A 57,671-nucleotide genomic window follows, 5' to 3' on the forward strand; every position below is an offset into this window, starting at 1 on the left:
ATCACTGACTGGTCGAACTGGCGGCCTTTGAACATTCAATCCTCCGAAAGATCAGAGGCTCTCCTTGCCACAAGCCCGGTAATCAAAACGTTGCAACACAACCACAAGGAGTGCTGCCGACGCGCTCGCCGTTGTGCTCAATGAGCGCGGCCGCGTCGATCTCGAGCACATCGCCGAACTGCAGATGGCTGGCCAGATGCCCATGAACTATATCGCCGATCCCGATGACATGGCTCGCTCCGCACTCTTCCTGCTGTCAGACGAGGCGCGGTGGACGACAGGGATCGTGCTCCCGTGTGACGGCGGCCGAAGTGCCGCCTAGGAGCCGACTTGTTGCTGCAGTACCGCGGCACACTCCGGAGACCGAAGGCCTTATACCGATCGGTAAAGATTGCGGCATCTGTCAGTTGCGCCTAGTCTTTACCGATCGGTAAATCGGCGGAAGCGGTCCACATGGCCAAGCTGCTCTCGACGAGTCCCTCAAGCTCGCTTCGGCTTGCCCCTCCTGCCGCCTGCATGAGGATGCCGTTCATCATGGATTGGACGAAGCGCACAAGGCCGTCGATATTGACGGTGGGCAGTAGGTCGCCCTCGATCTTGGCCCTTTCAAACCGGGCGGCGAACAGATCGCGCCCGACGGCCTGGCGCCTGAGGATCTCGTTGCGGATCACCTGCGCCTCATCGCCGCCCGGCATTGAGTTAAGGACCATGAGGCAGCCGCGCGGGTGTCCCTCCACCAGTTGGGTGCGTAGCGTCCCCCTCAGGATTGCTTCGAAAACGCCTCGCGCTGTCGGAGACTGGAGCGCTCTAGCTATGTAGTCCCCTCGAAGGGATTGATAGAGCTCGAGGGCCTTGAAGAAGAGTGCTTCTTTGTTGCCGAATGCGGCATAGAGGCTTGGGCGGGTAATTCCCATAGCCTCGGTCAGATCATTCAGCGACGCGCCCGTGAAACCCTTGGTCCAAAAGACCTTCATGGCGGCATCGAGCGCGGTGTCAGCACTGAATTTTCGTGGTTCGCGAAGTTGATCAGCCGGCGTCGATCCCCTCGTTGAAGCGCTTGCGGCGGCAGCAACGTCGCTGATGGCCCGCCAGGCCGCCGCCGCCTGCTCGGCAGCCTCTCGCAGGTCGCTGTGCTTTGCTCCACCGGCGGCCTTCATGGCGAGACCGCCGAGAACCGACGTCACATAGCTCGCCAGCCCTGAGGCGTCAGCGTCTACAGGGAGTTCGCCACTCCGTTTCGCCTCTTCGAACCGGTCTCGCAGCTTCAGTTCTGCCGATTGGCGGCGATGAAGCAGTGCAGCGGGAATGTCGGCATTCTCACTGCCCATCGCCAAGCCCGCATGAACGAGGATGCGGCTGGACTCCTGCGCTGGCGAGGTCGTCAGCAAGCGTTTGACGACTTCTTCGGCTGTCGGGGCTGCGAGTGCCCATTCCCACTGCTCGTCCTCGCGAGCGCTACAGCGCCTGAGAACGGCGTCGAAAAGCCCGCGCTTGCTTCCAAAGGCGGCGTAGATGCTGGGAGAGTTCAAGCCCATCGCGGCCGTCAGCTCCGCCATGGTTGATCCGTCGTAGCCGCGGCGGCCGAACACGTCCGCTGCGCGATCTAGCACTTCGCTTTCTTCGAACGTGCGAGGGCGAGCCATTGACAGCACTCCATTCTGTAACGTACATAACATAATCGGCTTTGGTCATCCGCCAATCGCGACGTGAGACACGGGCCATTTTGTAGCAGGCGTTAGGCCTGCCTGGCTAGATAGTCAGCAAACTAGGAGGTAAACCATGAGTTCGTTCCGCTTCGAGCAACACGGTGCGGTGGGCAAGCTGATCTTGCTCGGTGATGCAGACAGCGAGCCAGGGTCCGACTTTCCCTCGTCGCTGAGGGCTGCCGTTCGCCAAGCATATGCAAGCGACATCCGCGTCCTTCACTTGGTGTCCGCGTCCGGCAACTTTGCCGTGGCAGACGATCTGGGTACCATCGGGGACAAGGGTTCGAAATTCCTCGAAGCGTTTGCGGCGGACATCCTGGCTTCGGTCCGCCTGATCGAGGAACTGCCCATCCCGACGGTTGCTTCTCTGAAAGGGATGGCCCTGGGCGGTGGCTTCGAACTCCTCTTGGCGTTCGATTTCCTCGTCGTCGCGGAGTCGGCCATGCTCGTTTTCCCCGAAGTATCGGTCGGCGGCCTTCCCATGGCAGGCGGCGTGCAGCGGCTCGCCGATCGCGTCGGCAAAGCACTCGCCACGCGCTTCGTTCTGCTTTCTGAACCGATTTTCGGAAAGGTCGCGGCCGATCTGGGTATCGCAACCCATTCAGTGCCCGACGGCGAGTTGGAGCAAGTCTCCGACGAACTCGTGCAGCATCTCGCGACAGGGCCGAGCCTCTCTTACGGCAAGGCGCGTACGCTCATCCGCACTTGGGCTAGCGGTGGCGTCTCGGCTGCCGACATCATCTCCACCCATCTCGGCGCTGGCATCCTCGATACCAAAGACGGCGCAGAGGGAATGGCCATTGCAGTCGCGGCTGTACGGAAACATGAGCCGATCCCGAAGATCCAGTTCTCGGGGAAGTGACCCGATCCGGTGCTGACATCAATTCTCGGAGTCAGGCAGCGGTTAGTCTGCGACCTGACTCGGAGACGGATGACAGAGAGTTCCAAGTAAAGCCGAACACAATCTCGATCGCACGCGACCTATTATCGAACTGTGTACTTCACAAATCGATCTCAGCAGTCGCCGCATCGTGTGCGTCAATTTCACAATTCAAATGGAGCATGAAAGATGACTTTCGTGGATCGGAATAGATCGCTGAAGCAGACCTTTGTAGAAACCAATGGCGTCAAGCTGAACGTTGTCGAGGAAGGCGAGGGCCCGGCTGTGCTGTTCGTCCACGGCTTTCCTGACGGATGGCGGGGCTGGCGCCGGCAGATGGCGGCAGTCGCGGCCGCGGGTTACCGCGCGATATCGTTCGATACGCGTGGCTATGGCGATAGCTCCAAGCCTGAAGACGCCGCGCTTTACACGGTTCTCTACCATGTCGGAGACCTTGTCGGCATCCTCGCGAAACTCGGGATCGAGCGCGCTACCCTGGTCGGCCACGACTTCGGTGCGACGGTGAGCTGGAACGCGGCGGTGATGCGTCCGGATCTGTTTGACGCGGTCTTCGGCCTCAGTGTCCCTCCGGTGCTACCGGGTGCGGGGCCCAGCATGCTCGAAATGCTGAAGGCCGCCGGCAAGGAGGGAGCCTTTTATATGTTCCGCCACATGAAGCCGGAGGCCGACCAGGAGTGGGCGGATGCGGCCACGACTTTCCCGGGCGCTCTCTATTGGATGTCGGGGTTGCCCGATGCTTCCGAAGCATGGGGTCCGATGGACCCAAGCAAAGACATGCACCGGCTATCCCCGATCGGCATCCCGCCCTTCGCTGACCGCGAGGACGCCGAGACGATGATCGCAGGCTTCCAGCGTGATGGCTTCCACGGCCCACTGAATATCTATCGCGGCATGCAGCCCTATTTCGACCAAGCAAAAGCATTTGCCGGGGCGAAGATCCAACAGCCAGCCTTCTTCGCGTTCGGTACAGCGGACGGCATGATAAAGATGCGAGCGCTGAAGGCGGAGGATCTCACCCCGACCGTGCCGAATCTCAAGGGGTTCCTGCCTCTCGAGGGCGTGGGCCACTGGCCGCAGCTCGAGGCGTCGGAGGTCGTGAACGAGGCGCTGGTCGCCTTTCTCAAGAAGAGGAAGGCTTGAGCCGTGACGATCTTGCCCAGCTCGCAATCCTCATACTCGGCAAGGAGGTGAAGGTCAGCTCTTTCCTCTGCGCGCCGTCGCACTCTTACTTGCTTCCGATGTTTCGAGTTTCGTGAAAGGCACCGAAATTTTTGCGGACGGCGGGCAGGGGCGGGTCCGACGAATGATCCAAACGTGACCTCCCGACAAGCATCCGTCGGTAGGCCATGCTTGACCATCCCCAGCGACGGCTCGGGTTTCGGGCTCTCCGCACGCGGCCCCCTTTGCCGTGGGTCACTCCTGCCTTCTGGCTAACTCTCGTATCGCCATTGACAAGGCCGGCGGATGTTGGGGGTTTAGACCCATTTCCGCAATCAGCCTTACAAGCCACTCGACGAAGACCCTTACTTTGTTACTCAAGTGGCGGTTCGGCGGATAAACGACGTAGAGCGGGATCGCCTCAATGCTCCAGTCCGGCAGAACCGCAACGAGCCGCCCGCTGGCAAGGTCGTCAGCGACCATGAAGCGAGGAAGCTGGCCCACGCCGAGACCGGAAAGAACCGCCGTCATATAACTGCGCGCGTCATTGACGGATACGACATAGCGGGGATTTATTTCCACTTGCTCCTCCCCCCTGACGAAGGTGAAAGGCATGATCCGATTGCTGGGCGGCATGAAGTAGCTGACGCATTGATGGTCCTGCTCAAACTGCGAGGGATGCATCGGCATGCCTAGCTTCTCCACGTACGCCGGAGCGGCGCAGAATGTCATGTCGACGTGGCCCACGCGTCGCGCAATGAGGGACTGGTCTGCGGGCTGTCCAGCCCGCAGTGCGATATCGACATTTTCGGCAAGATAGTCGACCGTCCGGTCGCCGACGCCCAAATCGATATGGATGTCCGGAAAATTTCGGTTGAAATCATCGAGAGCGGGAATGACGATCCAGTCAGCGAAGACGCCCGCCATCTCCACCCGCAAGCGTCCGCTTGGGGCAGATTGGGACTGGGTGAGGCTGCTGTCGAGTTCGTCAACTTCAGCAATAATTCGCAACGCCCGCTCATAGTAGAGGGCGCCGTCGGTTGTGACCATCACCCGCCGCGTCGTCCGATTGAGCAGCTTCGTCTGCAGGTGCGCCTCGAGATTCTGGACGAGGTTGGTCATCGACGCTTTCGACAAACCGAGCACTTCCGAAGCCTTGGTGAAATTGCCCGTCTCAACGACACGGATGAAGGCACGCATGGCCGACAACTGATCCATCTGGAGTTTGCGCCTTCGATCGGGGGGCACTGTTCGAAAATTTCGAACAGTGTAGCTGGGCTAGGCCATCTTATTCAAGAGCGCGAATAATACTAGCTTGGCGACATGACCCATGCAGCGAATCCCGCAATGCCAACCGCCACGGCGACAAATGTGACAATCGTCAATGTGAGACACGTGGTGTTGGAACAAGTGGCTGGAGGCCGTGTTTCGGCGCATATCTATGAGAGCGCAGAAACCGCCAGGTACGCGCCCGTTCTTCTGTATTTTCATGGCGGCGCTTTCATGCGCACGGGTCTCGAAGAGTGCCCCGTTGCCCGGTGCCTTGCTGCCACCGGCGCAATTGTTGTCGTGCCGGACTACAACGCGCCGCTCGGCGGCATCTTCCCCAAGCCACTGGAAGTCGGCTTTTCGATTTTCTCCGCTCTTGCAAGCAAGTGCGTGGGATTTGGCGACCGAAAGTCACTCCTGATTGTTGGCGGTGAGGAGTCGGGCGCCAATATCGCGGCGGCCGTCGCCCTGAAGGCACGTGACCATTTCGCCAGCGAGCTAGATGGTCAAGTGCTCGCTTCGCCCTTGCTCGATCCCTTCATGGGCTCGCCCTCGTTTCGCAACTCTGACGATGTTGGAATGCGCCAACGTTGGGAGAATGGATGGGTCCATTATCTGAGCGGCGGGATTTGTCATCCATACGCTGCCCCCTCCGTCTGTTCGCGCCTTCGTGACGTTGCACCGGCACTCGTTCTGACATCGGACGACGATCCCCTGCTCGATGAAGCCAGAGGCTATGCCAAACATCTGACAGATACAGGGGTCCGAGTTCATCAACACACGCTTCCTGCCGGGACCGGTTGGCCATCCATTTACGGTGGCAACGCCGGCGATGCATCGTCCTGGCAAGATGCAGTCGGTCGCCATTTTTTGAGTTTCACCCGCGAACTCAGCACCAGGTGATTTGGCCTGAAGACCCATTGAGCATGTCCGGCTTCCAAAGGCCGTAAGGAGAAAACAATGATATCGACTATCAAACTCTGGGCCCTTGCGGGCACCGGCCTGGGACTGGCTGCGTCCGTTTTTACCGCCGCCGTCTTTCTCGATCTGCCCCTAAGCACAAATGCATCGGCATCGGATGGGGCAGTGGAAGTCCCGGCAGTGCCTGTTACCGTCACCATCATAAAGACTCGTGACGTGAACAAATGGCAGGAGTTTTCGGGGCGCCTCGAGGCGGTCAACCGTATCCAGATACGCTCCCGCGTCGCGGGCGCGATCCAATCCGTGGATTTCCGGGAAGGCTCACTGGTGAATGCAGGCGACCTGCTCTTCACGGTCGATCCCGCTCCTTATCAGGCTGCCGTCGCCCAAGCCGAAGGTCAGATGGCATCGGCCCGCGCCAAATCGAACCTTGCCGAAATCGAACTGGACCGCGGTCGGCGACTGTCGCAGAACCAGGTGATATCGCAAAGCACCCTCGACCAGCGGCAGAATGCCGTTACAGAAGCGCAGGCAGCCCAGAAAACGGCGCAGGCTGTATTGCAGTCCGCGCAGTTGGAACTGGGCTATACCAAGCTGTATGCGCCGGTGACCGGCCGCATCGGCAGGGTTGAGATCACCGTCGGCAATCTGGTCGCCGCCGGATCCGCCTCGCCCACCCTCACGACGCTCGTTTCGATCGATCCAATTTATGCGAGCTTCGACGTAGCCGAGGAGGTTGCGGCACAGATCCTCGCCAAGCTTCCAGCATCCGACGCCGCCAATTCGCCAATCGAAGAGATACCCGTCGAGATTGGATCGCCAACGGAAAATGGTACGTCGATCAACGGCAAACTGCAGTTTATCGGCAATCAGGTCGATGCCGCGAGCGGCACGATCGGGGTCCGCGCTGTCTTCGACAACCCAGGCGGCAAGCTGATCCCTGGCCAGTTTGTTCGGATCCGCATCGGCGAACCGAAGGCCGAAAAGAGGATCCTCGTCAGCGAACGGGCAATCGGCACCGACCAGGACAAGAAGTTCGTCTTTGTCATTGGTGCGGACAACAAGGTGATCTACCGCCCCGTCCAACTTGGCGGCAATGCGGATGGTGAACGGATTGTCGAAAGTGGGCTTGCAGCAGGTGACCGGGTGGTCGTCAACGGCCTGCAAAGAGTTCGTCCCGGCGCACTCGTAGCTCCGCAGGTAGATGAAGCTGTCGCTGTACTGAAATAGAGGTCGTTGCGGAGGGCCTCTAAGCTACGCAAAATTCTGAAATGTCTCTAATCAGCCTGCGGAGCGATCCGGGGACTAGGACGATTCATGCAAATTTCGTCCCAGAGTAGGACTTGGAAATGAATATATCGCGATTTTTCATCGATCGTCCCGTGTTTGCCGGCGTGCTGTCTGTTCTCATCGTCGTCGCAGGCCTTATCGGCATGCAGTTCCTGCCGATCTCAGAATACCCGGAGGTCGTTCCACCTTCGATCGTTGTGCGTGCGACCTATCCAGGCGCAAATCCGGTTGTGATCGCCGAAACCGTAGCAACGCCTCTCGAGGAGCAAATAAACGGCGTTGAGGACATGCTGTACATGAACAGCCAGGCCACGTCCGATGGCGTGCTGACGCTCACAGTAACCTTCAAGCTCGGCACGGATCCTGACAAGGCGCAGCAACTGGTGCAGAATCGCGTCTCGCAGGCAGAACCCCGTTTGCCTGCCGAGGTGCGCGCCCTTGGCGTCACGACCATCAAGAGTTCGCCCGATTTCATTATGTTGGTGAACCTGGTTTCCGACACGGATCGGTACGACATCACCTATCTGCGAAACTATGCGACCTTGAATATAAAGGACCGACTGGCTCGCATTGAGGGGGTCGGCCAGGTGCAGATTTTCGGCGCTGGTGATTACGCCATGCGCGTCTGGGTCGATCCAGAGAAGGCGGCACAACACAGTCTTGCCGCGAGCGACATCACGAATGCCATCCGCCAGCAGAACGTTCAGGCTGCGGCTGGCATTATCGGCGCTTCGCCTGCGCCTTCCAACGCAGATTTGCAGTTGAACGTGAATGCGCGTGGCCGACTTGGCTCTCCCGAGGAATTTGGCGAAATCATTGTCAAGACTGGCACGAACGGTGAGATCACGCGGCTAAGGGATGTTGCGCGCATTGAAATGGGCGCGGCCGACTATACGCTGCGCTCGTTGCTCGATGGCCAGCCGGCGGTGGCCGTTGCCGTGCTACAGGCGCCCGGTTCGAATGCGATCGAGATTGCCGACCAAATCTATTCCACGATGGACGAACTGCAACTCGCCATGCCCGAGGGGGTCAAGTACGAGATTGTATATGACACGACCAAATTTGTGCGCGCATCCATCGAGAAGGTCGTTGATACACTGCTCGAGGCAGTAGCGCTCGTCGTTCTCGTCGTCATCATCTTTCTGCAGTCATGGCGGGCGTCTATCATTCCGTTGATTGCGGTTCCCGTATCGATCATCGGCACCTTTGCCGTGATGTATGCCTTCGGATTTTCTATCAACGCGCTAACACTATTCGGCTTGGTGTTGGCCATCGGCATCGTCGTTGATGATGCCATTGTCGTGGTCGAGAACGTCGAGCGAAACATCGATATGGGGTTCATTCCCCGAGAGGCGACCTATCGCGCCATGCGCGAGGTGTCCGGGCCGATCATCGCAATTGCGCTGGTGCTGGTGGCAGTCTTCGTTCCACTGGCGTTCATCAGCGGGCTCTCGGGTCAGTTTTACCGCCAGTTCGCCCTGACGATTGCGATCTCGACCGTCATTTCGGCCATCAACTCTCTCACGCTGTCGCCCGCATTGGCTGCCCTCCTGCTTAGGGACCGTCACGCTCCCAAAGACCGCCTTACCCGCGCAATGGATTTCGCTTTTGGCTGGTTCTTCCGCGGCTTCAACCGGATGTTCAGTTCCGCGTCCAATACATATGGCAAAGGGGTCAGCGGCCTCGTGTCGCGCAAGAGCATCGTCATGGCTCTCTACCTGGTCCTCGGCGGCGCTACGTATCTGGTATTCAACAGCGTTCCCGGTGGGTTCGTGCCGGCGCAAGACAAGCAATATCTGATCGGTTTCGCGCAGTTGCCAGACGGGGCATCGCTCGATCGCACCGAGGGTGTCATCAAGCGGATGAGTGCCATCGCGCTGGAACAGCCGGGCGTGGCACATGCGATCGCTTTCCCAGGCTTGTCGATCAACGGCTTCACGATCGGCTCGAACTCCGGCATAGTCTTCGCCGTCCTTGATGATTTCGAAAAGCGCAAGTCACCGGAGCTGTCGAGCGGCGCCATCGCGATGCAGCTGAACGGGAAGTTTGCGGGCATCCAGGACGCCTTTATCGCGATGTTCCCACCGCCGCCGGTCAACGGACTTGGCTCGACAGGCGGCTTCAAGCTGCAGATTGAAGATCGGGCTGGTCTTGGCTATCAAGCGCTCGACAACGCCACCAAGGACTTCCTTGCCAAAGCCCGCCAGACAGCGGAACTGGCTGGCTTGTTCTCCAGCTTCCAGATCAACGTTCCACAGCTCTTCGCCGACATCAATCGTCCGAAAGCCCAGCAGCTCGGCGTCGCCGTCACGGACGTTTTTGACGCCTTGCAGATTTATCTGGGGTCTCTTTACGTCAATGATTTTAACGCCTTTGGCAGGACCTATAGCGTCCGGGTCCAGGCCGATGCAGCATTTCGGGCAATACCCGAAGATATCGGCCGGCTCCAGGTGCGCTCGCAATCGGGTGAGATGATCCCGCTGGCCGCCTTGCTCAAGGTGGAAAGTGCAAATGGCCCGGAAAGGACCACGCGTTACAATGGCTTTCTGGCCGCTGATATCAATGGAGGACCGGCACCCGGGTTTTCGTCCGGTCAAGCAGAAGCCGCGATTGAAAAGATCGCCGCCGAGACCTTGCCGCCGGGCATCGATTTCGAGTGGACGGACCTGACGTACCAGCAAATCCTCGCCGGCAATTCGAGCTTTATCGTCTTCGCTCTCGCCCTGCTGCTGGTTTATCTGGTGCTGGCAGCCCAATATGAGAGCCTGACCTTGCCGGTTGCCATCATTCTGATCGTGCCGATGGGCGTGCTGGCGGCGCTTACGGGCGTCTGGCTCACGGGCGGAGACAACAACATCTTTACCCAGATAGGCCTGATGGTCCTGGTGGGTCTATCCGCAAAGAATGCAATTCTGATCGTCGAATTCGCTCGCGAACTGGAATTCGAAGGCCGAAGCCCGGTTCAAGCGGCAATCGAGGCGAGCCGCCAGCGCCTGCGGCCCATCTTGATGACCTCGATGGCCTTTATCATGGGCGTTGTCCCCTTGGTTGTGTCCGTCGGCGCGGGTGCGGAAATGCGCTCAGCCATGGGTGTCGCCGTGTTCTCCGGCATGATCGGAGTCACTTTCTTCGGTATCTTCATGACGCCGGTGTTCTATGTCTTGATGCGCCGCGTGGCGGGCAATCGCCCTCTCGTCCAGCACAACGTAGTAGTCTCCGAAGACGGGGAGGCGAAGGTATTTCCTTCCAGAAGTGCCAAGGCATGACGTCCTGGAGTTGCGGTGGCGAGTGGAGTTCAGCACCGCGACGGCGCCGTCCCGGATGTCGGCGCCGTGGACAACGAGCCCGACCAGACCCAGTGTGTCGGTCAGGATGTGCCGCTGGCAGCCCTTGGCTGAATGGATCGTCGAAAGGATCAGGTAATCCTCGTCGAGATGCGGAACGCCGGACTGATCGTAAGACCGTATGTCCTTCTTCGCACCTGAGGTGGCTCGCCCTACACTGGTCTTCCGAGGGTTGCTCGGGTGGGCCGAGCCGATCCTCATCACAGGAGGACGAGCCGTGGCAGATTACAGAGAGGCTTTTGTCGGAATCGATGTTGCCAAGCTGAAGAATGCGATTGCTGTTGCTGAATCTGGCCGTGACGGGGAAATTCGCTATTTCGGCGAGGTTGAAGCATCGGACGTCAGCATGCGCCGCATAATCGAGCGGATTGCCGCGAAGTATGACCGCGTGCATTTCTGCTACGAGGCGGGCCCGACCGGTTACGGCCTCCATCGCCTCATCCGCTCACTCGGCCATGAATGTATGGTTGTCGCACCATCATTGATCCCGAGGAAGCCAGGCGACAGGGTAAAGACGAACCGTCGAGATGCGCTCGCGCTCGCCCGGCTATTGAGGGCCGGCGAACTCACGGCGGTGTGGGTTCCTGATGAAGGTCACGAGGCAATGCGGGATCTTGTTCGCGCCCGTGCCGCTGCTGTCGAGACATTACGGGTTCACCGGCAGCAATTAAGTGCCTTCATGCTCAAACATGGTCGTATTTACCCACGTAAGAGAGGATGGACGATGCGATACCTGCGCTGGCTGCAGGAGCAGCAGTTTGATCATCCGGCGCATCAGATCGCATTGCAGGAAATGGTCGAGGCGGTGCGCGTCTCGAAAGAGCGCGTCGAACGGTTGGAGAAGGTGATTGAGGAGTTCATTCCGACCTGGTCGCTGGCCCCAGTCGTTCGATCATTGCAAACGCTACGTGGGGTCGATCTGATTGTCGCTGTCACTTTCGCCACGGAGGTCGGCGACGTGACTCGATTTGACAGCCCGCGCCAACTGATGGGCTATCTCGGCCTCGTACCTGGTGAGCGATCAACGGGTGAGACGGTCAGGCGGGGTTCAATCACCAAGGCAGGTAACGGTCGGGTTCGGCACATGCTGGTCGAGAGCGCCTGGACTTATCGCCACCCGCCGAAGGTTGGCGCGAAGAAGCTGTACCGCCTGGAGAAAGCGCCGCCGAAAGTGCGAGAGATCGCGTGGAAGGCTCAGAGTCGGTTGACGGCTCGTTATCGCATGTTGGCCGGGCGGGGGAAGCGGACAACGGTGGTTTGCACGGCGATTGCCCGCGAACTGACCGGCTTCATGTGGGCCGTTGCAAGGGAGGCGCAGGCAATCAGACCGTAGATCGCCGCATCGAACTTGCACCTCGCGCATGGGCGGGGGCGGAACAACGGCAGGGGAATACCCGTCATCCGCTTTGTGGCCGGCAGTGACCGACGCCCGCAGTAAGATAGGCTTAGCCCCGGACGCATAATCGGAAATGCGGTAACCAACCCGCGCATCAGAGCTTGATCACCGACGTCCTTCAGTTCCGCCTCCACCCATGCGCGATCATCAACATGAACGGCCGTTTCTCTGGAACGGGAGTTTCCTCGCGCCCAGTGCATTGACAACGGACATCAGAGCGCCTGGACTTATCGCCACCCGCCGAAGGTTGGCGCGAAGAAGCTGTACCGCCTGGAGAAAGCGCCGCCGAAAGTGCGAGAGATCGCGTGGAAGGCTCAGAGTCGGTTGACGGCTCGTTATCGCATGTTGGCCGGGCGGGGGAAGCGGACAACGGTGGTTTGCACGGCGATTGCCCGCGAACTGACCGGCTTCATGTGGGCCGTTGCAAGGGAGGCGCAGGCAATCAGACCGTAGATCGCCGCATCGAACTTGCACCTCGCGCATGGGCGGGGGCGGAACAACGGCAGGGGAATACCCGTCATCCGCTTTGTGGCCGGCAGTGACCGACGCCCGCAGTAAGATAGGCTTAGCCCCGGACGCATAATCGGAAATGCGGTAACCAACCCGCGCATCAGAGCTTGATCACCGACGTCCTTCAGTTCCGCCTCCACCCATGCGCGATCATCAACATGAACGGCCGTTTCTCTGGAACGGGAGTTTCCTCGCGCCCAGTGCATTGACAACGGACATCAGAGCGGTGTTCTGACGCCACCTTTCGGATCTCGCTGTGAGGGACGATGTTCGAAGCCTGTGAGGGCTTGAATGCTTTCGCTGCTAGACGATCCTGGGTTCGTTTTTGCCTCACCCGTTATGTTCAGTGCTTGGGGCCAACGACCGCAGGTTGCCACCCAAATATTCCCGAGAACGACAGTTTAGGGCAATGTCGGCTTCGGGTCGAATGCAGAAGCCTGCGGTCTCTCATGAGGCGGCTAAGCCTTTTGAGCCGATATCAGACATCGCACATTTGCTATATGGTAAGGAATGCTTCATTTCGCGATCGGGGGCACGGTCGTCTGGGCAGTTTTCTCAATGCTGCAGTCAAAACCAAGCAGCGGGATCGTCGTCACTCTCCATCCTAGTGAGCATAACCGGATCGCGAGAAGGCAGACGTACCTGATCTCCTATGGAAACGAAGGGGTATTTCAAGACCGCTGTCCCATGCCTCCAATCGACCAAAAAGGACACGAACCGCTTGTTCGCCCTCTTGCTGGCCATCTGACTGGGGGCGAAACATGATGAAGTCAGCCATGATGGTCGGTCTTGTGGCGCTGTCGGGTCCGCATTTACAAGCTGCCGACGTCGATGTCGCAATTGTGTTCGCGGTCGATGCCTCGGGTTCCATCGATGCTGCCGCTGCCGACTTGCAACGCGAAGGTCATGCCGAAGCGATCCGAGCGCCGGAAGTCATTGCGGCCATCGATCGTGGAGGTTTCGGCTGTATCGCGATAGCCTATGTCGAATGGGCAAGTTCAGGTCAGAAGCGCACCGTGATGCCATGGACCAGCATTTGCGGCCGTGGGGATGCACAGAGTGCAGCGGCGTTCATCAGGAGAGAAGGCAACAAGGGCAATGCCTGCCGCCGCCGCCACTGCGGGACGTCCATTTCCTTTGCCATCGATTTAGGCGCTCTGCTCCTGGACGGCTATGTAGGGCATGCGTCCAGCAAGATTATCGACATTTCCGCAAACGGCACCAACAACGACGGCCTGCCAGTTCAGCCGAGCCGACTTCAGGCAATCAACAAGGGTATCACAATCAATGCGATTGCAGTACCTACGACCATGCAGGGCGTCAGGCACCACCTTGTCGACTACTTCGCTGAAAATGTGATTGGCGGCACAGGCGCTTTCGCCATAGAGCCCGTCTCGACAAACGATTACGTCGTGGCTCTCCGGCGGAAGATGGTGATCGAGATAAGCATGCTTGGTAATCTGCCCAACCAAAGCTCGATGCCACTGCCAGCATTGCTCAGTCGAACCGCTCTGGGCCCGCAGTTTAATAGTGGGTTTGATGATTTCCGGCAACGGCAACACTAATGCGACGCTCGCCTTACTGATCGGCCGGGCCGAACGCAGGGAACAGTTCCCCATCCTCGCCGCGGTCGAACGCGACGACGACGATCAGCTTCGGGTGCTTGGCTTGAGGTAGGACATGATTGGACATGGCCTAAGCTAAACGCCGTCACAAGTTGCAATATGCCAACTAGGCTGAGTTGAGCCCGGCTATCGGGGCATCTGACCATGATCGTAAGAGAAATGACCGCGCAGGAGAACACCTCCGTCGTCTCGGCTGGTCGAATGGTACGCTTGGCCTGCGCCATGGACGGCCAACCGTATGTGGTGCCAATCTACTATGCCCTTGCCTATCGCCACCTCTACAGCTTCTCTATGCCCGGTCAAAAGGTCGAGTGGATGCGCGCAAACCCGAAGGTCTGCGTCCAGGTCGATGATCTCTCGTCTGCTCGCAATTGGAAAAGCATCGTCATCTACGGCGTGTTTGACAAACTGGCCGACCGGATCGGCACCAAGGTCGAGCGTGAACGTGCGTGGTCGTTGCTCGAAAAGCATGCCAACTGGTGGGAACCGGGCGGTTTAAACCTTCTGGACGAGGGCGACAGCATCGATCTCGGCGACCGGCAATTTCGGGTCCTGCACCTGCCTAGTCATTCGCTGGACTCGATCGCCTTGTTCGACGAAAAGGACGGTACGTTCATCAGCGGCGACGCCATCTATGACGATACGCTGTTGGACGACCTGCCGGATTCCGACCGAACCGCCTATCGCCGCACGATGCAGCGCCTGCTCGACCTGCCGATCCGCATCGGCCACGGTGGCCACGGCCCCAGTTTTTCGCGCCAGCGCATGATCGAGATCGCGACCGACTACCTGCGACACGCCGACCAAAACGGATAAATTGCCGGCATCGCCGGTTGGTTTTGCGGATGATTCTGACGCGGCCCGCGGCATTCAAGCTGCGGGTTTTGCTCGCGATCCGCCTTTCAATAGTTTTGCCGGCTAGTATTTAGCCGACTTACGTCCGATCTGTTGACGATGTGTGCAGGACGGGGTGAACACCGGAGCGGAAACCATTTTCCTCTATTGATACAGCAATCCTTCAATCGATTGAAAAGGCGTGAGAACATTGTGACGGAGGGAGCCGGTCGCACAATTTCAACCACCGGACTCTTGGTCCAGACGGAAAATTTTCGTGACTGGAAACCACGCCCCCGCTTTCCCACATCGGGGTTGTCCGAACAACGCGCTTTCCTCCCAAGACACGCCGTTTGACGGACAGGAATGAAAATCTGGAGTTTTTAAAATGAAGACCATTGCTCTCACCACCGCCGCTCTCCTCGTTGCCGCTGGCAGCGCTTTCGCAGCGAGCGACCATTTTCAGGCGCCGTCGGCCCAGTCCTCGACCAATGTCGACAGCACCTACACGTCCTCGGTGAAGTCCTCGGTTAACCCGAGCGTCTACGTCGGTCAGCCGGTCGCCGATACGGCCGATAGCCGCACGCACTGGGGCAACAACTAATACCGGACTGGAAACGGCATTTCGTTTCCTTTCCCTTTCGATGCCCTGAAAATTGACCGGGTGTCGAAAGACTTCCTCAACAGAGCGGCGGGGCTGTCCCGCTGCTCTCTATTTTTATCGACCGTCCATCGCGCTGTGCAGAAGCGGTCTGCCCTATAAAAAGGGCCCGTCTATAGAAAAGGCTTGGCCTATAGAAAAGGCTTGGGGGTGCTGTCGCACTACATGGTAATGCGCTGCCATACGGCAGCGCACATCGGAGCTTGAGGCATGGAATATCCAATCTCCAACGGCATGCATCATGTCACGCTGATCACGCGCGACGTGCAGGCGAATGTCGATTTCTATGTCGGCTTCCTCGGGCTTTCACTGGTCAAGCGCACCGGCGGCTATGAAGATGGCCAGCAATTGCATCTGTTTTACGGCGATGACCAAGGCTCGCCCGGCTCGCTGGTCACCTTCCTTGTCTGGCAGGACGGCGCGCCGGGTCGTGTCGGAACCGGCCAGGTTTCAGAAATCGCTTTCGCGGTGCCTGCCGCCAACATCGGCGACTGGTTGGTGCGGGCGCTGAACCAGAAAGTAACGGTCGAGGGGCCGGTGCGCGAGTTTGGCGAACCGGTATTGCGGCTGAAGGACCCGGACGGCTTCATCGTCAAGCTGGTGGGCGTGAGCACCATGGAACAGACGGCTTCGGCCCGGCCCGAAACGCCGGCAGGCCGGCTGCGCGCCGTGACGATCCTCACCGACGAGCCGGAGCAGACGACCACATTTCTGCGCCGCTTCGGATACGAAGCAGGCCCCGTGTCCGGAAACGTCCAGCGCATGGTGTCGAATGCCGATGCCGTGGACGTACGCGATGCAAGCGGCTATGTGCCAGGCATCCCCGGAACCGGCACCGCCGACCACGTCGCTTTCCGCGCCGCCGATATTGCGGCCGTGCGGGCGACCGAAGCCGATCTGGCGGCCCTGAATTCGTCGCCGACGACGATACATGACCGCAAGTATTTCACCTCGCTCTATGTCCGTGAACCGGGTGGAACACTGTTTGAACTGGCGACCGACGGGCCGGGCTTTGCCGTGGACGAACCGCCGGGCCATCTGGGTGAAATCTTGTTCGTGCCGCCGCGCGACGCAGCCCAATCCGAGGACTTAAAGATCATGCTGCCGCAATTCTCCATGCCGGGCGAGCCGCGCCTGCCGAAACGCGACCTGCCCTTCGTGCATCGTTTCCATACGCCGGACGATCCGGACGGAAGCACGCTCGTCCTCCTGCACGGGACCGGTGGCAGTGAAGCCGACCTGATGCCGCTCGGCCATCGCATTGCGCCCCGTGCAACGTTGCTCGGCATACGCGGCCGCAGTCATGAGGAAGGCATCGCGCGCTGGTTCCGGCGATTGTCGATGATGGTTTTCGATCAGGCCGACATAAGGGCTGAAGCGGAAGCCTTTGCCGCTTTCATGGAAGGTGCAGTTTCCGGCTATGGTCTTGACCCGGCCCGCATCGCCTTTCTCGGCTATTCGAACGGTGCGAACTTCGCCGCTGCTGTGACGGGCCTGCATCCCGGCGTGATACAACGCGCCATCCTTTTGCGGTCGACGCCGGTGCTCGACCCGCTACCGCCGTCCGACCTCAAGGGAACCGACGTCCTGGTCATCAGCGGCAACGGTGATCCTTGCGGGGCGAATGCGCCGGCGCTCATTGCCTGGCTTGAAGCGCAGGGCGCCAGCATTGAGCATCGGTCGCTTCCCGGTGGTCACGGGTTGACTGATGATGACGAGAGAATTGCCCGCGATTGGCTTGGCAACGAAGGAGGGGGACGCAATGCCTGATATCGAGATCACGAGGGAACAGCGCGACGGCCGGCATGGGCGCTACGTGGCCCGCATTGCCGGCGTGGAAGGCGAAGGCGAGATTACCTTCACCAACCGTGGCCCGAACCTTATCAGCGCGGACCACACCGGCGCGCCGGAAACGATGCGCGGCACCGGCGTCGCGCCCGCGCTGGTCATTTACATGATCGAGGATGCGCGCAAGAACGGTTTTCGGATCGTTCCGATCTGTCCCTATGTCCGGGCGCAGCATCGCAAGCACCCGGACTGGGCTGATGTCATGACCGTCGCACCGGGAGAAGAACCGAAGTTCTAGCGGCGTGCGGGCCGCGAGCTTTCGATGAACTCGGCAAAACCGGCCACGAATTCGCGAAGGCGTACGCGCGTCGCTTCGTCCGTCAAATTGCCGTCTGCGTCGAACAACGAGCCTGCGCGCGCGACAAGCATGCGCCCCGCCGACCAATTCGTCGTACCAAGTGTTCGAAGCACCGGCAGTCAGCTATTCTGGGAGAGCACGGTGCCGAATCCGCCTGCCGATGCCCCAAGAATAGCTACCGGCTTGCCCCTGAAATGTTGGGCTATGTCGCTGGCCGGTCGGCTCATCCAGTCGATCGCGTTCTTGAACACACCGGGGATGCCGTTGTTGTATTCCTGCGTGACCAGAAGCAGGCCATCGGCCGAGAGGAGTTTGGCCTTCAGCGCCTGTACGGCTGCCGGGATACCGTTGGCGGATTCGTCGTCCGCATTGTAGAGCGGCACGTCGCGGATCGATCCGATGTCGATGGTGATGCCTGCGGGCGCCAATTCGACGGCTGCCCTGAGCAGACCGGCGTTGAAGGAGCCGCGCCGCAGGCTGTCGGAGAGTCCAAGTATTGTGTTCATGGAAGGATACTCCAAAAATCCGACCCGTGACGGGTGTCACGGGCCTGTGCTGTTATTATCGATCTAACCCAGTGGCTTCAGCTTCGCCTAGATCGAGGCACGCTGCCCTTCGAGGAACGGCGGCAGGGCGAAGCGTTCGCCAAGGCTTTCCAACGGCTCGTCGGCGGTGAAGCCCGGACCGTCTGTGGCGATCTCGAACAGATTTCCGCCGGGCTCGCGGAAATAGAGCGAGCGGAAATAATAGCGCTCGACCTCGCCGGAATTGGGAACCCGGAATTCCGAAAGCCTTGCCGCCCAGTCGCGGCTCGCCTTTATGTCGGGGGTGCGGGACGCGACGTGGTGAACGGCGCCCGCGCCCTGACGCGCAACCGGCAGCCCCGGCTGGACGGCGACGTGAAGCTCGGCAGCCGGTCCGCCATCGCCCATGCGATAGACATCAACGTCGCCCTGGCCATCCGGCGAGGCGTAATTGCGCTCCTGCCTCATCATCACTGCCAACGCGATAGTCGTACATTAACACGGACAACGCTGGCCCTTTTCGTGGCCTAGCGCTTGTCCACGGAGTAACGCAGAAACACAGCCGTGTCCTCGGAACTGAAATAGCAGCGTCACTCTGATTGGGGAATTGCAAGCTTCGCCGGATGCTTACGCAAGATCGGTGCCTGATCAGGAGTTTCTGTGCCGCTACATTCCCTACCGCTCGCTAGGGTGATCACCCAAGAAGCAGGTGGCGCGGTGGAGCAGGCAACTATCGCCCCAGGTGCCAGATCTAACCCCAGCCATTAAAAGGCAATTACAATGAACCTCTCTCGTCGCTCACTACTCTTGGCCCTCGGCGCCATGGCGCTGACGACGGCCCTGCCAATCTACCGTCAGGGCGTCGCATTTGCCCTGGCTCCGGCCATGCCGCCCGTGCATTATGTCGAGACAAACGGCATCCGCATGGCGGTTTACGAGGCTGGCACCGGACCGGCGATCGTGCTGCTCCATGGTTTTCCGGAACTCGCCCACTCCTGGCGGAACCAGATCTCAACCCTGGCCGACGCCGGTTATCGCGTTATTGTGCCCGATCTTCGCGGGTATGGCCTGACCGAGCGTCCCGCCGCCGTGGAAGACTATGACCTCGCCCATCTTACGGACGACCTCGTTGGGCTTCTTGACGCACTGGATGTGGAAAAGGCGGTGTGGTTGGGCCATGACCGGGGTGGCATCCCTGCCTGGCAGATTGCCCTGTTCTACGAGGAGCGTACGGCGGGCGTGATTAGTATCACCACGCCGTTCATTCCGCACTGGCAGTTCTGGCTGCAACCGGAGCAGATAAATGGCTTGGCACCGGCAGGTTTCAAACCCGACCCACGGGTTGATCCGGTGGAACAGATGCGGCAGATCTACAGCCCCGACATGTATGTACTCATGATTCAGGATGGAGAAGAAGCTGATCGGCTGTTGTCCCTGGATCCGGCGCGTAGCTTCCGTACCATGGTGCGGAAAAACGTGATCGCACCGGCCGATTACTTTAGCTTGCCGGCTGAATATCGTCAGATGGCCTTCTTCACGCCGCTGAGCCTGCCAGAGACGGAGATGTTTGGCGAACAAATCCTCAATGCCGAAGAACTTGCTTTCTTCGCATCGAGCTTCGAAGAGACCGGCTTCACCCCGGTCACCAATTGGTATCGCAACCTGTCACGCAATTGGGAGGCCGGCCTGAATGTCGACCAGACGGCGCGTGTCCCATCGCTCATGATCACTGCGGAAGACGACGTCGCGTTTACTTCCGGCATGGCTGAAGGCATGGCCGAGTATGTGCCCGATCTTGAGACTGTGCTCATCGTAGGATCGGGACATTGGACACTGTGTGAAAAGCCGAAAGAACTAAACGCGGCAGCCATTGCTTGGCTTGAGAGGCGCTTTCCGCAGTAATCCAAAACCGGATTAAAAGCCTTATCTGATGTCAAAGATCACCAAGCGCTGGGTGCAGCAACTCAGACAAGCGGAAGGCGGGCGCGGTGGAGTACGCAACCGACAATCCAGCGACTACAAGAGATCGAGAAACTCCGCCAGTTCGCGCGCCGCGGCCGCGCCGGCCCGGTGGGCGCCAATCGTTGAAGCGGAAGGCCCGTAGCCGACGAGATGGATGCGGGCATCTTTAGCCGCCTGCGTCGTCAACCGGCCGGTCATCACAATGCCCCCGTTCTCTCCTTGCAATTGAAGCGGCGCAAGATGGTCGAGCGAACTGCGAAAGCCCGTGCACCACAAGATGACGTCCGCGCGTTGCTCGGAGCCATCGGGCCAGCGCACGCCGTTTTCGGTGATCTGCGAAAACATCGGCAAACGCTTCAAGGCACCGCGCTCGCGCATGGCCTTGATCTTCGGCGTGAGGGGCAAGCCGGTCACCGAGACGACTGATGTGGGAGGAAGTCCCTTGCGAACGCGGTCCTCGACCAGAGCAACGGCTGCGCGCCCGGCTTCCGGCGTGAATTCGGCATCGCGAAACTCCGGTTCCCGACGGGTTGTCCAAGTGGTGGAGGTCACCTGCGATATCTCGTCAAGGAGTTGGATTGCAGAAATACCGCCGCCGACAATGATGACGTGTTGTCCGGCAAACTCATCAGCCGTCCGGTAGTCGCGCGTGTGAAGCTGCTTGCCCTTGAAGACATCCTTTCCGGGATAGTCGGGGATATAGGGCGAGGTCCACGTGCCTGTCGCGTTGATGATCCCGCGAGCGGAGTACATGCCGGCACGGTCGGTCTCAACGCGCAGCCGCTCACCCCGGTCGCAGACGACCTTCACGGCAACCGGACGCACTACCTTGAGGCCGAAGGCTTGTTCATAGGCGGTGTAATACTGGGGAACGGCCTCTGACGCTTTCAATTGGTCGGCCGAAGTGTCGACGGCCTCCTCGAACCGCATGCCGGGCAGATCGTGGATACGGTTGACGGTTGTAAGGGTTAGGGACGGCCAGCGGAACTGCCAGGCGCCACCCGGGCGCGGTGACTGGTCGAAGATGAGGAAGTCGGCGCCGGGAACGAGACCGAGCCTTTGCAGGTGATAGGCCGAGGAGAGGCCCGCCTGTCCCGCGCCGATGACGGCGATATCTACCTTGATAGCTACGTTCACGAGGCCGGATTTATTCTCGATAGGCGTGGATAGCTGTTCATTCACCGGCTTTTTCCTTCGGCGTCAGCGCCACCATCGTCGGCGCGGTTGTCGAAAGGTCGAATTCGCTACGCTGCTCTCTCGTTACCGGCTGACTTATCCGCATCCGCCAGATAACGAAAACCGCCAGCGTCAGATGCGCAGCTGCCGTCGCAATGAACAGCCCGCCGGGCCCGACCGGCCCTATGAAGAAAGCTGCCGCGATCGGACCCGCAATCGCGCCAAGCCCATTGGCGAGGAGCAGGCCCGATGACGTTTCGACGGTGTCTTGAGCTTCGATGTGATCGAAGGCGTGGGCCGCGCAGATCGCATATAGCGGCATAGCGGACGCGCCGAAAGCCGCAACCAGAACCGCGGTGACAGCTCGTTCCTCAATATTGACCAGCGCCAATGTCAGGGCAGTCAACACGCCCACTCCGCTGAGCACGATGACAACAATCCGCCGATCAAAGTTGTCAGAAAGCCGGCCAACTGGCCATTGTACCAGAGCGCCGCCGAAAACCGCGATCGACATGAAAATTGCGACTTCCGAAGTGTCCGCGCCGAAAGCAATTGCATAGGAAGGGCCGAGCGACCAGAACGCACCCGTAGCGACACCTGCAAGCAAGACGCCGACAACCCCGACCGGCGATTTCGAATACAATTTGATAGGCCGCAGCCTGGATTGCATCAGGCGGGCAGGGGGGCGAGCCGCCGTCAGCGCGACCGGAACCGCGGCGAGCGAAATCAGGATCGAAGCTAATGCGAAGAGCGGAAAATCCGCTGGATCGCCAAGGGTCAGCATCATTTGTCCGATGATCGTCACCGACAGGTTGATCATGGTGTAGGTTCCCATGACCAGACCGCGGTTCTCGTTGGACGCACGCTCGTTCAGCCAACTCTCGATAACGAGATAGAGGCCGGCGAAACAGAAACCGGTCACAGCCCGCAAGCCCCACCACGCTACAGGATTGTTGGTGAGCGTGTGGATCATCACGACCGTCGATGCGATCGCCGTGAGCGCGGTAAATGCACGGATGTGGCCGACACGCTGGATGACGCGACCGCCCAGGATGCAACCGAGTGCGAAGCCGAAATAATAGGAGGAACCAAGCAGTCCGATCTCAATCGGATCGAAAGTCAGAAGGCTTGCCCTGACCGGTATCAATGTCCATTGAAGACCGTTCCCTGTGACGAGAATGGCAACGGAAAACAACAAGACGGACACGGTAGGAAGTATTGCTTTCACGTCATGCTCGCGTCCAAGGCCATAGGCCGCATCCTTGCCGCCAGACAATCGCCATTTCTTTCGATCTCGTCGCAGCTTGTCAGCGAGCGATCATTGTGGCAATGACCACTTGCACTCATCCTGGACCCGGTGAAATTCCGGGTGGCTCTTCCGGCCGCCGATCCGCCGGACACTCAAGAAAAAGCTCATCCTGCAAGAGTCTGGCTCGCTCCGCGAACCGACCGAGAGCTGCATTGTGCCTTGATGTTCTCAATTGAAAAAATCCGCCGTGGCTGGCTTTCCAACATCCGTGCCGATGTGCTCGCGGGCATCGTCGTCGCCCTTGCCCTGATCCCGGAGGCCATCGGCTTTTCCATCATCGCCGGTGTCGATCCGCGCGTCGGGCTCTACGCCTCGGTGGTCATCGCCATCGTCATTTCCTTCGCCGGTGGCCGCCACCGCGGCCACCGCGGTGCTGTTCTGCGCGCTGGTACGCGAGCATGGGCTTCAATATCTGCTCGCCGCCACCATTCTCGCCGGCATCATCCAGATCGTCGCCGGCTGGCTGCGCATCGGCTATATCATGCTCGGTATCGAGCGTGACTTTTGGAAAGCGGCTGCTGAACGCCTCGGCAAGGGCCCAGTGGGTGGTTGCTGTTCCTCGCAGAAAATATGGGCGGGAGAAGCTGCGCACAGGGCCAAGGCCAAACGTCCCAGTCTACCGAGATGGATCGGCCTCCAACCGGAAGTCATAACGGCCGCGATCGTCATCGCGGCCGTGTTCCATGTCATATTCCTGCTTACGCCGACAGATTCTTGACCAGTGGCAGCTTGCGGATGGTCTTGCCCGTAGCGGCACGCAGGGCATTGCCAACCGCCGGACCGATCGGCGGCACGCCCGGCTCGCCGACGCCTGTCGGCGGCTCGTCGGACGCCACGATATGCACCTCGATGCTCGGCATCTGGTCTATCCTCAGCGGCGTGTAGGTGTCATAGTTCTCTTGGTCCACCACGCCTCCCGTGAGTGTGAGCTCTTCTTGCAGGATCGCTCCCAACCCGAAGCCGATACCGCCTTCCATCTGGGCGCGGATCTGGTCGGGATTTATCGCGGTGCCGCAGTCGACCGCGCAGACCACGCGATCAACCGTGAAGTCGCTGCCACTCTTGTAAGTGATCTCGACCACCTCGGCGACGAAGCTTGAGAAGCTTTCATGCAGCGCGACGCCGCGGAAGCGGCCTTCCGGCAAAGGCGTGTTCCAATCGGCTTTTTCGGCCGCCAGCTTCAAAACGGCGGCATGGCGCGGATGCTCGTCCAGCATCGACAGGCGGAACTCGACCGGATCGCGATTTGCAGCGGCGGCAAGCTCGTCGATGAAGGTTTCCATGACATAGGCGGTGTGGGTCGAGCCGACCGAACGCCACCACAGCACGGGAATCTTCACGTCGGTCGTCGTCAGGTCGATCTTCAGGTTTGGGATCGCGTAGGGCAGGTTGGCTGCGCCCTCCACGGAAGTCGGGTCGATGCCGTCCTTGATCATTGCCGCCATCGGCGAGCCGCCCATTATGGACTGGCCGACGATGTGGTCGTGAAGAGCGATGATCTTGCCGTCCTTGTCGAGACCCGCCTTGATGGCATGGACATAGGCTGGGCGGTAGCGCCCACCGCGCATGTCGTTTTCGCGGGTCCACTGCACCTTCACCGGTTTGCCGGGGCCGAGTGCGCGCGCCGTAGCGACCGCCTCGACGATCAGATCGGCATCCGAGACCGCGCGGCGGCCAAAGCTGCCGCCAGTCTTCATCACATGCAGCCTCACCTTGTCCGGCGTCGTGCCGCCGACCTGCGCGGCGGCGGCCTGATAGATATCCGGCATCTGGTGTCCGCCCCAGACATCGATGGTGCCGTCCTCATTGACGCGGGCGACCGCGTTGAGCGGTTCGATCGAGGCATGGGCGAGATAGGGAAACTCGTAGCGCCCCTCCACGACCTTAGCGGCATTTGCCAGAGCACCTGCCGCGTCGCCGTCATTGCGCGCGGTGGCTGCAGCCGGGCCAGCGGCGGTCTTGTTGTATTCCACCATGATCTCGGCGGTGCCGCGCTTTTCGGCCTTGGCCTCGTTCCACTTCACCTCCACAAGATCGCGACCCTTGAGCGCGGTCCACATATTGGTGCCGACCACGGCGATGCCGCGTGGCGTCTGGATCACATCGACGATGCCGTCCAGCGCCTTGGCCTTGGCGGCGTCGAAGCTCGCAACCTCGGCGCCGAATTTCGGCGGATGGATCATGACGGCCGTCACCAGCCCGTCCATTTTCAGATCAATCGTGTAGGTCTGGGTGCCGTTGGTCTTGCCGTGCGAATCGTAGCGCTTGAGCGTGTCCGAGCCGATCTGGGTCCACTTGTCGCGCGGCTTCAACTCCACGTCGTTGGGAATCGGCATGTTGGATGCCGCCTGCGCCAGTTCGCCGAAGGTGGCACGCTTGTCGGTGCCATGCGAGACGACACCGCCGGCAACGGCGATCTCGCCGGTCGGTACGTTCCAGTTCTTGGCGGCAGCCGCCACCAGCATGGTCCGCGCTGCTGCGCCCGCCTTGCGGTAGCGCTCCCACGACGAGGTCATGGAGGTGGAGCCGCCGGTGCCCTGCATGGCCCCGCCCCAGGCGAGATTGCCATAGAGCGCGGTGTTGCCCGCGCCGCCAATTACGTCGACCTGCGCCCAGTCGCCGTCGAGTTCCTCCATCACAAGCGTGGCGATGCCAAAGTACGAACCTTGCCCCATTTCGAACTGCGAGGAGTGGATGACGATTTTGTTCTCAGGCGTGATCTCGACATAGGCCTGGAACGGGTTGGCCGCAGCTGCGGCAGGAGCCGATTGCGCCAGCGCCGGTTCGGCAGCGATCAGCCGGTAGCCGACGGCGAGACCGGCAGCGGCAGCCGTGCCGATTAGAAACTGGCGGCGCGTCGTCTGAACGGCTTCTTTCTTCATACGGAACTGCAACATGGTCATGCCTCCAGCCGGTGCGCGGCTTCGTGGATAGCGGCGCGGATGCGGTGATAGGTGGCGCAGCGGCAGAGATTGCCGCTCATGGCCGAATCGATGTCATCGTCGGTAGGTTTGGGCGTCTCGGTCAGAAGAGCAGTCGCCGACATGATCTGACCGGACTGGCAATAGCCGCATTGCGGCACGTCCATTTCAGTCCAGACGGCCTGCACCGTTTCGCCAACCTTGCCGGAAACGCCTTCGATCGTAGTGATGGAGGCACCCTCGATATCGCTGACCATGGTCTGGCAGGAGCGTGTCGGCGTGCCGTCGATGTGAACCGTGCAGGCGCCGCATTGCGCGAGGCCGCAGCCGAATTTTGTTCCCGTCAGTCCGATGACATCGCGGAGCGCCCAGAGCAGCGGCATTTCCGGATCGACGTCGAGCGTTTGGGCTTCGCCATTGAGGGTGAAGGCGACCATGGCTTGCTCTCCTTATCTTGATCTTGAGCTGGCTATCGCGTTGCGCCTCCGCCGACTGGGATGCCGGCATTTTGTTGAGGCGGAGCTACCATAGACTAGGCGCGCGCAGCCAAGCCAACAAGCAGTTAGGTGGCCAGTCAAGAGATCGTGAAGTGGGGCGTGATTGGCGATGAAATACGTGATCGGCTGAGACCGGCCCCAAACGGCCATTGAGCTTACCGGGCCGAATAGTAGGTCTGCGCCATTGCTGTACCGTCCGACGGAGATTCGCGCAAAGAATACCTTGCCAACCGGCCCGTTCCACATATGAGGAAGACCCGATTTCGCTGCCAGCGAGATAACCACAGACGATTTCATGGTTTCATCGCCTCGGCGATCAGTTCGACCGAGTGCAATCGTGCCTGATGGTCATAGACGTCGGAGACGATCATGACCTCGTCGACGCCCGTTTCCGCGATGAAGGCTTGCAGCTCCGAGCGCACGGTATGAACGGAACCCACAACCGAGCGCTCCAGCATGCGCAGGGCCTGCACCCGCTCATTCGGTGACCAGTAGGTTTCGATATCGTCGATGGGCGGCCTGCTCAGCCCGCGCCGGCCGCTGAAGATGTCGGCGAAGGACATTTGCTGGGTGGTCGCCAGCCGCTTGGCTTCGGCGTCGGTATCGGCGGCGATGACGTTGATGCCCGCCATCGCATAGGGCCGATCGAGCTGCTCGGACGGCTTGAAGCGGCTGCGGTAAAGTTCCAGAGCGGGCAGCAACAGGTCGGGCGCAAAATGCGAAGCGAAGGCGTAAGGCAGGCCGAGTTGGGCCGCCAGCATCGCCCCGAAATTGCTTGAACCCAGTATCCATAGCGGCACGTTGGTTCCGGCCGCCGGCACGGCAATGATGCGCTGGTCCGGGCCGGCAGGCGCAAGAAACGCCTGGAGCTCCAGCACGTCCTGGGGAAAGTGCTCCGAAGCGGCAGGAGAACGCCGCATCGCCCGCACGGCGATCTGATCGGTGCCCGGCGCGCGGCCAAGCCCGAGATCGATGCGTCCGGGATAGAGCCGCTCCAGCGTGCCGAACTGCTCGGCGATGATGTAGGGCGCGTGGTTCGGCAGCATGATGCCGCCGGCTCCGACCCGGATCGTCCTGGTGCCGCCGGCGATATGGGCGATGACGATCGACGTGGCCGCGCTGGCGATCCCCGCCATGTTGTGGTGCTCGGCCACCCAGACCCGCTTGTAGCCCCATTCTTCCGCATGGGATGCAAGGTCTCGCGCATTGTTTAGCGCCGTCCCGGCGTCGGTGTCCTGCGTGACGCGGACGAGTTCAAGAATTGAGAGCGTCGTCATTTCGGTTCCTTTCCGTCAGCGGAACGTTCGATCGCATCAAGCGTCTCATGCAATGCGACGGCATCGCGGAAGCTGGGTGCCGAGCGCGTGCCCGAACGAATATCCAGCGCGATCAAAGCATAGAGGCGGGCGACATTGCGGGCGACCGAACTGTCCGGCCAGCCGTCATAGGCCGAGGCGGGCGGCGTCAATGGGACAAGTTCGCTCGTGTCACCAGTGGCACCCCGGATCGACAACTGCACAATCTGGGCATGGCCGGTCGCGCCCGTCACCTGGATGTCGCCTTGCGTGCCGTTGATCTCCCACAGCAGATTGGTCCCGCGAGACATGCCCCCACGATAATGGATCGAGAACGCCGCTCCGCTTTCAAGCGCGCCATGCACAAGGACCTGGTCGTGAGAGGTCGTTGGGATCGTCTCTCCCGTGTCGGTGACATGCGTGGTCTTGCGATGCGTGATCATGCGCGCGGAGATATCACCGAAACCACCCAGCACTTCGCGCATCCCGGCAAGCGTGTGCCCCAGCGGAATGCTGAGCAGGGTCGCGCCATTGCTCTTGTCGTAGAGATAGGCGTGTGCAGCGTCGGTCTCTGCTGTCCATTGACCGCCGCTGCCGACGAGCGTCGTCGAGAGCACCTCGCCAACATAGCCGTCAGCGATGAGCTGGCCCAGATATTCCACCTCCGGGGCGACGCGCATCTGCGTGCCAACGGCGGCCACCACGCCTTTCGCCTCGGCGAGATCGGCGAGTTCGCGTGCCTCGGCTAGTCCGTTGCCCAGCGGCCATTCGCAATAGACGTGCTTACCCGCGTTCAGCGCCGCCGTCACCAGTTCGTGGTGATACGGCACCTTAACGGTGACGACGACGAGGTCGACCTCGGGCGAATCGACCAGCGCCTGCGCGTTCTCGAAGGCATGCGGCATACCGAATACATCGGCGGCCTTCTTCGCGCTGGCAAGGCTGGTGTTTGCAACGCCGACCACCTGATAGTCGTTCGGCAGGGCCGTCAGAGCCGGGATATGGGCCGTCGCGGCCCAGTGAATGCCGGGATTAAGGCCGATGAAACCGACACGGATCGGCTTGTCAATCATGCGATACTCCAGTTTTGCGAATTGGACCGAATGGATCGGACGGATCGGATGCGCCCGCAGCCGGGCCGCAGGTGAGGTAGCCGAAGGCCTGTATCTCCTCGATCAGGTGCGCGGTCGTGCCATAGTCACCAGCCTTGTCGTCAACGAAGGCCGCGCCCAGCGCGCTGAGGAACAGCGCCGGCGCGGAAACCGATTGCCTGGCTGCGCCTTTGGACTGGGCGCGCGACAGAAACTCGCCGGTTATCGTGACGAGCGTCCGGCAGGTGACGGCCAAAGGCGACGCCTGGGCTTCGAAGGCGTCGATGAACGGCCGGGGGAGGCCGTTGAAGGCGCTGAGGTATTCCTTGAGCGCCCTCATCCACATGCGAAGCGCATCGGCTGAACCGGGCAGCGCCAGGGCTTCGTCGCGCCGGGACAGAAGAACTGCCTGCCGTTCGTGCAGCACTTCGCAGAGCAGATGTTCGCGCGAAGGAAAATGGCGATAGAGCGTGCCGGGCCCGACGCCTGCGGAGCGAGCGATCTCGTCAAGCGAAGCATTGACGCCGTCGCGTACGAAAGCCGCCTTCGCCGAATCGAGGATAAGCCCGCGATTGCGCCTGGCGTCCGCCCGCTGAACGCCGGTCCCTGCATCAACGTCTCGACTGGCTGATTTGTCTTGACCCCTCATAGGGTCGCAGATAATTGGAGAGTGTCTCCGTTTCAAGGGAGCTTTGAAATTTTCGTTTCTGCGCCAGGCTGTTGGTCAGTCGAACGGTCGGGAAGCCTCATCAGGACGGTGACTAAAGGAGGTCGAAAGAGAGCGTGCCGCGGCAAAACCACCGAGACTGACGATGTTCATGCATGCTTCCGTGCCACCGCATACAGCGATGTCGGCTTCGTTGGCGCGGATAAGACGAGCCGCATCGCCGATCGCCTGGATGCCGGCCGCGCACGCCGTCACCGGCGCGCCAAGCGGGCCTTTGAAGCCATGGCGGATTGAGATGTGGCCTGCCGCGAGGTTCACCAGGAAGGACGGTATCGTAAACGGCGACAGGCGACGCACACCGCGCTGGTCGACAGTGCGCACCGCGTCAGTTATGGCGGGGAAGCCGTTCTGCATACCTGGCATAGTCCGGCGCGTAGGCGAACACGCCACGGGTCGGATCGTATGGCCTGGTTTCTTGGGCATAGCCGAGCGTGTTCGGATCGGTTGGATATTGAGGGATGCCGAGCCGCCCATTCGTTGAGGTCGCTTAGCGGCTTGAACCGACGCGAAAGCGTATAGCTAATGACGACGGTTGAAGCGGCATTCGGCGTCCAAGCATAGACGAGTTGCCACTGCGAGCCGTCGACCTCGACAAGGTCAGCGAGACGATCGAGATGGCGGTGAGCAACGCATCTGGCGCGGCGGCTGCCGCAATTTAACTCCCGGCGTGTCCTGACGGCGGAACCTTTTCCACCGTGACGAGTTCGCGCTTGACGCCGCTGTGCGGCGCAGGCGTGGGGGTTTCCATCGGACGAGCACCGTTTTCAGGCCAAAGGCAACGTTCTTACGTCGTCCCGATCCTCTCGGGAATGGCGTTCCTGTCCGGCTGCGCCGGACCGCAATCCTCCCTTGTGCCGGGCGGAGCCGAAAGCGAACAGGTCGCGACGCTGTTCTGGGCGATGGTCGCTGGCGGCGCGGTCATCTGGGCCGCCGTGGTTGGCGGGTTCGTGTTTGCTTCGCGCCGGCGCAGCGCGTCGATCGACGAGGCGGCCGCGCACCGCTTCATCATCTGGGGTGGCGTGGTCTTTCCGGTGGTCACCCTGCTTCTACTGCTGTCCTACGCCCTGTGGCTGATGCCGGGGCTTAGGCCGTTTGCAAACGCTGGCGAGCCGGCATTGCGCATCGAGGTCACCGGCAAGCAGTTCTGGTGGAAGGTCGTCTATCATTTGCCCGGTGGCGAGACGGTCTCGTCGGCGAATGAGATCAGGCTGCCGGTCGGAGAGCGGGTAGCGTTTACGCTGAACAGCGACGATGTCATCCATTCGTTCTGGATCCCCGCACTTGGCGGCAAGATGGACATGATCCCCGGTCGGACCAACCGCCTGTCGCTGCTGGCGACGAAGACCGGAACATACCGCGCGCCCTGCGCCGAATATTGCGGCACGTCGCATGCGCTGATGGCGTTCGCGGCCGTGGCGATGGAGCGGGGCGAATTCGACGCATGGATCGCCGGCGAGGCGAAGCCGTCCGCCGGTGCGACGGCCGGTGCGGAGGCGTTCCTGCGCAATGGCTGCGGCGCCTGCCACCGGGTCGACGGCACGGAAGCGCAAGGGACGCTCGGCCCCGACCTGTCGCATCTCGCCTCCCGCCTGACGCTGGGGGCTGGAATCTTGCCGAATACGGAAGAGACGATCTCGCGCTTCATCGCCGCGCCGGACACGATCAAGCCAGGATCGAAGATGCCGGCGTTCGGCATGCTGCCGGAAGCGGAGATCGCGGCGATCACCGCCTATCTGAAAGGGCTGCAATGACCGAGCCGGCGCCCCGTTTGCCCGACGCCGAGCGCCTGGCGCAGGAGGAGCAGCTGCGCACCGTATGGGCCGCGCCAAGTGGCTGGCGCTACTGGACCAGCGTCAACAACACGCAGATCGGCCTCTGGTACGCGGGTGCGGCCTTCGCCTTCATGCTGTTCGCCGGCGTGCTGGCGCTGATCGTGCGCCTGCAACTGGCGGTGCCGGACAACGACCTCGTGTCTGCCGATTTTTACAATCAGGCCTTCACACTGCATGGCACGGTAATGATGTTCCTGTTCGCCGTGCCGATCTTCGAGGCGGTGGCGATCTTCCTGCTGCCGCCGATGCTGGGCGCGCGCGAACTGCCATTCCCACGGCTAGGCGCGTTCGGCTTCTGGAGCTTCTTAATCGGCGGTGTCTTCGTCTGCGGTTCGATCTTCTTCGATGCGGCGCCTTCGTCCGGCTGGTTCATGTACCCGCCGCTCGCCACCGACAAGGAGTTTTCCGGCATTGGCGCCGACATCTGGCTGCTTGGCCTCTCCTTCATCGAGGTGGCCTCGATTGCGGCGGCCGTCGAGCTGATCGTCGGTATAATGAAGTGCCGGGCGCCAGGCATGCGCATCAACCTGATGCCGCTGTTTGCCTGGTACCTGCTGATCGTCGCCGGGATGATCCTGTTCGCCTTTCCCCCGCTGATCGCCGGCGACATCCTGTTCGAACTGGAGCGGATGTTCGATTGGCCGTTCTTCGACGCGACGCGCGGCGGCGACCCACTGTTGTGGCAGCACCTGTTCTGGATTTTCGGCCACCCCGAGGTCTACATCATCTTCCTGCCGGCGATCGCGCTGATGGCGATGATCGTGCCGACCTTCTCGCAACGGCCCATCGTCGGCTACTCGTGGATCGTGCTCGCCGCGGTGGGTACCGGCTTCCTGTCCTTCGGCCTGTGGGTTCACCACATGTTCGCGACCGGCCTGCCGCAGATTTCGCTCGCATTCTTCTCCGCCGCATCCGAGGCGGTGGCCATCCCGACCGGCGTGCAGATCTTCGTCTTCCTCGCGACGATGCTGGCCGGCCGGGTGATCTTCTCGACGCCGATGCTGTTCGGCACCGGCGGCATCGCGATCTTCATCATCGGCGGTCTGACCGGCGTGATGGTGGCGCTGGCGCCGTTCGACTGGCAGGCGCACGACACCTATTTCATCGTTGCGCACCTGCACTACGTGCTGATCGGCGGCATGCTGTTTCCGATCATCGCCGGCATCTATTATTATTACCCGCTGATCGGCGGGCAAAAACTGTCGGACCGGCTGGGAACGCTCGCCTTCTGGCTGATGTTCGTCGGTTTCAACGTCGCCTTCTTCCCAATGCACCTGACCGGCCTCCGCGGCATGCCGCGGCGGGTGTTCACCTACCCGGACGAGCTCGGCCTCAACTTGCTCAATCTGGTTTCCACCATCGGTGCATTCATCTTCGCCGCCGGCGTGCTGGTGGTGGTGTTCGACGTGCTGCGGCCGAAGCACAGGCAGCAGAAGGGCGAGGTCAATCCCTGGAACGCCGGCACGCTGGAATGGATCAACGAGCCGGAGGAAAACTGGGGCGTCCGGTCGATCCCACTGGTCTCCAGCCGCTATCCGCTGTGGGACCAGCCCGACCTGTCGCGCCAGGTGAACGACGGGCAATGGTATTTGCCGGACGCCAGGGAGGGCCGGCGTGAGGCCATGATCACCGGCGTGCTCGACGCCGAACCAATCCAGATCCTGCGTGTCGGCGCGACATCGATCGGCAGCATGGTGGCGGCTGCGTCGCTCGGCGGCGTGTTCGTGGCGATGACCTTCCACTGGTGGGCGCTGACGATCGGCTTCGGCGTGCTGACCTTCAGTGCGATCATCTACTGGCTCTGGACGCACACGGCGGAGATTCCCGAGAAGCCAGAGAAGGATGCCGGGCTTGGCCTCAGCTTGCCACTCTACGCGTCAGGACCAGCGTCGGTCGGCTGGTGGGCGATGTTCATCACCATGATCGGCGACGGCACGGCGTTCGGCAGCCTCATCTTCGGCTACTTCTTCTACTGGACGATCCATTCCGACTTCACCGCGGGCATCCCCGGTCCGGGCCATGTCTGGCCGATGATCGCGCTTGCGCTGTTCGCCGCCGCCTGGGTCGCGACGGTGGCTGCGCGCGAACTGAACAACGCCGGCCGGATTTGGGGCATGCGCGGATCGCTTGCGGCAGCGGCCGTGTTCACCGTCCTTGCCTCGCTCGCCGGCTTCAACGGCCCGTGGTCGCACGCCATGGACCCGACCGCGCATGTCTACCCGGCGATCGTCTGGGTGCTGGTGATCTGGACGCTCGTCCACGGAACGGTGGGCGCAGTGATGCAACTCTATTGCCTCGCCGGCAGCTTCGCCGGACGGCTGACGCAGGCACATGACATCGACATCCACAATGTCGCGCTCTACTGGCATTTCATGCTTGTCACCGCCTTCACGACCTTCGTGGTCGTCGGCCTGTTTCCGCTGGCGGGCTGAGATGCGGATCGTCCCGAAAGAGATCGAGACGCTCTGGACGCTGTTCACCGCGCCGATGATCTGGGCGCTGCATTTCCTGTTCTGCTACGTCACCGCCGCGATCTTCTGCGCCAAGCAGGCGGAGTTGGATGCCAGCCTCGAAGCCGTCCGCATCGCCATCGCGGCGGGTACGTTGGTGGCATTGGTGCTGATCGCGCTGTCAGGCTTCCTCGCCTGGAGGCAATGGGGATTCGGATCGGACGAGCCGCCGCATGACGATCCGACCCCGACCGACCGCCGGCATTTTCAGGGTTTCGCCACGCTTCTCCTGTCCTGTCTCAGCTTCGTCGCGGTGATCTTCGTCGCGCTGCCGGCACTGTTCATCTCGGAGTGCGTGCGATGAGGCGCGCCGCGCTTATCGCGGGCCTCTTCCTGCTGGCGCTGATCTGGCTCGGTCCCCTGCTGGGCGACTGGCGCCAGTCGTTCACCGCTCACATGCTGGCGCATATGGGCGTCGTGGCGATCGCCGCGCCGCTGATCGCCATCGGTCTCCCGGACGCGATCTGGCGCAGGCTCCCGATGCATTCGCTCGTCGCCCTGCCGGTGATCGCCTCGCTGCTCGAACTGCTGATCGTCTGGGGCTGGCACGCACCGGCGGCGCGGGCGCTGGTCGAGCGTTCGGGGTTGGCGGGCGTTGCGGAACAGGCGTCGTTCCTCGCGGGCGGACTGCTGCTCTGGATCGTCTGCATCGGCAGCGAGGGCGCGAAGAGTGCACTGGCCGGGGCGTTCGGGCTACTGCTGACATCGGTTCACATGACGCTGCTCGGCGCGCTGCTGGCACTCAGTCCACGGCCGCTCTATGGCCTCGGCGACGTGACTTGCTTCGGCGTGACGCTGACGGCGGCGCAGGACCAGGAACTGGGTGGCGTGGTAATGCTGCTGATCGGCGCGGCGGTCTATCTGGCCGGCGGCGTCGCGCTGCTGGCGCGCGCGCTGCGCGAACCCGCGAGGGTGGCGACATGATGCGCATCCACTGGAAGCATATCGCAATCACGCTGGCGATCCTGCCGATCGCGGGGCTGATCTTCGCCTGGATCGGCTTCTTCAATGTCGGCGCGTCGAGCGGGCATTGGAAGATCACCGACTGGTTCCTGCATTTCGCCATGCGCTCGGCGGTGCGCACCTATGCGCTCGCGGTCGATCCGCCGGAGCGCCTTCCGAACGAGTCGATCCAGCCGGCGGCGGGCCACTACGCGCGCGGCTGCGCGATCTGCCATGGCGCGCCGGGCGAACCGCGGACGCAAGCCATGATGCGGATGCTGCCGCAACCACCGGACCTGCGCGGCAAGGTCTCGGAATGGAACGACGCCGAACTGTACCGCATCGTCATGCATGGCATAAGGTTCACCGGCATGCCTGCCTGGCCGACGCAGGACCGCGGCGACGAGGTCTGGGCGATGGTCGCCTTCCTGCGCGACCTGCCGTCGATGGACGCGGCGCAGTATCGCGACCTCGCCTATGGCGGCGAGCCGCCAGAACTGCACCCGACAAAGCTAGACGCCGCCATCACCGAGTGCAGCCGGTGTCATGGAGCGGACGGCGTCGGACGCAGCCCGATGACGCCGCTGCTGACCGGGCAGAGCGAAGCCTATCTGCTGGAAAGCCTGCACGCCTATGTCGACGAGCGCCGCGCAAGCGGGATCATGGGCGTCGCATCCGACGCCGTCGATCCCGCGCTATTGCCCGAACTGGCGCGGTACTTCGCGGCCCTGCCGCCGACTCTTGGTGTAGCGACGGGCGCAGATGACGAGTCTAGAGGCGCAGAGATCGCCCGCGCGGGTATCCCGCGGGACGGCGTGCCGGCCTGCCTCGGCTGTCACGGGATGGAAAATGCGAACCCGCTCTATCCACGCATCGCCGGGCAGAAGGCGGAATACATCGCCAGCCAGTTGCACCTGTTTCGCTCCGGCACGCGCGGCGGCACCCCCTTCCATCACCTGATGGCGAATGCCGCAAAGGGCCTGACCGACGCGGATATCACCGCACTTGCCGACTATTTCTCCGCTTTGCCGATCTCGCCCGCAACTGAAGTGGACGGGCGGCGTTAAGCCATATCGCCGTGTCTTGAGGAATTTCCCATGAAAACGCTGCTTCTTGCCTTTCTCGCTGTCATCGTCGTGGTGGTGGTTGCCGGCGCGGCGGTGTTCTTCCTGTCACGCGAGGAAGCGACCGTGGCGATCGAGGACACCTACGGTCCCGATCCCGTGCTGGCGGAGCCGAATCCGACGCTGTTGCCAACGGTCCATGTCGCGAAAGCCACGCCCTTCCCGAACGGGACGATGCCGACTGCGGCGTCGGGCTTCAAAGTCAACGAATTCGCCGCCGGTCTCGACCATCCGCGCATGATCCATGTCCTGCCGAACGGCGACGTTCTTGTCGCCGAGAGCAACAAGCCGGAATCGAAGCCGCCAGAAGGGAAGGAAGGCGGTTTCAGCATCCGCGGCTTCTTCATGGGCGTCTTCATGAGCAAGGCCGGCGCGGAAGTGCCGAGCGCCAACCGCATCTCGCTGCTACGCGACCAGGACGGCGACGGTGTCGCGGAGACAAAGACTGCGTTCCTGACTGGCCTGAACTCGCCCTTCGGCATGGCTCTTCTCAATGGCAAGCTTTACGTCGCCAACGCCGATGCAATCGTGGCGTTTCCCTACGCGGACGGTGCGACGGAGATCACCGCGCCGGCCGAGCACATCGTCGACCTTCCCGCACAGCGCAACCATCACTGGACAAAGGACGTCATCGCCAGCGAGGACGGCACCAAGCTATATGCGACGGTCGGCTCGAACTCCAATATCGGCGAGAACGGCATGGACGAGGAGGTCAACCGCGCCGCGGTGCTGGAGATCGATCTCGCGACCAAGCAGAGCCGGCTGTTCGCGTCGGGCCTGCGCAATCCGAACGGCCTGTCGTGGAATCCCGAGAGCGGCGAATTGTGGGTCGCGGTCAATGAGCGCGACGAGATCGGCAGCGACCTCGTGCCCGACTACATGACCTCGGTGAAGGACGGCGCATTCTATGGCTGGCCGTACAGCTACTACGGCCAGCATGTCGATGCGCGCGTCCAACCGCAGGACCCGGCGCTGGTGGCGAAGGCTCTGAAGCCCGACTATGCGCTGGGGCCGCACACGGCATCGCTCGGCCTGACCTTCAACGAGGGCGACCTGATGGGCGCGGACCTAAAGAACGGTGCCTTTGTCGGCCAGCACGGTTCGTGGAACCGCATGCCGCGCAGCGGCTACAAGGTGATCTTCGTGCCGTTCAGCGGCGGCAAGCCGGCCGGCCCTCCGCGCGATATCCTAACGGGATTCCTCGACGTGGGAAACGACGTCGCGCTCGGCCGTCCGGTCGGCGTGAAGATCGCCGCCGACGGCGCGCTGTTGATCGCCGACGATGTCGGCAACAGGATCTGGCGCGTCACACCGGTTGGGAACTGAACTGCATCTCAGTCGACACACCATCTTTGATTCTAGTGCTCTTGCGCCTACCCCTCTTCCAGAGCAGCCGATGCGAGTCGTGATCGAGTGCGTAGGGTCACGCCGGGCGAAGCCGACACGCTTCGGAAGTCCATGGCCACTTTCAAGTTCACGGGCGGTGTCAGTGCGTTTAAGACTAAGCTCATCTAGAGCGTTTCACTGATTGAGTGAATCTTTGGGATTCACGTTTTGATATTTTTGTGATTCAAGATGCTGGCTGGAGTGGAGGCCAGCATCTGATGACCCGACCTCTTTCCATTGATCTTCGAGAACGGCGATGTCACTTTAACTTGCGTTCGGGCGTGCCGAGGGAATTCGGCCTTACGGATTGATTTCAGGCCATGGTTCCCGTCACGGCTTTCCATTCCGCGATCGCTTGGAGGCGATGCAGATGAATTTGGAATGCGGATCGTTGTGAACCGGGTGGAACGAAGAGATTTCTGAGGGCTGAGAAAACAGAGACGAAGCGTTGCAAACTTCCCGGCGATCGGAACCGCTGCATCGTTCGCTCCCGCTTTCGCAGCGGTACATGCGAATTCTCTGCCCGGTTATTCAGGCTCTTGTGCGATCGATGTTCGACATTCGGCATGATCTGGTGACGCGCCGCACCATACGAGCGCAACTTGTCGGTGATCATCCGCTTCGGCGGCAGACCCTGCTTCTTCAGAATTCGGGTCAACAATCGCCTGGCAGCCTTGGTATTGGGCGGTTCTGAACGATCTCGTCAAGCACATAGCCGTCCTGGTCGACGGCGCGCCACAACCAGTGTTTCCTGCCGGCGATGGTGATGACCACCTCGTCCAGATGCCACACGTCATTCCGACTGGGCTTCTTGCGATGAAGGCGACGCGCATAGTCTGGGCCGAACTTCTTTGCCCAACGGCGGATCGTATCATAGGAAACGACAATCCCTCGTTCCAGCAGCATTTCCTCGATAAGGCGCAGGCTCAGCGGAAATCGAAAGTAGAGCCACACTCCACGGGCGATGATCTGAGGCGGGAAGCGATGGCGCTTGTAGCTGATGGGCAAGTTGTTCATGCATGTGCGTCTATCGCCATGGCTCCTCACAAGCCGTTACCGTGACATCGCCGCTTCAGCGGTTGCCGCGCCCGATCTCGTAGACGATTCTCTGCATCGCAAAAGGTGATCGCTTCCCGATTGTTCTGGCTGCCGTCGATGACGATGCGATCTGGTCGGCCATGACGGTTCAACGCTTTGCGGATGAAGCGTCTGGCAGCCGATAGATCGCTATGTTCGCTGAAGAAAAACTCGACCGTATCGCCGATGCTGTCGATGGCGCGGTAGAGATACATCCAGTGACCGCGAACCTTCACGTAGGTCTCGTCAAGATGCCATTTGCGGGTGACAGGTCGCTTGCGATGGTTGAACCGTTCGAGCAGCAGCGGCGAAAAGCGCACGACCCAGCGATGGATTGTGGAATGGTCGACGTGAATGCCGCGCTCGGCCATCATCTCTTCGAGATACCGAAGGCTGAGATTGTACGCCAGATATCAGCGCACACACAGCAGGATCACCGAATGGTTGAAATGGCGGCCTGAAAATATGAACACGTTCCCTCTGAAATGGAGGACTCTCATGCCACAGCCAAGGTTGACAACGGGTTTGCGACAAAGCCCCGCAATACAGGTTATCGTTTGGCGCAATTTTACAGGTTCCTATTAAGGAAGATGTATTAAAAACCGTCGTAATTGCTTCTTGTCTGGATGTTCTCGAGTTAGTTTGAATGGTCTGGACATAGGCGGGGTGGGAAACGTGGGGGACTGCCGGGTATTCCGGCAATCAAGAAATGGGTGAGATTCGAGCAGTTAGATCGGAGGATCTGGCGACCGTCGCCGGCCTGTTTCAGCGCCTGTTGCGCAAATCCGGCCGGCCGGCCGCCCCGTCGCTGGAAGCCTATCTCGCGGGCCTGTTTCTTCACGGGCCGGACCAGGATCCCGAAATCAATTCCCTGATCCACATCGGTGACAACGGTATTGTTTCCGGCTTCATCGGCGCGCTTCCACTGCCGATGCTGGTGGAAGACACGCCGCGGCGGGGCGCGGTCGCGGTCGCGCTGGTCGCGGACGATCGCGCTGGAGATCATTTTGCGGGTGCACGGCTGATGCGGGCTTTTTTGTCCGGACCCCAGGATATTTCGCTGACAGAGACGGCTAACCATACCTCCGCCACCATGTTGCGCAAGTTGCGTGCCACCGTGCTGCCCGATCATAGCCTCGAATGGCTTCGCGTCATCAGGCCTGCGGGTCTTGCTGTGGAACTGGCGGCTCACACGACCAAGGTGGCGCGCCTGTTTGCGCCCTTTGCCCTTCCGGTCGACGCGCTGATCCGGCGCGGCGCGGAATCGCGATGGTTCAATGTCGGCCACGCGCTGCCTGGCAAAGCGCTCCACAACAGGGATGCCGGCGACGATGAAACCCTGGCGCTTATCGTGCAGTTTACCGAAGCATACGCAGCAAGGCCGCAATGGACCGATGCCGGCCTTCGTTACCGGGTGGTGGAGTCCAGACGCAAGGCGCTCTATGGCAGTATGGTTCGACGGGCTGTCATAGCGCGGGACGGGCGGCCGATCGGGATGTTTCTCTACTATGGCGATCCAGGCCGCATCGGCCGCGTCTTGCAGATATTATCGGCGCCTGGACAGGCAGGCGCGGTGATCGACAGCATGCTCACCCATGCCGGCGAGCGGGGCATGGTGGCGCTGCGCGGCCGCACGATGCCGGCGCTGCTCGACGCCATGCTGGGCCGGCGCTTCATCTTTCTGCATGGTTCCTCAAGCATGGTGCATGCGCGTGATCCAGCGCTGCTGGAGCCGTTTCGCGCGGGCAAGGCATTCTTCAACGGCTTCGCCGGCGAGTCTTGGTCGCGATTGATCGGAGACAGTTTTGACTAGCGGCATCCCCATGCGATCGGGCGAACCATGTGCGGCATAGCCGGCTTTTGTGGCGCAAGCCTGCCGGACGATGACGCAGCAGGGCTGTTGCGGCGCATGTGCGCGTCCATTGGCCATCGCGGTCCCGACGACCAGGGCATTCATACCGGCGAAGGCGTCGGCCTGGGACACCGCCGCTTGTCGATCATCGACCTGTCGTCCAACGCAGCCCAGCCGATGGCGACCGCCAACGGACAGGTCCGCATCGTCTACAATGGCGAAATCTTCAACCACATCGAACTGCGGGAAATGCTCGTTGCGCGCGGCCGCCGCTTCGCCACCTCCAGCGATACCGAAGTCATCCTCCAGCTTTATGAGGAGATGGGGCCGGACTTCGTATCCTTGCTCAACGGCGATTTTGCCTTCGCGATCTGGGATGAGCAGCGCAAGCGCATGGTGTTGGCACGTGACCGCATGGGCGTGCGGCCGCTTTTCTACACATGGCGTGGCGGCGCGTTCTACTTCGCTTCCGAGGTGCAGGCGCTGCTTGAAGTGCCGGGTGTCGAGGCGGAGATGGACCTGATCGCCCTTGACCAGATATTTACGCTTTGGGCGCCGATCGCACCGCGCACCGCTTTCAAGGGCATTTCGGAGCTGCCGCCGGCCCAGATGATGACCATCGAGGGTGGCGCGGCTCACATCCGGCCCTATTGGGCGCTCGATTTTCCGGACGACGGCGGTGTCCCCGATCCACGCTCGCAAGGCGAGGTCGCGGAGGAACTGCGCGCGCTGCTGGAAGACGCGACCCGCATCCGCCTGCGCGCCGACGTGGAGGTCGGATCGCTGCTATCTGGCGGCCTCGATTCTTCGATCGTATCCGCGCTGGCCGTGCGGATGGCCCCGACGGGCTTCCGCACCTTTGCCGTTGGCTTCGACGATGCAGAGTTCGATGAGAGCCCCTATCAGGCAATCATGGCGCAGGCGCTGGGCTCGCGTCATCATTCCATCTCCTGCGGCCCCAGCGACATCGCGCGTGTCTTTCCTTCAGTGGTGCGCCATATCGGGCGGCCAGTGCTGCGCACCGGGCCCGCGCCGCTCTATCTGCTGTTCGAGTTGTTGCGCCGGGAGGGGCTGAAGGTAGCGCTGTCGGGAGAGGGCGCGGACGAAGTCTTTGCCGGCTACGACCTGTTCAAGGAAGCCCGCATCCGCCGCTTCTGCGCGCGCCAGCCTGACTCCAAAATTCGCCCGCATCTTTTCCGCCGGATCTATCCCTATCTGCCCTCGTTGCAGCAGCAGACGCCGGAATATCTCAACGCCTTCTTCGGTGCGGGTGCGGATACGCTGGGCGATCCGCTGTTTTCGCACCGGCCGCGCATCCGCGCCACGGCGGGAGCCAAGATGTTTTTCTCTCGCGGCCTGCGCGAAACTATCGGCGGCTATGACGCGGCCGAGGAACTGGCGGCATCGCTGCCCGAGGCCTTCGCGCGCTGGCATCCCTTGCATCAGGCCCAATATATCGAGACCAGCTTTCTGCTACCCGGCTATATCCTGTCCAGCCAAGGCGACCGCATGGCGATGGCGCATGGGGTCGAGACGCGTTTTCCTTTCCTCGATCACCGGCTGGTCGAATTCGCAGCACGCATTCCCGCAGGCCTGAAGTTGCGCGGCATGCGCGAAAAGCATATTTTGCGCGAGGCCACTGCCGACCTGTTGCCGCCGTCGATCAGCGAGCGACCCAAGCAACCTTATCGCGCGCCTGACAGCAGCGCTTTCGGCGGCCAGACCGGCCTCTATGCGGCCGAACTGTTCTCGCCAGAGGCGATCAACGCGAACGGCCTGTTCAATCCGCAGGCGGCCGCCAAGCTCCTGGAAAAAGCCCGCCGCAATGCCATCGGCGGCTTTCGCGACAACGCCGCTTTCGTAGGGATGCTTTCCACGCAACTTTGGTCGCACGAATTTACCAATCCAACCGGCCGTAGCCTTCATGAGCCCACTGCCTAACCCACCACCGCCGATCGAAAAAGGCCTTGCCATGTCCAACCCCATCAATACCGATATCCGCGCCTTCATCGTCGAAAATTTCCTTTTCGGGGATGAAGGCTATGCGCTTGGCGACGAGTTGTCGCTGATCGACGCCGACCTTGTCGACTCGACCGGCATCCTGGAAATGGTGACCTTTCTCGAGGAGCGCTTCGGCATCACCATGGCCGATGCCGACATCGTGCCGGCCAATCTCGATTCCATCGCGCGCATCTCGGCATTCGTCGCGGGCAGGCGCGCAAGCGTGATGGCCGGCTGAGAAGCGGCCATGCGTGTCGAGGCATTGCTGCGGCAAAGCGCGGCGGCTAATCCCGACAAGACCGCCATCGTCGCGGATGGCGCGCGGCTGAGCTATGCCGATCTGGACGAAAAATCCGATCGCCTCGCCGCCGCCCTGCTGGCCCATGGCACAGGCCAGGGCGACCGCGTCGTCGTCTTCATGGAAAATATCTGGGAAACGGCCGTCGCCATCTTTGCCGTGCTGAAGGCCGGCGCGGTGTTTTGTCCGGTCAATCCCTCGACGAAGGCGGACGGGCTGGGTTTCGTCATGCGTGACTGCCGCCCGCGCGCTGTACTGACCCAGGCGAAGTTCGCCGGCCTTTGCGCCGAGGCGGGCGCCGCCTTGGCGCACGCGCCGCTGATCATTGCCGCGCGCGCATCAGACGCGCCGACAGAGGGCGGCATCACCTTCGAGGATTGTTGTGCGCGCGCGGAACGCGCGTTGCCGGAGATTGGCGCGGATGCCAACCTTGCCATGATCATCTACACCTCCGGCTCCACCGGGCGGCCCAAGGGCGTGATGATGGCGCATGCCAGCATGGACGCAGTGTCGGGTTCGATCGCGACCTATCTGGAAGCAACCGCCGAAGGCGTCGTGCTGAGCGTGCTGCCGCTGTCTTTCACCTATGGTCTCTACCAACTCGTCGTTGCGGTACGTGTAGGCGCGACGCTCGTTCTGGAAAAAAGTTTTGCCTTCCCACATGCCATTTTGGAAACGGCGCAGGAACAAGGCGTCACCACCATGCCGCTGGTGCCGACCATGGCGGCGATCATTCTGGCGATGAAGGAGCCGCCGCCGCTGCCCGGTTTGCGCACCATCACCAACGCGGCCGCGCCCTTGCCGCCGGTGCATCTGGATGGCTTGAGAACGCTGTTTCCCGGCGCGAAGCTCTATTCGATGTATGGCCTGACCGAGTGTGCGCGCGCCACCTACCTGCCGCCCGAAGAACTCGACCGCCGGGCGGGATCGGTTGGCAGGGCCATTCCGGGCACACAGGCGCTGATCGTGGATGAGGCGGGCCAGCCGGTTGAGCCGGGGACGGTAGGCGAACTCGTCGTTCTTGGGCCCCATCTGATGCGCGGTTATTGGGAAAACGCGCAAGCGACGTATGCCGCTTTGCGCCCCGGCTCGAAGCCGGGGGAAAAGCAGTTGCATACCGGCGATCTTTTTCGTGCCGATGCGGACGGCTTTTTGTATTTCGTTGGCCGCAGGGACGACATGCTGAAGATCAAGGGCGAAAAGGTTGCACCCCGCCAGGTGGAAGCCGTGCTGCACGCCTGTCCGGGCGTGGTGGAAGCCGTGGTCGTCGGCGTGCCCGACGAAATCCTCGGCATTGCGCTGCACGCGGTGGTCGTGGCGTCCGATCCGGCGCTGGCGGAGCGGGTCGTCATTCGCCATTGCGCCCGCAACCTGCCGGATTTCATGGTACCGAAGTCGGTGGAGTTCCGTGCGGAGTTGCCCAAGACGGCAAGCGGCAAGGTCATTCGGCGGCTTGCCGCCACAGCAGGAGATTGAATGTGACGAACACCATGCCCTTTTGCGCCAGCACGCTCGACATCGACGTGGAAGCCGAGGCCGCTCGCATCGAGGCGGCGCTGCGCGCGCAGTTGCGGGGCGTGGTACGCAAGCGCGGCCTGGTGCTGGGTCTGTCCGGCGGCATCGATTCCAGCGTTTGCGCAGCCCTTGCGGCGCGCGCGATCGGGCCGCAGAACGTTTTTTGCCTGTACATGCCGGAAAACGATTCCGACCCGGAAAGCCTGCGGCTGGGCAAATCCGTAGCAAGCGCATTAGGCCTGCAAGGCGAGGTCGAAAATATCGGTCCGACGCTTGAGGCGATGGGATGCTACACGCGCCGGGATAGCTTCATCCGCGAGGTGGTGTCGGACTATGGGCCGGGCTGGACTTCGAAGGTGGTGATCGCCAGCGCTTTGAGTACGGCGGGGTACAATATCTCCTCGCTGGTGGTGCGCAGCCCCGACGGCGAGACGCGGCAGCACCGGCTGACGGCGCCTGCCTATCTCGGCATCGTCGCCGCCACCAACATGAAACAGCGCACGCGCAAGCAACTGGAATATTTCCACGCCGACCGGCTGAACTACGCCGTGATCGGTACGCCCAACCGGCTGGAGTACGACCAGGGCTTTTTCGTCAAGAACGGCGACGGCGCAGCCGACGTGAAGCCGATCGCCCATCTCTACAAATCGCAGGTCTATCAGCTTGCCGAGTATCTGGGCGTTCCCGAGGAAGTGCGCCGTCGCCCGCCGACAACGGACACCTATTCACTGGCGCAGACGCAGGAGGAGTTTTATTTCGCCCTTCCGTACCAGAAGATGGATCTATGCCTCTATGGCCTGAACAATGCGGTGCCGGCTGTAGAGGTAGGAGAGGCCGTAGCGCTGAGCGCGGAGCAGGTAAATCTGGTCTGGGCCGACATCGCCGCCAAGCGCAAGGTGGCGCGGTATCTGCATTTGCCCCCGCAACTGGTGACGACCGTATAGCCCATGGGTTGACAGGTTCTGTCGCAAACTTTTCGGAAAGGTCAAGGCCGCATGACAGTGCTCCTTCTTTCCGGGGTTTGTCATGTTCAAAGGCCGTCGTCACAAGGTCGAGCAAGCGCGGGTCTGCTTGCAGTCCTGGTAATATATTCAAGGGAGATCGACGTGGCGTCGTTATTCCGGGCCGTCCGCGCTGCGCAGTTGAACCCTCCTGTCAAAATCTGAAAATCGGCTGCGCCGCCAGGCAATGCTAGTTGTTTGATCCCTGGCTTTGATGGTGCGATCTTTTCCATTGAATGGAAGGAGGACCACCCGTCGCTTTCGCGACCTTCAACAGGCGCATCAGCAATCGCTTGGCAGCCTTGGCGTTGCGGCGGTTCTGCACGATCTCGTCAAGGACATATCCATCCTGATCGACGGCCCGCCAAAGCCGATGTTTCTTACAGGCGATGCTGATGACGACTTCATCCGGATGCCAGATATCGTTCGGGCCTGGACGCTTCCTTTGGAGTCGGCGGGCATAGTCCGGGCCGAATTTCAGTCCCCATCGACGGATGGTCTCATAGGAAACGACAATGCCGCGCTCCAGCAGCATTTCTTCGACCAAGCGCAGGCTCAGCGGAAAGCGAGAGTAGAGCCACACCGCATGGGCGATGATCTGGGGCGGAAAACGGTGGCGCTTGTAGCTGATGGGCGAGGTGTTCATGCGCCTGCATCTATCGCAGCGGGTCCGAACAAGCGGTTATCGTGACAACACCGCCGCCGCCAGTCAGGGCGTCACCCGCGATCAGTTCGTCTGGACCCAGGACGCCTATATACCGCCATCCTGCAGCTATGTCTTAACCGAGGCCATGGCGGGTTAGTGCACCGGCAGGGATCGTCCTTGCGCCCCATTGACACCCGGCAGCTCACTGGCATATCGTTTCTATTATCAAAACATCGTTTCAATAGATGAAACAAATGAGGAGTTGCTTTGACCCCTTCGGGAAGGATCATCGACCCATCCGCGAATGCCGCGCCAACAGGGGCCGAGGCCGGCACGGGCACATTGGACCTTGCCCTGCGCATCGTTGAATTTCTTTCCTACCAATCCCAAGTATCAGTTCGATGAGGAAGCGAGGCGGAAGCTGAAAGCGCAGAAGGAGCGCCGGACGGCCGCTGAGATGCGTGACCCGCTGAACCCTACAACGTTAAGAATTCCCGAACCGACCATAATACAAGAAATACGGCGGGGTCGGAGATCCCAATTCCATGGAGTTTTGTTGACGCCGTTGTGAGCGGCGCGGCATTTGCGGTGGTCTATTTCCTATAGCAAGAAAGCCCCTGCCGAAGTGGGGCTGGGAGGGAGCACCTACCGCAACCGCATTTCAATCCTTTCCCGGACCACTTGGTAAATATGATACGTTTTCGGGTGAGAGCGGCGGTGCAAAAACCTACCACGGTAGCGGCGGGATAGTCCCGCTTCGGGCGGTGTAAAAGCCGGCCACCTATTTTCCTTCTGCGACAGGAGCAGGAGGGTTGGGGATCTATACCGTGGAATTATATCTGAAGGTTCGTCTGGCCTGTTCTGAAGGAATGAGTCGACGTCAGGCTGCAACGCATTTCAACATATCGCGCGATAGCGTGGCCAAGATGATGTCGTATTCGACGCCGCCCGACTATCAGCGCCAGTCACCGATCCGGCGGCCCAAGCTGGATGCGTTTGTTTCAACGATCAATCACCGGCTTGATGAGGACGTTACCTGGAGTTCGGCATCGAAATCATCCGACGATCCGACACCCAAAAGGGCTTCGAGGTTCTGCATCGCCGCTGGGTGGTCGAGCGGATCTGCTCCGCAGAACAACACATCCATGATGTTCAAAACGGACTCTTAGCATTATATAGCACACATAGAAAAGTCCAGCCGTTGGGCATCGGCCTTTAGGCAGGCATCAGAATTCCTACCCGTGGATTCCGACCACCGTGCTTATGTTTGTAGCCATGTCCGTCTTGCCTTTGGCACCAGACCAGTGCGCGCCCGTGATCTTGCGCGCGATCACCGACAGTGAGGGCTAGACCTTCGCCTCGAAGGCAAAGCCGGTTTCCAGCACATCGACGACATGCGTTCTGCCGTTCCAGTCTCGCAGCAGCGCGGCACCCGGCAGAAGACACCTCCGTGCCGCTTAGCGCTACTCGGGCGGCGGCGATGGGACCGCCAGCCTGATCCCCAGTGTTAGTTATCAGACCGTTGCGGTCTAAGCCTCTTCTCGACCCGATCCATCGCCGCCCTGATCAACAAATCCCGACGAACACCATGTGGGGGTGGCATTTGTAAATCTTCGCCCATCGAACAGCGAGTTCAACACGCAAGAGGTCGCCCAAGGCTGCGATCTCCGCGGCAATATCAAGCTTTCCCCGCATGAGGATCACGCGCCCTTTGCTCTATCGTCGATGCGATAGCAAGGGACACCATCCTTGCCGATCTCATTTACCAGAGGGAGGCTGAGTTTCTTCCCACCAGCGCCGATAGAAACCCGCGTGCCTAGTGTGCTTTCCAATCGGTTGAGACCGCACATTGCTAGCGCGAGGGTTCCAGCGCTGCTTCGCAATTGCGAAGAAAATTCGTCGCAAAGCAACAACGGATTTTCTTGACATTAAATATGTTTTCCTGAACATTCCGATTGTTCGAGCATCTTCTCGCGCAAAGAAACGCAGTTGGCCTTGGGTTAAACCTTGGAGGTGGTTCTATGGAGATAGCGCTGGTAAACAACGCTGAAGAGGAAGATCTAGGGCGGCGTATTGATAGAATGCACGCTCAAGACCGGGTGGCGCTGATTATTTTTGTCGTTGCTCTTTGGATAACGCTGTTATTTACGTTCTTCAAAATATGGCCTTTCATATCTGTGTCCGCCATCAAGATCGTGCTGATAATCGCAGGCGGTTTTGTTCTCACGCTCAATACCGCGGCGATAGTCGCGATGCTCAAGCATTACAGCGAAGACAGGCATTTCATTTATGGGCTTGATCTCAAGCATCTCGATGCGATGCGTAAGCGGCGGGGCTGAATCAATGGCATACCAACCCAAAGAGCAGGGGCTTGTTGCCCAGATTATCGACGTTATTACCTTGCTGGTCCTCACCGTGGGGGCTCTCTACATTCCACTTTACATGGGGCTTGCCGGGGCCGCCAAAACACCAAATCCCATCGCAAATCCCACCTGGGAAGCGTTGGGCCAGAACCTGGACGAGCAGAAGCAATGGGCCGCTTTGGGCATCACCGACCCTGCGGCCGCCAACGATATGATCACAGCACGCTTCGACTACAGTTTTAGCTGGATGGCGCTGATCGTCATGGTCGTCCTTGTCATAGGCTATTTCGTTCTCGTGGTGAGGCTCTCCGACAGAGAGTATCGGGACGTCATAGCTGAGCGGTTCGGATCGAAGCGCTAGAGTATCAAACCGAAAAGCGGTTACCGGTTATCGGATTATTCGATGCTCAATCAAAGTCAGAGCGGCCTTTGACGTCGGGTTGGACGCACGCTCTCGGGGAGGGACACTTATGGATCTGTGGAACGCTCTGGAGTACGCGGCGTGGGGCCTTTCTTTCGTGTTTGGCGCCCTTCTCCTCGTCGACCTCATCCGCATCGACACGACCTATGACAACGACCTGCTGACTTCTTCTCGCGAAGGCGAGTTCGAAGCTGTGCAGGAACGTCATACGATTTAAGGGACGATGACGATGGCGAATGTACCTTCAGCCAAGGCAGAGCCGGAACGGCTTCAACTGCTCCGCGTACTTGGCCCCGCCCATGTGTGGGCGCTTGGCGTCGGAATCGTGCTGGTCGGCGAATACATGGGTTGGAATTTCTCGGTCGGCAAAGGCGGCATGATTGCTGGCCTGGTCGCCTGCTGGGTGGCGGGCCTGCTCTACACCTGCGTGGCGATGATCGATTCCGAAGTGACCTCCACGGTCGCGGCCGCCGGCGGCCAATATGCGCAGGCCAAGCACATCGTCGGCCCCCTGATGGCCTTCAACGTCGGCCTTTTCCTCGTGATGGCATACACGATGCTGGAAGCGGCCAACGCGATAACCGTGGGTTTCCTGCTCGATGCCGTTGCCGGGATGCAGGGGCATTCGGGACTCCACCAGCAGCCGTTCATCGTCCTCGCCGTCATGTTCCTGGCGTGGCTCAACTATCGCGGCGTGCTTGCCACGCTGACATTCAACCTGGTGATCGTGGCGGTCGCGTTCACGGCTGTCTGCGTGCTCTTCCTTGCCGTCAATCTGGGTGTGTCGAACGTGCCGCTCGACTTTTCGGCCGTTACCTCTGAACCGCTTCCCTATGGCTGGGTGGGTATGATCGCTGCCCTGCATTTCGGCCTCTGGTATTATCTCGGCATCGAAGGCACTTGCCAGGCAGCCGAAGAGGTGCGTTCTCCGGCGAGATCGCTGCCTTACGGCACCATGGCGGGCATCATGACGCTGCTGATCGCCGCGACGATGACATGGTACATGTGCTCCGGCCTGATCCCGTGGGAATATCTCGGCCAGGCGGGTACGCCGCTGTTCGACGCGGCACGGGTAACGGGCAATAGCGGCCTGATGGTCCTGCTTTTCATCGGGACAATCTTCGCGACGCTGGCATCCGCCAATGGCTGCATCAACGACGCCTCGCGGGCATGGTTCTCAATGGGCCGTGACCGCTACCTTCCAAGCTGGTTCGGCGCCGTCCATCCGGTCTATCGCACGCCATATCGGTCGATCGTATTCCTCGTGCCGATCGCGCTGATCTTTGCGCTCGGCGCGCCGCTGGATCAGGTTGTTACGTTCTCCATCCTGTCGGGCCTTCTCGGCTACACTTTCATGACGTTCAATATGGTTATGTTTCGCAGGAAATGGCCGCTGGGCACGATAAAGCGCGGTTACGTGCACCCGTTCCACCCGTTGCCGACGATCATCCTCCTCATCTTGTGCTCGACTGCTTTTTTTGCGGTATTTCTGGGCTACGGCACCCAGCTGATCGCGATGATGTGTTTCTACATCGTGGCATCGCTCTGGTTCCATTTCCGGCGCTATCAGTTCGTGCGCCGCGGCGATCAGTTCACGATGCCTTGGCCGAAGCCGCAAGGATATTGACCAGATCATTGCGGCGGCGCCGTATCGTCGCCGCCGCATTTTTTATGGAGTGAAGCGCATTCGGCCGCCTCACTCCAAGCCAAGGTAGGCAGTATGGCCTCAAGCATAGCCTTTGTGATCTTCGTTGCGGTTTCGGTAGCCTGGCTGTCGATACGTGCGCTGCAGGATCATCGCGCTGCGCTCAAGCTAAGGCACGGCCTCCTGAATTCAGCGGCGCGACTTTTCTCCGATGCGAAAATCACTCTGGCCCGCGATTCCTTTCCGGTTCTTGTCGGGCGCCTGCCCGATCGCCGGCGGGTGACAATCGAACTCATTGCCGACACAATGGTCTTTCGCAGACTTCCGCAGCTCTGGCTGAAGGTAACACTTAGTGAAGCAGCTGCGCGCCGACACCCCTCAATCGGCGCGCTTGCCCGGCCCACGGGCGCCGAATTCTATTCAATCGTCCACGGCATGCCCGAATGGATGACGCCACCGCAAACTGGCGCTTCGCTGCTGATGCGAGGCGATGGTCGCGCCTCCGCTGCACAGATAGTATCCGTCTCAGCGCTTTTCCGGTCGCTTTTTTCAGACCCGGGCGTGAAGGAAGCGGCCATCACCCCGCGCGGCGTGCGGCTTGTTCGGCAAGCCTCGGAGGGCGATCGCGGCGCTCACCTTCTGCTGAGGCAAATTCGATTCCCTATCACTGAGATATCGCAAGAGCTCGTCCATCTCGCGATCTCCGAGGCCGAAGCCCTTAGCGAGGTTTTGAATGAAGAATTTGCGGTTCCTGAACATGCAACGCTCTGACGCGCAATCCGTGAAGAAGCCGATCTCGCCGTACGTGGTGCTCGCACTTGCTGTCGCGCTGCCGGGCGTTGGCCATATCGCGATCCGCGAGGCTCCACGCGGGCTGGTGTTTGCACTCTTCGTCGTGCTTTTTTCCGTGCTGACCTATGTGATGACCACCCCCGATCAATCCTTTGTCGCACGGCACGCCGGTGGGCTCTTCGTCTGGGCGCTTTCGATTCCCGATGCCTATCGGCGTGCCCGATTGCGGTACGTATCAAAGCTTCAGGCCGCGAGTTTACTTAAGTGAGGGTTAAGAACAGATCGACACACATGAATGACGTTGGATAATGCCATTAGTTTTGAGCGACGACCGCAGTCCTTGGATCGCATCTTTCGAAAAGTAAACGCGGCCACTGGGTCCGGTTCGCGTTGGAGCGCGCCTGCGGACCAGATAAGATGCTCGTCAGTCGCTTCGTTGGCTAGGAAGAAAGAAGCTGGAGAAAATCCTCCTGTTCACCGTACCGTTAGGCCCGGCGAGCGGCGAGACGGGAAAACAGGATCGACGACCATCATTTCGGTAGGGGTATTTGTTTTCCAGACCAGGTGAGTCCATATCCGCTTGGCGAAAAGCGCAAGGTTCCAAAAGTGAGGACAGCAGTTCCCGACCTTCGGACCGGCCCTGCGGAATCCAGCGTGAGGATACGGCAGGCTCAAAACTTGACGGCCGTCCTGCGTCAAGATTCGCATGCGGTCCATGAGCCCAAAAACCTCATGGAGGCGGCAATTGGGCGGGAGGTGCGGGCGCTTCGTAGGCGGCATGGCATGACCGTGATCGGGCTTGCCAGTGCTGCATGCATCTCGGTCGGCATGGTGTCGAGGATTGAAAACGGGACCATATCCGCGTCATTGACAACGCTGCAGGCGTTGGCACTTGCCTTGGCAGTGCCACTTACGTCACTGTTGCAACGCTTTGAAAAAGAACGCCACGCAGCCTTCGTCAAATGCGGGGCGGGTGTGGAAATTAGCCGAGGCGCCGCTACCGGCCGCCAAAACAATCTTCTGGGCTATATCGGTGCCCGTTCCAGGGTTTCGATCGAGCCCTATCTTACGATCCTGACCAAGGAAACCGATCCGCTTCCACTTTTTCGGCATGCAGGGGTTGAATTCCTCTACATGCTGGAGGGCGAAATCATCTACCGCCACGGCAGCAGGCTTTACCCCATGCTTCCGGGCGACAGCCTGTTCTTTGACGCTGATGCGCCACACGGTCCCAATAAGCTAACGAAATTGCCAATACGCTTCCTGTCCATCGTCTCCTATCGGCTGGAAGGCACTGAGGATTGACCTCGCAATCTAAGCGCCGCGATGAAGATCGTGATGAAGTAGCTGAGTTGCTGGGGACTGTTTAACGGATCCATCCCTAATCGACCGGAAAGTTGAGCGACGCGTACTGGATTGTAGTCAAGAACGCAGCGGAAAAGGCTTCCCACGTGACCGCCATCAGCCGGCGCCGCCGCTGGCGCGGTACGATCTATCCAAATCCGACGCGATACTGGTCGCCGCAATCGAGAGCAATGTTCCCTACCACATGATTGCGCGAACCGTGATCGCTGACTTCCAACAAATGATCAAATCCAAGGCCGTCGACAAACTCGACCGCTGGCTTCAACACGCCGCCGCCAGCATCGTCGCTTCATTCGCGAATGGCGTCAGGAAAGACATCGCCGCTGTTCGAAACGCCATCTCGTCTCCCTGGTCAAACGGCCGGACCGAAGGTCAGATCACGAAGCTCAAACTGATCTAACGGCAGATGCATGGGCGCGCAAAAATTGACCTGCTTCAGGCAAGATTGATCGGAGCCACGTAGCATCCGTCCTTCAGCAAATGTGCGTCAGACCCCTTATTGCGCGAAAATACGGGATCCCGATTCCGCGATCATTGACAGACGGACACATGCCTCTTTTCCCAGCCGTCACTGAGGGTCAACGAATACTGGCACGCGCCGGCACAGGTTACCTTCGAAAGTGAAGAGCAAATTCGACCTTTCGATCATAGGCGCGTGCCTGTCCGGATGGATGTACCGCTTTATAGGTTCGCTGGAGAATTGGTTCATAAACAAAGGTCTATCATTGGAACAAGCCCGACTTATGGTGTCAGGCAATGTTGCGTGAGCTGCGGCGTACGCCCGGATCAACCCTCAGCGCAGTCCGCGTGATATATCGGATGAGATTGCCACTGACGGCATCTAAACCAAAAGCTGGCCTTGATATTTTCCTCGCGGATGAGGCAACAAGCCCCTGGGTCAAGGCTTTGGACGTCGTATATGAAAAGCTTGCTTGAATATGCCCCGAATGAAAGTCTTTATTTGTTTGCCGCTGCGGCTTGACCGTGTAGCGCTTTGGCGCGCAGAGCGTATCCGTCAAGTCGGCATAGCTAACACTTAGTTTCTGTCCCTAGCGTGCTGATTACGCGGGAAACAGGAATGCGGCGGCCGGATCGAAGAACACCTGCCGGTTTCCCGACGCCTCGCCACCGTGCGTGTCGGCCATGTCGGCGGTCGGCCGGATATCGATTTCCTGGCCGGTTACGGTTCGCGCCACCACCCGCTGCCGCTCGCCGAAGAAGGCGCGGTCGACGATTTCGACCGCAAGCCCGGCGGTTGCCGTACCGGCCTTGAGGCGAAAGGCTTCCGGCCGCACCATCAGCCGCGCCTTCTGCCCGCGCTCGATGGGCTGGCCGGCCTTCACGCCGCTGACGACCTCACCGCCGGCAAGACGGATCGTCGCCACCCCATTGGCGGTTTCAAGGCATTCGGCAGCCAGGAAATTCGAATTACCGATGAAGCCGGCTACGAAGTCGGTTTCCGGGCGCAGATAAAGGTCCTCGCCCGTGCCGACCTGTTCGATACGGCCGTCCTTGAACAGGGCGATGCGGTCGGAAAGATGCAGCGCCTCTTCCTGGTCGTGCGTGACATAGAGGATGGTCACGCCGGTCTCCCGATGGATGCGGCGGATTTCGGCCTGGATTTCCTCACGCAACTTCTTGTCGAGGGCGGACAGCGGTTCGTCCATCAACAGGATCGGCGGATCGTAGGCGAGCGCCCGCGCCAGTGCCACCCGCTGCTGCTGGCCGCCAGAAAGGGCACCCGGACGCCTGTCGGCGAAACTCTCGAGCCTGACCAGCGCCAGCATGTCGGCGACTTTGCGCTTTACCTCGGCATCCGGCCGGCGCCGCACCCTGAGCGGAAACGCCACGTTTTCGGCGACGGACAAATGCGGAAACAGTGTGTAGCGCTGGAACACCATGCCGATGTTGCGCTTGTGGGAAGGCACCGCAAGCAGCGACTTTCCCTGTAGCAGCACGTCGCCCGCCGTCGGGTCCTGGAAGCCGGCGATGGCGTAGAGCGTCGTCGACTTGCCGGAACCCGATGGCCCGAGGAAAGTCAGGAATTCGCCCTGCGGAATATCGATGGTGACGTCATGGACGGCGACCACCGCGCCGAACGTCTTGCGGATGTTGCGGATCGAGAGGAAAGGCTGGGTCATTTCGAGAACCTCCGACGGATTAGCGCCGTTGCGATCATCAGGAACAGGGTCAGGAGGACGAGCAGGCTTGATGCTGCGGCGATGACCGGGCTCAAATCCTGGCGCAGGCTGCCCCAGATCTTGACCGGCAGCGTCTGCAACGTCGGGCTGGCCATGAAGATGGCGACGACGACCTCGTCCCAAGACGCGAGGAAGGCGAAGATTGCCGCCGAGAAGATACCGATCTTGATCGACGGCAAGGTAATGCGAAGCTTCGCCTCAAACGGACTTGCGCCGCAGACGATGGCCGCATCCTCGATTGACTTGTCGAAGCCTTCGAGCGCGGTGGCAATCGGGATGATGGCGAAGGGCAGCGCCAGAACCGTATGGGCGATGACGAAGCCGATGGTGGTGCCGCCCAGCCCAAGCCGCAGGAAGAAGGCGTAGATGGCAATGGCGAAGACGACGACCGGCAGCACCATCGGCGTCAACAACAGGCCGCGCAGGATTTCGCGGCCGCGAAAATTGCCCCGGACCAGCGCGAAGGAGGCCAGCAGCCCGATGACCACCGCGAGAACCGCCGTCAGCGCGGCGATGCGCGCGCTGGTCAGCGCCGCTTCGAGCCAGGACGGGTCGGCAAAAAGCTCCTGATACCATTTGAGCGTCCAGCCGGGCGGCGGAAAGGCGAGCCAGCGCGACGAACCGAACGACAGAAGGATGATGAAAACAACCGGCAGCAACAGGAAAGCGCCAACCAGCACCGTGAAGCCGAGAAGGGCCACACGCAGCGGCCGGCCCATGCGTTCGTAGTCGAGCAGCATCAGACGCCTCCCGCCAGACGTTTGGCGCCGACGAAGCGCAATTGCACCGCATAGAGCGCCATGGTGAAGACCAGAAGAATGAAGGCGGCGGCGCTGCCGAGCCCCCAGTTGAGCAGCGACTGGATCATCTGGGCGATCATTTCGGCAAGCATCATGTTGGACGTTCCGCCAAGCAGTGCCGGCGTGACGAAATAGCCGAGCGACATGACGAAGACCATCAGCCCGCCGGCGGCGATGCCGGGAAGCGAAAGCGGCAAAAGGATGCGGCGGAAGGCGGCGAATGGGCTCGCGCCGCAAAGCGAAGCGGCGCGTAAAATCATCGGATCGATCGCGCGCAGGGTTCCGACCAGCGGCAGGATCATGAAGGGCAGCATGATATAGACCATGCCAATGGTGACGCCGGTGAGGTTGTTGATGAGCGGTAGTGGCTCATCGATGATGCCCATTGCCATCAGGGTCCGGTTGATGACGCCGGTGCGCTGCAAGAGAACCATCCATGCATAGGTGCGGGCGAGCAGATTCGTCCACATCGACAGGATGATGACCCCGAAGACGATGGAGCCGAGCGCCGGCGGCATGATCGCCAGCATCCAGGCGACCGGAAACGCCACGACAACCGTGACGATGGTCACCACCGAGGCGACGAGGAATGTGTTGAAGAATATCCGCGCGTAAGTGCCGTCGCCGAACAGCGCGGCATAGTTCTGCCAACCGAGGACCGGTTCGGTGACGCTACGCAACAAGAGCGCCACGACTGGCACGACGAAGAACAGCGAAATGAGGACCAGTGCCGGCAACGCACCGAAAAGGCCGGACGGCATGGCGAAGGAAGTGCGGCTTGCGGCTTGCGACATGATGCTGATCCGGATCGTCCGGACGCCGGGCGGCGTCCGGACGGCTTGCGGGAGGATGACGGGTTTACTTGGCCTGCCAAGCGTACCAGCGCTCGGCGATGGCGTCGCGGTTCTGCGCCCAATAGTTCATGTCGAGGTCGATCTGGCCGTCGGTATGGGCGTCAGGCAGGGACTTGACCACATCGGCCGGCATTTCGGCCTTGGCGGCGGTGTTGATGGGTGCATAGCCGGTCGCTTCGGCAAACGATGCCTGCGCCTTGGGGCTGGTCGCGTTGGCCAGGAATTTCATCGCCGCGTCCTTGTTCTTGGCGCCCTTGGGTACGACGAGAAGGTCGGCGGCCGTCAAGTTCTGGTCCCACGATACGCCGACATCGGCGCCTTCCTGCTGAAGTGCGAAGACGCGGCCGTTCCAGAGTTGCCCGAACGCCGCCTCGCCGGAAGCTAGCAACTGCTGCGACTGCGCGCCGCCGCTCCACCAGACGATGTCCGACTTGATAGTGTCGAGCTTCTTGAAGGCGCGGTCGAGGTCGAGCGGATAAAGCTTGTCGGCGGGCACGCCGTCGGCGAGCAGCGCGATTTCGATGACGCCCGGCGCAGACCATTTGTAGAAGGTGCGCTTGCCCGGATATTTCGTCAGGTCGAACATGTCGGCCCAGTTCTTGGGCTCGCCCGACACGGTGCCCTTGTTCCAGGCCAGCACGAACGAATAGTAGAAGCTGCCGACCGCGTGATCGGTGGTAAAGCGCGGGTCGAGGTCGGCTTTCGGCACGACATTGAAGTCGATCGGCTCAAGCAGGCCGTCCTTCGCCGCCTTGATGGCGAAGTCGGCCTCGACGTCGACGACGTCCCAGGCGACGTTGCCGCTTTCGACCATGGCCTTCAGCTTGCCGTAGTCGGTCGGTCCGTCCTGCAGGACCTTGATGCCGGATTCAGCGGAGAACGGCTCGGCCCAGGATTTGGTCTGCGCATCCTGCGTGGTCCCGCCCCAACTGGTGAACACCATTTCGGCGGCACTGGCGGTACCCGCCATCAAAAGGCCCGCGGCCAAGCTCAATAGCATACGTTTCATGTTTTCCTCCCTGTGTGGCGCCCATGCTTCATGGACGGCTCATTAAGTTCCTGCAGAACGGGTTCACCGCATGACGAACGGATCGGGGATCGGCTCGTCCGAGGTTCTTATCCAGACCGACTTGCTGCGCGTGTAGTCGCGGATCGCATCGAGCCCGCCCTCGCGGCCGAGGCCCGACTGGCCGTAACCACCGAAAGGCACCAGCGGCGACACGGCGCGATAGGTGTTCACCCAGACCACGCCGGCATGGATGTCGCGCGCCAGGCGATGCGCCCTGGCAAGATTGGTGGTGAAGACGCCGGAGGCGAGGCCGTAGGGCGTGTCGTTGGCCAGCGCCAGCGCCTCCGCTTCGTTGTCGAAAGCCAGCACGCTGAGCACCGGCCCGAACAGTTCTTCCTGCACGCAGGGCAGCTTCTGGTCGCTCGCCTCGATGATGGTCGGCGAATAATAGAAGCCGTCGGGATGGCCCTCTGGACGCATCCCGCCGGTGACCAGGCGGCCACCGGCGGCGAGGCTCTCGGCGACGATCTTTTCGATCCAATCACGCTGCTTGAGAGTAGCGAGCGGCCCCATTTCGGTGGCGGCGTCCTGCGGGTCGCCGATCCGGATCGCCTTGGCCTTTTGAGTCAGCCGCGCCAGAAATTCATCCTTGACCGAACGCTCGACCAGAAGGCGGGAGCCGGCGACGCAGCTTTGCCCGGTGGCGGCGAATATCCCCGCCACGACCGCATTGGCGGCGCTGTCGAGATCGGCGTCGGCAAACACCACGACCGG

Annotated in this window: 46 protein-coding genes, 11 pseudogenes and 1 other annotated feature (1 of these 58 running past the window's edge); of the genes and pseudogenes, 36 read left to right on the plus strand and 21 right to left on the minus strand. The window is 60.9% G+C overall.

What is annotated here, in order from left to right:
- The first annotated feature begins 133 nt into the window (after positions 1 to 133).
- A complete protein-coding gene (locus tag ACX3P0_RS22300) occupies positions 134 to 322 on the plus strand; it encodes an SDR family oxidoreductase (protein ID WP_459092024.1) in 189 nt (62 codons plus the stop codon).
- A gap of 91 nt (positions 323 to 413) precedes the next feature.
- Here the strand turns inward: ACX3P0_RS22300 and ACX3P0_RS22305 are convergent, their stop codons facing one another.
- Positions 414 to 1,643: a TetR/AcrR family transcriptional regulator gene (locus tag ACX3P0_RS22305; protein ID WP_459092026.1), complete on the minus strand. Its 1,230-nt coding sequence runs from the start codon at positions 1,641 to 1,643 to the stop codon at positions 414 to 416.
- A 136-nt stretch (positions 1,644 to 1,779) separates the two neighbouring features.
- Here ACX3P0_RS22305 and ACX3P0_RS22310 point away from each other — a divergent pair, with 136 nt between their 5' ends.
- Both ACX3P0_RS22310 and ACX3P0_RS22315 read left to right on the plus strand, forming a co-directional pair.
- Complete coding sequence (locus tag ACX3P0_RS22310; protein ID WP_459092028.1) at positions 1,780 to 2,568, plus strand: enoyl-CoA hydratase/isomerase family protein; 789 nt, start codon at positions 1,780 to 1,782, stop codon at positions 2,566 to 2,568.
- Between the two features lie 207 nt (positions 2,569 to 2,775).
- Positions 2,776 to 3,747 (plus strand): alpha/beta fold hydrolase, encoded by a 972-nt coding sequence (locus ACX3P0_RS22315; RefSeq protein ID WP_459092030.1) that lies wholly within the window; start codon positions 2,776 to 2,778, stop codon positions 3,745 to 3,747.
- A gap of 273 nt (positions 3,748 to 4,020) precedes the next feature.
- Here the strand turns inward: ACX3P0_RS22315 and ACX3P0_RS22320 are convergent, their stop codons facing one another.
- Entirely contained in the window at positions 4,021 to 4,983 is a 963-nt protein-coding gene (locus tag ACX3P0_RS22320; protein ID WP_459092032.1) for a LysR family transcriptional regulator, read from the minus strand.
- A 105-nt stretch (positions 4,984 to 5,088) separates the two neighbouring features.
- Here ACX3P0_RS22320 and ACX3P0_RS22325 point away from each other — a divergent pair, with 105 nt between their 5' ends.
- From ACX3P0_RS22325 to ACX3P0_RS22335, 3 genes are all read left to right on the plus strand, one after another.
- On the plus strand, positions 5,089 to 5,937 hold the full coding sequence (locus tag ACX3P0_RS22325) for an alpha/beta hydrolase fold domain-containing protein (RefSeq protein WP_459092034.1): 849 nt from the start codon (positions 5,089 to 5,091) through the stop codon (positions 5,935 to 5,937).
- Positions 5,938 to 5,994: 57 nt separating this feature from the next.
- Entirely contained in the window at positions 5,995 to 7,185 is a 1,191-nt protein-coding gene (locus ACX3P0_RS22330) for an efflux RND transporter periplasmic adaptor subunit (RefSeq protein WP_459092036.1), read from the plus strand.
- A 119-nt stretch (positions 7,186 to 7,304) separates the two neighbouring features.
- Entirely contained in the window at positions 7,305 to 10,511 is a 3,207-nt protein-coding gene (locus ACX3P0_RS22335; protein WP_459092037.1) for an efflux RND transporter permease subunit, read from the plus strand.
- A gap of 12 nt (positions 10,512 to 10,523) precedes the next feature.
- Here the strand turns inward: ACX3P0_RS22335 and ACX3P0_RS22340 are convergent.
- Positions 10,524 to 10,637, minus strand: a pseudogene (locus ACX3P0_RS22340) (IS5/IS1182 family transposase); the annotation flags it as partial.
- 169 nt (positions 10,638 to 10,806) lie between these two features.
- Between ACX3P0_RS22340 and ACX3P0_RS22345 the strand changes: the two are divergent.
- From ACX3P0_RS22345 to ACX3P0_RS22375, 7 genes and pseudogenes are all read left to right on the plus strand, one after another.
- Positions 10,807 to 11,922, plus strand: a complete 1,116-nt coding sequence (locus ACX3P0_RS22345; RefSeq protein WP_459092039.1) for an IS110 family RNA-guided transposase — start codon at positions 10,807 to 10,809, stop codon at positions 11,920 to 11,922.
- 276 nt (positions 11,923 to 12,198) lie between these two features.
- A pseudogene (locus ACX3P0_RS22350) lies at positions 12,199 to 12,438 on the plus strand (IS110 family transposase); the annotation flags it as partial.
- An 818-nt stretch (positions 12,439 to 13,256) separates the two neighbouring features.
- The gene (locus tag ACX3P0_RS22355; protein ID WP_459092041.1) at positions 13,257 to 14,060 is read left to right on the plus strand and encodes a DUF1194 domain-containing protein; all 804 of its coding nucleotides are present in this window, start codon (positions 13,257 to 13,259) and stop codon (positions 14,058 to 14,060) included.
- 204 nt (positions 14,061 to 14,264) lie between these two features.
- A complete protein-coding gene (locus tag ACX3P0_RS22360; RefSeq protein ID WP_459092043.1) occupies positions 14,265 to 14,936 on the plus strand; it encodes a pyridoxamine 5'-phosphate oxidase family protein in 672 nt (223 codons plus the stop codon).
- Positions 14,937 to 15,342: 406 nt separating this feature from the next.
- On the plus strand, positions 15,343 to 15,558 hold the full coding sequence (locus ACX3P0_RS22365) for a DUF680 domain-containing protein (protein ID WP_459092045.1): 216 nt from the start codon (positions 15,343 to 15,345) through the stop codon (positions 15,556 to 15,558).
- A gap of 279 nt (positions 15,559 to 15,837) precedes the next feature.
- Complete coding sequence (locus ACX3P0_RS22370) at positions 15,838 to 17,385, plus strand: VOC family protein (RefSeq protein ID WP_459092120.1); 1,548 nt, start codon at positions 15,838 to 15,840, stop codon at positions 17,383 to 17,385.
- Positions 17,378 to 17,701, plus strand: coding sequence for a GNAT family N-acetyltransferase (locus tag ACX3P0_RS22375; protein WP_459092047.1), 324 nt, complete (start codon positions 17,378 to 17,380; stop codon positions 17,699 to 17,701). The genes ACX3P0_RS22370 and ACX3P0_RS22375 overlap by 8 nt, the downstream gene beginning before the upstream one ends.
- On the opposite strand, the pseudogene ACX3P0_RS22380 reads toward ACX3P0_RS22375, so the two are convergent.
- Positions 17,698 to 18,267: pseudogene (locus ACX3P0_RS22380) on the minus strand (NADPH-dependent FMN reductase). The gene ACX3P0_RS22375 and the pseudogene ACX3P0_RS22380 overlap by 4 nt on opposite strands.
- Positions 18,268 to 18,354: 87 nt before the next feature.
- Positions 18,355 to 18,753: pseudogene (locus tag ACX3P0_RS22385) on the minus strand (VOC family protein); the annotation flags it as partial.
- Positions 18,754 to 19,107: 354 nt separating this feature from the next.
- On the opposite strand from ACX3P0_RS22385, the gene ACX3P0_RS22390 reads away from it, so the two are divergent.
- On the plus strand, positions 19,108 to 20,187 hold the full coding sequence (locus ACX3P0_RS22390) for an alpha/beta fold hydrolase (RefSeq protein ID WP_459092049.1): 1,080 nt from the start codon (positions 19,108 to 19,110) through the stop codon (positions 20,185 to 20,187).
- A gap of 114 nt (positions 20,188 to 20,301) precedes the next feature.
- Here the strand turns inward: ACX3P0_RS22390 and ACX3P0_RS22395 are convergent, their stop codons facing one another.
- Entirely contained in the window at positions 20,302 to 21,429 is a 1,128-nt protein-coding gene (locus ACX3P0_RS22395; RefSeq protein ID WP_459092051.1) for an NAD(P)-binding domain-containing protein, read from the minus strand.
- Positions 21,422 to 22,699, minus strand: a complete 1,278-nt coding sequence (locus ACX3P0_RS22400) for an MFS transporter (protein ID WP_459092053.1) — start codon at positions 22,697 to 22,699, stop codon at positions 21,422 to 21,424. Before ACX3P0_RS22400 ends, ACX3P0_RS22395 begins: the two co-directional genes overlap by 8 nt.
- A gap of 71 nt (positions 22,700 to 22,770) precedes the next feature.
- Positions 22,771 to 22,826: a sequence feature (sul1 is cis-regulatory element that is thought to sense ions involved in sulfur or methionine metabolism; They are found in Alphaproteobacteria), on the plus strand.
- 68 nt (positions 22,827 to 22,894) lie between these two features.
- Here ACX3P0_RS22400 and ACX3P0_RS22405 point away from each other — a divergent pair.
- Positions 22,895 to 23,231, plus strand: a pseudogene (locus ACX3P0_RS22405) (SulP family inorganic anion transporter); the annotation flags it as partial.
- Between the two features lie 199 nt (positions 23,232 to 23,430).
- Here ACX3P0_RS22405 and ACX3P0_RS22410 read toward each other — a convergent pair.
- From ACX3P0_RS22410 to ACX3P0_RS22435, 6 genes and pseudogenes are all read right to left on the minus strand, one after another.
- On the minus strand, positions 23,431 to 25,629 hold the full coding sequence (locus ACX3P0_RS22410; protein ID WP_459092055.1) for a xanthine dehydrogenase family protein molybdopterin-binding subunit: 2,199 nt from the start codon (positions 25,627 to 25,629) through the stop codon (positions 23,431 to 23,433).
- 2 nt (positions 25,630 to 25,631) lie between these two features.
- Complete coding sequence (locus tag ACX3P0_RS22415; protein WP_459092057.1) at positions 25,632 to 26,090, minus strand: (2Fe-2S)-binding protein; 459 nt, start codon at positions 26,088 to 26,090, stop codon at positions 25,632 to 25,634.
- A gap of 353 nt (positions 26,091 to 26,443) precedes the next feature.
- Entirely contained in the window at positions 26,444 to 27,427 is a 984-nt protein-coding gene (locus ACX3P0_RS22420) for an LLM class flavin-dependent oxidoreductase (RefSeq protein ID WP_459092059.1), read from the minus strand.
- The gene (locus ACX3P0_RS22425) at positions 27,424 to 28,518 is read right to left on the minus strand and encodes a Gfo/Idh/MocA family protein (RefSeq protein WP_459092061.1); all 1,095 of its coding nucleotides are present in this window, start codon (positions 28,516 to 28,518) and stop codon (positions 27,424 to 27,426) included. The genes ACX3P0_RS22420 and ACX3P0_RS22425 overlap by 4 nt, the downstream gene beginning before the upstream one ends.
- The gene (locus tag ACX3P0_RS22430) at positions 28,511 to 29,185 is read right to left on the minus strand and encodes a TetR/AcrR family transcriptional regulator (RefSeq protein WP_459092063.1); all 675 of its coding nucleotides are present in this window, start codon (positions 29,183 to 29,185) and stop codon (positions 28,511 to 28,513) included. The genes ACX3P0_RS22425 and ACX3P0_RS22430 overlap by 8 nt, the downstream gene beginning before the upstream one ends.
- 78 nt (positions 29,186 to 29,263) lie before the next feature.
- Positions 29,264 to 29,608 (minus strand): annotated as a pseudogene (locus ACX3P0_RS22435) (beta-ketoacyl synthase N-terminal-like domain-containing protein); the annotation flags it as partial.
- 350 nt (positions 29,609 to 29,958) lie between these two features.
- On the opposite strand from ACX3P0_RS22435, the gene coxB reads away from it, so the two are divergent.
- The 7 genes and pseudogenes from coxB to ACX3P0_RS22470 form a co-directional block, all read left to right on the plus strand.
- A complete protein-coding gene (coxB, locus tag ACX3P0_RS22440; RefSeq protein WP_459092065.1) occupies positions 29,959 to 31,014 on the plus strand; it encodes a cytochrome c oxidase subunit II in 1,056 nt (351 codons plus the stop codon).
- Positions 31,011 to 33,527, plus strand: a complete 2,517-nt coding sequence (gene ctaD / locus ACX3P0_RS22445) for a cytochrome c oxidase subunit I (protein WP_459092067.1) — start codon at positions 31,011 to 31,013, stop codon at positions 33,525 to 33,527. Before coxB ends, ctaD begins: the two co-directional genes overlap by 4 nt.
- A 1-nt stretch (position 33,528) precedes the next feature.
- Complete coding sequence (locus ACX3P0_RS22450) at positions 33,529 to 33,909, plus strand: hypothetical protein (protein WP_459092069.1); 381 nt, start codon at positions 33,529 to 33,531, stop codon at positions 33,907 to 33,909.
- Positions 33,906 to 34,529 (plus strand): cytochrome c oxidase assembly protein, encoded by a 624-nt coding sequence (locus ACX3P0_RS22455; RefSeq protein WP_459092071.1) that lies wholly within the window; start codon positions 33,906 to 33,908, stop codon positions 34,527 to 34,529. The genes ACX3P0_RS22450 and ACX3P0_RS22455 overlap by 4 nt, the downstream gene beginning before the upstream one ends.
- Entirely contained in the window at positions 34,526 to 35,614 is a 1,089-nt protein-coding gene (locus ACX3P0_RS22460; RefSeq protein WP_459092073.1) for a c-type cytochrome, read from the plus strand. Before ACX3P0_RS22455 ends, ACX3P0_RS22460 begins: the two co-directional genes overlap by 4 nt.
- Positions 35,615 to 35,644: 30 nt before the next feature.
- Positions 35,645 to 36,997, plus strand: a complete 1,353-nt coding sequence (locus ACX3P0_RS22465) for a PQQ-dependent sugar dehydrogenase (protein WP_459092075.1) — start codon at positions 35,645 to 35,647, stop codon at positions 36,995 to 36,997.
- A 5-nt stretch (positions 36,998 to 37,002) separates the two neighbouring features.
- A pseudogene (locus tag ACX3P0_RS22470) lies at positions 37,003 to 37,183 on the plus strand (hypothetical protein); the annotation flags it as partial.
- Positions 37,184 to 37,370: 187 nt separating this feature from the next.
- Here the strand turns inward: ACX3P0_RS22470 and ACX3P0_RS22475 are convergent.
- Positions 37,371 to 38,074 (minus strand): annotated as a pseudogene (locus tag ACX3P0_RS22475) (IS6 family transposase).
- Between the two features lie 59 nt (positions 38,075 to 38,133).
- Positions 38,134 to 38,544 (minus strand): annotated as a pseudogene (locus ACX3P0_RS22480) (IS6 family transposase); the annotation flags it as partial.
- A gap of 299 nt (positions 38,545 to 38,843) precedes the next feature.
- Between ACX3P0_RS22480 and ACX3P0_RS22485 the strand changes: the two are divergent.
- Genes ACX3P0_RS22485 through nadE form a run of 5 tightly spaced genes read left to right on the plus strand, consistent with a single transcriptional unit; the run spans position 38,844 to position 44,744 of the window.
- Positions 38,844 to 39,947 carry a hypothetical protein gene (locus tag ACX3P0_RS22485; protein ID WP_459092077.1) on the plus strand — a complete coding sequence of 368 codons (1,104 nt, stop codon included), beginning with the start codon at positions 38,844 to 38,846 and terminating at the stop codon, positions 39,945 to 39,947.
- 27 nt (positions 39,948 to 39,974) lie between these two features.
- On the plus strand, positions 39,975 to 41,927 hold the full coding sequence (gene asnB, locus ACX3P0_RS22490; RefSeq protein ID WP_459092079.1) for an asparagine synthase (glutamine-hydrolyzing): 1,953 nt from the start codon (positions 39,975 to 39,977) through the stop codon (positions 41,925 to 41,927).
- Between the two features lie 31 nt (positions 41,928 to 41,958).
- Positions 41,959 to 42,225, plus strand: coding sequence for an acyl carrier protein (locus tag ACX3P0_RS22495; protein ID WP_459092081.1), 267 nt, complete (start codon positions 41,959 to 41,961; stop codon positions 42,223 to 42,225).
- Positions 42,226 to 42,234: 9 nt separating this feature from the next.
- The gene (locus ACX3P0_RS22500) at positions 42,235 to 43,761 is read left to right on the plus strand and encodes a class I adenylate-forming enzyme family protein (RefSeq protein WP_459092083.1); all 1,527 of its coding nucleotides are present in this window, start codon (positions 42,235 to 42,237) and stop codon (positions 43,759 to 43,761) included.
- Positions 43,762 to 43,775: 14 nt separating this feature from the next.
- On the plus strand, positions 43,776 to 44,744 hold the full coding sequence (gene nadE / locus ACX3P0_RS22505) for an NAD(+) synthase (RefSeq protein WP_459092122.1): 969 nt from the start codon (positions 43,776 to 43,778) through the stop codon (positions 44,742 to 44,744).
- A gap of 298 nt (positions 44,745 to 45,042) precedes the next feature.
- Here nadE and ACX3P0_RS22510 read toward each other — a convergent pair.
- A pseudogene (locus ACX3P0_RS22510) lies at positions 45,043 to 45,447 on the minus strand (IS6 family transposase); the annotation flags it as partial.
- Between the two features lie 827 nt (positions 45,448 to 46,274).
- Between ACX3P0_RS22510 and ACX3P0_RS22515 the strand changes: the two are divergent.
- The 9 genes and pseudogenes from ACX3P0_RS22515 to ACX3P0_RS22555 form a co-directional block, all read left to right on the plus strand.
- Positions 46,275 to 46,478, plus strand: a pseudogene (locus tag ACX3P0_RS22515) (IS21 family transposase); the annotation flags it as partial.
- A 990-nt stretch (positions 46,479 to 47,468) separates the two neighbouring features.
- Positions 47,469 to 47,786, plus strand: coding sequence for a hypothetical protein (locus ACX3P0_RS22520; RefSeq protein ID WP_459092085.1), 318 nt, complete (start codon positions 47,469 to 47,471; stop codon positions 47,784 to 47,786).
- Positions 47,787 to 47,790: 4 nt separating this feature from the next.
- The gene (locus ACX3P0_RS22525; RefSeq protein WP_459092087.1) at positions 47,791 to 48,171 is read left to right on the plus strand and encodes a hypothetical protein; all 381 of its coding nucleotides are present in this window, start codon (positions 47,791 to 47,793) and stop codon (positions 48,169 to 48,171) included.
- Positions 48,172 to 48,280: 109 nt separating this feature from the next.
- On the plus strand, positions 48,281 to 48,448 hold the full coding sequence (locus ACX3P0_RS22530; RefSeq protein WP_459081362.1) for a hypothetical protein: 168 nt from the start codon (positions 48,281 to 48,283) through the stop codon (positions 48,446 to 48,448).
- 12 nt (positions 48,449 to 48,460) lie between these two features.
- Entirely contained in the window at positions 48,461 to 49,858 is a 1,398-nt protein-coding gene (locus ACX3P0_RS22535) for an APC family permease (protein ID WP_459081341.1), read from the plus strand.
- Between the two features lie 93 nt (positions 49,859 to 49,951).
- Entirely contained in the window at positions 49,952 to 50,647 is a 696-nt protein-coding gene (locus ACX3P0_RS22540; protein ID WP_459092089.1) for a hypothetical protein, read from the plus strand.
- Positions 50,648 to 50,657: 10 nt separating this feature from the next.
- Positions 50,658 to 50,936 (plus strand): hypothetical protein, encoded by a 279-nt coding sequence (locus ACX3P0_RS22545; protein ID WP_459092124.1) that lies wholly within the window; start codon positions 50,658 to 50,660, stop codon positions 50,934 to 50,936.
- Between the two features lie 338 nt (positions 50,937 to 51,274).
- Complete coding sequence (locus ACX3P0_RS22550; RefSeq protein ID WP_459092091.1) at positions 51,275 to 51,973, plus strand: helix-turn-helix domain-containing protein; 699 nt, start codon at positions 51,275 to 51,277, stop codon at positions 51,971 to 51,973.
- 244 nt (positions 51,974 to 52,217) lie between these two features.
- On the plus strand, positions 52,218 to 52,433 hold the full coding sequence (locus ACX3P0_RS22555) for a hypothetical protein (RefSeq protein ID WP_459092128.1): 216 nt from the start codon (positions 52,218 to 52,220) through the stop codon (positions 52,431 to 52,433).
- A 661-nt stretch (positions 52,434 to 53,094) separates the two neighbouring features.
- Here the strand turns inward: ACX3P0_RS22555 and ACX3P0_RS22560 are convergent.
- The 5 genes from ACX3P0_RS22560 to ACX3P0_RS22580 form a co-directional block, all read right to left on the minus strand.
- A complete protein-coding gene (locus tag ACX3P0_RS22560; RefSeq protein ID WP_459081345.1) occupies positions 53,095 to 54,174 on the minus strand; it encodes an ABC transporter ATP-binding protein in 1,080 nt (359 codons plus the stop codon).
- On the minus strand, positions 54,171 to 54,974 hold the full coding sequence (locus ACX3P0_RS22565) for an ABC transporter permease (RefSeq protein WP_459081346.1): 804 nt from the start codon (positions 54,972 to 54,974) through the stop codon (positions 54,171 to 54,173). Before ACX3P0_RS22565 ends, ACX3P0_RS22560 begins: the two co-directional genes overlap by 4 nt.
- The gene (locus tag ACX3P0_RS22570; protein WP_459092093.1) at positions 54,974 to 55,828 is read right to left on the minus strand and encodes an ABC transporter permease; all 855 of its coding nucleotides are present in this window, start codon (positions 55,826 to 55,828) and stop codon (positions 54,974 to 54,976) included. Before ACX3P0_RS22570 ends, ACX3P0_RS22565 begins: the two co-directional genes overlap by 1 nt.
- 64 nt (positions 55,829 to 55,892) lie before the next feature.
- A complete protein-coding gene (locus ACX3P0_RS22575) occupies positions 55,893 to 56,897 on the minus strand; it encodes an ABC transporter substrate-binding protein (protein ID WP_459092095.1) in 1,005 nt (334 codons plus the stop codon).
- Positions 56,898 to 56,960: 63 nt separating this feature from the next.
- Positions 56,961 to 57,671 carry the 3' end of an aldehyde dehydrogenase gene (locus ACX3P0_RS22580; protein WP_459092097.1) on the minus strand. The gene runs 765 nt beyond the window's last position, so 711 of the gene's 1,476 nt are visible here — the last part of the coding sequence; its start codon lies off the right edge, out of view; the stop codon is at positions 56,961 to 56,963.

Source organism: Mesorhizobium sp. A556, from assembly GCF_054489545.1.

Bases quoted from the DNA above. Each gene is read 5' to 3' on its own strand.
- ACX3P0_RS22410 (WP_459092055.1), bottom strand. From the start codon at position 25,629: ATGTTGCAGTTCCGTATGAAGAAAGAAGCCGTTCAGACGACGCGCCGC.
- ACX3P0_RS22540 (WP_459092089.1), top strand. From the start codon at position 49,952: ATGGCCTCAAGCATAGCCTTTGTGATCTTCGTTGCGGTTTCGGTAGCC.
- ACX3P0_RS22310 (WP_459092028.1), top strand. From the start codon at position 1,780: ATGAGTTCGTTCCGCTTCGAGCAACACGGTGCGGTGGGCAAGCTGATC.
- ACX3P0_RS22460 (WP_459092073.1), top strand. From the start codon at position 34,526: ATGATGCGCATCCACTGGAAGCATATCGCAATCACGCTGGCGATCCTG.
- asnB (WP_459092079.1), top strand. From the start codon at position 39,975: ATGTGCGGCATAGCCGGCTTTTGTGGCGCAAGCCTGCCGGACGATGAC.
- ACX3P0_RS22575 (WP_459092095.1), bottom strand. From the start codon at position 56,897: ATGAAACGTATGCTATTGAGCTTGGCCGCGGGCCTTTTGATGGCGGGT.
- nadE (WP_459092122.1), top strand. From the start codon at position 43,776: ATGCCCTTTTGCGCCAGCACGCTCGACATCGACGTGGAAGCCGAGGCC.
- ACX3P0_RS22425 (WP_459092061.1), bottom strand. From the start codon at position 28,518: ATGATTGACAAGCCGATCCGTGTCGGTTTCATCGGCCTTAATCCCGGC.
- ACX3P0_RS22315 (WP_459092030.1), top strand. From the start codon at position 2,776: ATGACTTTCGTGGATCGGAATAGATCGCTGAAGCAGACCTTTGTAGAA.
- ACX3P0_RS22555 (WP_459092128.1), top strand. From the start codon at position 52,218: ATGATTGCGCGAACCGTGATCGCTGACTTCCAACAAATGATCAAATCC.
- ACX3P0_RS22415 (WP_459092057.1), bottom strand. From the start codon at position 26,090: ATGGTCGCCTTCACCCTCAATGGCGAAGCCCAAACGCTCGACGTCGAT.
- ACX3P0_RS22355 (WP_459092041.1), top strand. From the start codon at position 13,257: ATGATGAAGTCAGCCATGATGGTCGGTCTTGTGGCGCTGTCGGGTCCG.
- ACX3P0_RS22560 (WP_459081345.1), bottom strand. From the start codon at position 54,174: ATGACCCAGCCTTTCCTCTCGATCCGCAACATCCGCAAGACGTTCGGC.
- ACX3P0_RS22430 (WP_459092063.1), bottom strand. From the start codon at position 29,185: ATGAGGGGTCAAGACAAATCAGCCAGTCGAGACGTTGATGCAGGGACC.
- ACX3P0_RS22365 (WP_459092045.1), top strand. From the start codon at position 15,343: ATGAAGACCATTGCTCTCACCACCGCCGCTCTCCTCGTTGCCGCTGGC.
- ACX3P0_RS22570 (WP_459092093.1), bottom strand. From the start codon at position 55,828: ATGTCGCAAGCCGCAAGCCGCACTTCCTTCGCCATGCCGTCCGGCCTT.
- ACX3P0_RS22455 (WP_459092071.1), top strand. From the start codon at position 33,906: ATGAGGCGCGCCGCGCTTATCGCGGGCCTCTTCCTGCTGGCGCTGATC.
- ACX3P0_RS22500 (WP_459092083.1), top strand. From the start codon at position 42,235: ATGCGTGTCGAGGCATTGCTGCGGCAAAGCGCGGCGGCTAATCCCGAC.
- ACX3P0_RS22325 (WP_459092034.1), top strand. From the start codon at position 5,089: ATGACCCATGCAGCGAATCCCGCAATGCCAACCGCCACGGCGACAAAT.
- ACX3P0_RS22495 (WP_459092081.1), top strand. From the start codon at position 41,959: ATGTCCAACCCCATCAATACCGATATCCGCGCCTTCATCGTCGAAAAT.
- ACX3P0_RS22335 (WP_459092037.1), top strand. From the start codon at position 7,305: ATGAATATATCGCGATTTTTCATCGATCGTCCCGTGTTTGCCGGCGTG.
- ACX3P0_RS22530 (WP_459081362.1), top strand. From the start codon at position 48,281: ATGGATCTGTGGAACGCTCTGGAGTACGCGGCGTGGGGCCTTTCTTTC.
- ACX3P0_RS22465 (WP_459092075.1), top strand. From the start codon at position 35,645: ATGAAAACGCTGCTTCTTGCCTTTCTCGCTGTCATCGTCGTGGTGGTG.
- ACX3P0_RS22390 (WP_459092049.1), top strand. From the start codon at position 19,108: ATGGCGCTGACGACGGCCCTGCCAATCTACCGTCAGGGCGTCGCATTT.
- ACX3P0_RS22305 (WP_459092026.1), bottom strand. From the start codon at position 1,643: ATGGCTCGCCCTCGCACGTTCGAAGAAAGCGAAGTGCTAGATCGCGCA.
- ACX3P0_RS22535 (WP_459081341.1), top strand. From the start codon at position 48,461: ATGGCGAATGTACCTTCAGCCAAGGCAGAGCCGGAACGGCTTCAACTG.
- ctaD (WP_459092067.1), top strand. From the start codon at position 31,011: ATGACCGAGCCGGCGCCCCGTTTGCCCGACGCCGAGCGCCTGGCGCAG.
- ACX3P0_RS22375 (WP_459092047.1), top strand. From the start codon at position 17,378: ATGCCTGATATCGAGATCACGAGGGAACAGCGCGACGGCCGGCATGGG.
- ACX3P0_RS22525 (WP_459092087.1), top strand. From the start codon at position 47,791: ATGGCATACCAACCCAAAGAGCAGGGGCTTGTTGCCCAGATTATCGAC.
- ACX3P0_RS22330 (WP_459092036.1), top strand. From the start codon at position 5,995: ATGATATCGACTATCAAACTCTGGGCCCTTGCGGGCACCGGCCTGGGA.
- ACX3P0_RS22485 (WP_459092077.1), top strand. From the start codon at position 38,844: ATGGGTGAGATTCGAGCAGTTAGATCGGAGGATCTGGCGACCGTCGCC.
- ACX3P0_RS22450 (WP_459092069.1), top strand. From the start codon at position 33,529: ATGCGGATCGTCCCGAAAGAGATCGAGACGCTCTGGACGCTGTTCACC.
- ACX3P0_RS22360 (WP_459092043.1), top strand. From the start codon at position 14,265: ATGATCGTAAGAGAAATGACCGCGCAGGAGAACACCTCCGTCGTCTCG.
- ACX3P0_RS22420 (WP_459092059.1), bottom strand. From the start codon at position 27,427: ATGACGACGCTCTCAATTCTTGAACTCGTCCGCGTCACGCAGGACACC.
- ACX3P0_RS22520 (WP_459092085.1), top strand. From the start codon at position 47,469: ATGGAGATAGCGCTGGTAAACAACGCTGAAGAGGAAGATCTAGGGCGG.
- ACX3P0_RS22320 (WP_459092032.1), bottom strand. From the start codon at position 4,983: ATGGATCAGTTGTCGGCCATGCGTGCCTTCATCCGTGTCGTTGAGACG.
- ACX3P0_RS22565 (WP_459081346.1), bottom strand. From the start codon at position 54,974: ATGCTGCTCGACTACGAACGCATGGGCCGGCCGCTGCGTGTGGCCCTT.